Source organism: Amycolatopsis sp. NPDC043887, from assembly GCF_056435665.1.
Genome location: NZ_JBWKEB010000004.1, coordinates 1 through 57671, shown reverse-complemented (window position 1 = coordinate 57671; position 57671 = coordinate 1). Strand labels below are relative to the sequence as shown.

Annotated in this window: 51 protein-coding genes (1 of these 51 running past the window's edge); 22 read left to right on the top strand and 29 right to left on the bottom strand. The window is 69.4% G+C overall.

What is annotated here, in order from left to right:
- Nucleotides 1–131, top strand: the 3' end of a protein-coding gene (locus tag AC069H_RS12430) for a serine hydrolase domain-containing protein (protein WP_478232309.1). The gene continues 1015 nt to the left of window position 1, outside the view; the window shows 131 of its 1146 coding nt (coding positions 1016–1146); its start codon lies beyond the left edge, outside the window; the stop codon is at nucleotides 129–131.
- A 50-nt stretch (nucleotides 132–181) separates the two neighbouring features.
- On the opposite strand, the gene AC069H_RS12425 is transcribed toward AC069H_RS12430, so the two are convergent.
- The gene (locus AC069H_RS12425; RefSeq protein WP_478227567.1) at nucleotides 182–2047 is read right to left on the bottom strand and encodes an ABC transporter ATP-binding protein; all 1866 of its coding nucleotides are present in this window, start codon (nucleotides 2045–2047) and stop codon (nucleotides 182–184) included.
- Between the two features lie 146 nt (nucleotides 2048–2193).
- On the opposite strand from AC069H_RS12425, the gene AC069H_RS12420 reads away from it, so the two are divergent.
- Entirely contained in the window at nucleotides 2194–3495 is a 1302-nt protein-coding gene (locus AC069H_RS12420) for a glycosyltransferase family 87 protein (protein WP_478232308.1), read from the top strand.
- On the opposite strand, the gene AC069H_RS12415 is transcribed toward AC069H_RS12420, so the two are convergent.
- The 5 genes from AC069H_RS12415 to AC069H_RS12395 form a co-directional block, all read right to left on the bottom strand.
- Complete coding sequence (locus AC069H_RS12415; protein ID WP_003071237.1) at nucleotides 3496–3705, bottom strand: helix-turn-helix domain-containing protein; 210 nt, start codon at nucleotides 3703–3705, stop codon at nucleotides 3496–3498. It abuts the gene before it with no gap.
- Nucleotides 3706–3883: 178 nt separating this feature from the next.
- Complete coding sequence (locus AC069H_RS12410; protein ID WP_126731835.1) at nucleotides 3884–5512, bottom strand: ABC-F family ATP-binding cassette domain-containing protein; 1629 nt, start codon at nucleotides 5510–5512, stop codon at nucleotides 3884–3886.
- Nucleotides 5513–5654: 142 nt separating this feature from the next.
- Nucleotides 5655–6323 carry an acVLRF1 family peptidyl-tRNA hydrolase gene (locus AC069H_RS12405; RefSeq protein WP_478232307.1) on the bottom strand — a complete coding sequence of 223 codons (669 nt, stop codon included), beginning with the start codon at nucleotides 6321–6323 and terminating at the stop codon, nucleotides 5655–5657.
- 182 nt (nucleotides 6324–6505) lie between these two features.
- Nucleotides 6506–9376: a S8 family serine peptidase gene (locus AC069H_RS12400; RefSeq protein WP_478232563.1), complete on the bottom strand. Its 2871-nt coding sequence runs from the start codon at nucleotides 9374–9376 to the stop codon at nucleotides 6506–6508.
- 213 nt (nucleotides 9377–9589) lie between these two features.
- A complete protein-coding gene (locus tag AC069H_RS12395; RefSeq protein ID WP_478232306.1) occupies nucleotides 9590–11152 on the bottom strand; it encodes a deoxyguanosinetriphosphate triphosphohydrolase family protein in 1563 nt (520 codons plus the stop codon).
- 43 nt (nucleotides 11153–11195) lie between these two features.
- On the opposite strand from AC069H_RS12395, the gene AC069H_RS12390 reads away from it, so the two are divergent.
- On the top strand, nucleotides 11196–12323 hold the full coding sequence (locus AC069H_RS12390) for a lycopene cyclase family protein (protein ID WP_478232305.1): 1128 nt from the start codon (nucleotides 11196–11198) through the stop codon (nucleotides 12321–12323).
- Nucleotides 12324–12395: 72 nt separating this feature from the next.
- Nucleotides 12396–14078, top strand: coding sequence for an EAL domain-containing protein (locus tag AC069H_RS12385; protein ID WP_478227562.1), 1683 nt, complete (start codon nucleotides 12396–12398; stop codon nucleotides 14076–14078).
- Between the two features lie 74 nt (nucleotides 14079–14152).
- Here the strand turns inward: AC069H_RS12385 and AC069H_RS12380 are convergent, their stop codons facing one another.
- From AC069H_RS12380 to AC069H_RS12370, 3 genes are read right to left on the bottom strand one after another with little or no spacing between them, the layout of a single operon-like run.
- Entirely contained in the window at nucleotides 14153–15313 is a 1161-nt protein-coding gene (locus AC069H_RS12380; RefSeq protein ID WP_478232304.1) for a sulfotransferase family protein, read from the bottom strand.
- A 10-nt stretch (nucleotides 15314–15323) separates the two neighbouring features.
- Nucleotides 15324–16106 (bottom strand): SDR family oxidoreductase, encoded by a 783-nt coding sequence (locus AC069H_RS12375; RefSeq protein ID WP_478227560.1) that lies wholly within the window; start codon nucleotides 16104–16106, stop codon nucleotides 15324–15326.
- Nucleotides 16103–17272 carry a hypothetical protein gene (locus tag AC069H_RS12370; RefSeq protein WP_478227559.1) on the bottom strand — a complete coding sequence of 390 codons (1170 nt, stop codon included), beginning with the start codon at nucleotides 17270–17272 and terminating at the stop codon, nucleotides 16103–16105. The genes AC069H_RS12375 and AC069H_RS12370 overlap by 4 nt, the downstream gene beginning before the upstream one ends.
- Before the next feature lie 87 nt (nucleotides 17273–17359).
- Here AC069H_RS12370 and AC069H_RS12365 point away from each other — a divergent pair, with 87 nt between their 5' ends.
- Nucleotides 17360–18238 carry an IclR family transcriptional regulator gene (locus tag AC069H_RS12365; RefSeq protein WP_478232303.1) on the top strand — a complete coding sequence of 293 codons (879 nt, stop codon included), beginning with the start codon at nucleotides 17360–17362 and terminating at the stop codon, nucleotides 18236–18238.
- Nucleotides 18239–18279: 41 nt separating this feature from the next.
- Here the strand turns inward: AC069H_RS12365 and AC069H_RS12360 are convergent, their stop codons facing one another.
- Entirely contained in the window at nucleotides 18280–18747 is a 468-nt protein-coding gene (locus AC069H_RS12360) for a nuclear transport factor 2 family protein (RefSeq protein ID WP_478227557.1), read from the bottom strand.
- A gap of 77 nt (nucleotides 18748–18824) precedes the next feature.
- On the opposite strand from AC069H_RS12360, the gene cysD reads away from it, so the two are divergent.
- Both cysD and cysC read left to right on the top strand, forming a co-directional pair.
- Complete coding sequence (gene cysD / locus AC069H_RS12355; RefSeq protein WP_478227556.1) at nucleotides 18825–19733, top strand: sulfate adenylyltransferase subunit CysD; 909 nt, start codon at nucleotides 18825–18827, stop codon at nucleotides 19731–19733.
- Nucleotides 19733–21559 (top strand): adenylyl-sulfate kinase, encoded by a 1827-nt coding sequence (gene cysC, locus AC069H_RS12350; RefSeq protein WP_478232302.1) that lies wholly within the window; start codon nucleotides 19733–19735, stop codon nucleotides 21557–21559. The genes cysD and cysC overlap by 1 nt, the downstream gene beginning before the upstream one ends.
- 303 nt (nucleotides 21560–21862) lie before the next feature.
- Here cysC and AC069H_RS12345 read toward each other — a convergent pair whose 3' ends face one another.
- From AC069H_RS12345 to AC069H_RS12335, 3 genes are read right to left on the bottom strand one after another with little or no spacing between them, the layout of a single operon-like run.
- The gene (locus AC069H_RS12345; protein WP_478227554.1) at nucleotides 21863–22516 is read right to left on the bottom strand and encodes a response regulator; all 654 of its coding nucleotides are present in this window, start codon (nucleotides 22514–22516) and stop codon (nucleotides 21863–21865) included.
- Complete coding sequence (locus AC069H_RS12340) at nucleotides 22513–23742, bottom strand: sensor histidine kinase (protein WP_478232301.1); 1230 nt, start codon at nucleotides 23740–23742, stop codon at nucleotides 22513–22515. Before AC069H_RS12340 ends, AC069H_RS12345 begins: the two co-directional genes overlap by 4 nt.
- Before the next feature lie 9 nt (nucleotides 23743–23751).
- Nucleotides 23752–24321 (bottom strand): TetR/AcrR family transcriptional regulator, encoded by a 570-nt coding sequence (locus AC069H_RS12335; RefSeq protein ID WP_478232300.1) that lies wholly within the window; start codon nucleotides 24319–24321, stop codon nucleotides 23752–23754.
- Between the two features lie 93 nt (nucleotides 24322–24414).
- On the opposite strand from AC069H_RS12335, the gene AC069H_RS12330 reads away from it, so the two are divergent.
- Together AC069H_RS12330 and AC069H_RS12325 are read left to right on the top strand one after the other, a co-directional pair.
- On the top strand, nucleotides 24415–25629 hold the full coding sequence (locus AC069H_RS12330) for an MFS transporter (RefSeq protein ID WP_478232299.1): 1215 nt from the start codon (nucleotides 24415–24417) through the stop codon (nucleotides 25627–25629).
- A gap of 13 nt (nucleotides 25630–25642) precedes the next feature.
- A complete protein-coding gene (locus tag AC069H_RS12325; protein WP_478232298.1) occupies nucleotides 25643–27607 on the top strand; it encodes an ABC1 kinase family protein in 1965 nt (654 codons plus the stop codon).
- On the opposite strand, the gene lepB is transcribed toward AC069H_RS12325, so the two are convergent.
- The 9 genes from lepB to AC069H_RS12280 form a co-directional block, all read right to left on the bottom strand.
- Nucleotides 27531–28331, bottom strand: coding sequence for a signal peptidase I (gene lepB / locus AC069H_RS12320; protein ID WP_478232297.1), 801 nt, complete (start codon nucleotides 28329–28331; stop codon nucleotides 27531–27533). The two genes, AC069H_RS12325 and lepB, sit on opposite strands and share 77 nt — an antisense overlap.
- 28 nt (nucleotides 28332–28359) lie before the next feature.
- Complete coding sequence (locus AC069H_RS12315; protein ID WP_125687586.1) at nucleotides 28360–28689, bottom strand: YnfA family protein; 330 nt, start codon at nucleotides 28687–28689, stop codon at nucleotides 28360–28362.
- A gap of 155 nt (nucleotides 28690–28844) precedes the next feature.
- Nucleotides 28845–29252, bottom strand: coding sequence for a metal-sulfur cluster assembly factor (locus AC069H_RS12310; RefSeq protein WP_034311811.1), 408 nt, complete (start codon nucleotides 29250–29252; stop codon nucleotides 28845–28847).
- A complete protein-coding gene (gene sufU, locus AC069H_RS12305; RefSeq protein ID WP_007029705.1) occupies nucleotides 29249–29698 on the bottom strand; it encodes a Fe-S cluster assembly sulfur transfer protein SufU in 450 nt (149 codons plus the stop codon). Before sufU ends, AC069H_RS12310 begins: the two co-directional genes overlap by 4 nt.
- Entirely contained in the window at nucleotides 29698–30984 is a 1287-nt protein-coding gene (locus AC069H_RS12300) for a cysteine desulfurase (RefSeq protein WP_478227548.1), read from the bottom strand. Before AC069H_RS12300 ends, sufU begins: the two co-directional genes overlap by 1 nt.
- A 39-nt stretch (nucleotides 30985–31023) precedes the next feature.
- Complete coding sequence (gene sufC / locus AC069H_RS12295; protein WP_007029703.1) at nucleotides 31024–31794, bottom strand: Fe-S cluster assembly ATPase SufC; 771 nt, start codon at nucleotides 31792–31794, stop codon at nucleotides 31024–31026.
- 35 nt (nucleotides 31795–31829) lie between these two features.
- Nucleotides 31830–33029, bottom strand: coding sequence for a Fe-S cluster assembly protein SufD (gene sufD / locus AC069H_RS12290; protein ID WP_478227547.1), 1200 nt, complete (start codon nucleotides 33027–33029; stop codon nucleotides 31830–31832).
- Between the two features lie 2 nt (nucleotides 33030–33031).
- On the bottom strand, nucleotides 33032–34438 hold the full coding sequence (gene sufB / locus AC069H_RS12285; protein ID WP_435832241.1) for a Fe-S cluster assembly protein SufB: 1407 nt from the start codon (nucleotides 34436–34438) through the stop codon (nucleotides 33032–33034).
- Nucleotides 34439–34476: 38 nt separating this feature from the next.
- Nucleotides 34477–35277, bottom strand: coding sequence for a helix-turn-helix transcriptional regulator (locus AC069H_RS12280; protein ID WP_478227546.1), 801 nt, complete (start codon nucleotides 35275–35277; stop codon nucleotides 34477–34479).
- A gap of 171 nt (nucleotides 35278–35448) precedes the next feature.
- Between AC069H_RS12280 and mptB the strand changes: the two genes are divergently transcribed.
- From mptB to AC069H_RS12255, 5 genes are all read left to right on the top strand, one after another.
- A complete protein-coding gene (mptB, locus tag AC069H_RS12275) occupies nucleotides 35449–37083 on the top strand; it encodes a polyprenol phosphomannose-dependent alpha 1,6 mannosyltransferase MptB (RefSeq protein ID WP_478232562.1) in 1635 nt (544 codons plus the stop codon).
- Nucleotides 37084–37102: 19 nt separating this feature from the next.
- Nucleotides 37103–38029, top strand: a complete 927-nt coding sequence (locus tag AC069H_RS12270; RefSeq protein ID WP_478232296.1) for an ABC transporter ATP-binding protein — start codon at nucleotides 37103–37105, stop codon at nucleotides 38027–38029.
- Entirely contained in the window at nucleotides 38026–38826 is an 801-nt protein-coding gene (locus AC069H_RS12265; RefSeq protein ID WP_478232295.1) for an ABC transporter permease, read from the top strand. The genes AC069H_RS12270 and AC069H_RS12265 overlap by 4 nt, the downstream gene beginning before the upstream one ends.
- A 64-nt stretch (nucleotides 38827–38890) precedes the next feature.
- Nucleotides 38891–39859, top strand: coding sequence for a COX15/CtaA family protein (locus AC069H_RS12260; protein WP_478232294.1), 969 nt, complete (start codon nucleotides 38891–38893; stop codon nucleotides 39857–39859).
- 103 nt (nucleotides 39860–39962) lie between these two features.
- The gene (locus AC069H_RS12255; RefSeq protein WP_340683096.1) at nucleotides 39963–40910 is read left to right on the top strand and encodes an acyl-CoA desaturase; all 948 of its coding nucleotides are present in this window, start codon (nucleotides 39963–39965) and stop codon (nucleotides 40908–40910) included.
- Between the two features lie 76 nt (nucleotides 40911–40986).
- Here the strand turns inward: AC069H_RS12255 and AC069H_RS12250 are convergent, their stop codons facing one another.
- Both AC069H_RS12250 and AC069H_RS12245 read right to left on the bottom strand, forming a co-directional pair.
- A complete protein-coding gene (locus tag AC069H_RS12250) occupies nucleotides 40987–41853 on the bottom strand; it encodes an ATP-grasp domain-containing protein (protein WP_478232293.1) in 867 nt (288 codons plus the stop codon).
- Nucleotides 41850–42158, bottom strand: a complete 309-nt coding sequence (locus tag AC069H_RS12245; RefSeq protein ID WP_478227542.1) for a hypothetical protein — start codon at nucleotides 42156–42158, stop codon at nucleotides 41850–41852. Before AC069H_RS12245 ends, AC069H_RS12250 begins: the two co-directional genes overlap by 4 nt.
- 95 nt (nucleotides 42159–42253) lie before the next feature.
- Between AC069H_RS12245 and AC069H_RS12240 the strand changes: the two genes are divergently transcribed.
- Complete coding sequence (locus tag AC069H_RS12240; RefSeq protein ID WP_478227541.1) at nucleotides 42254–43225, top strand: quinone oxidoreductase family protein; 972 nt, start codon at nucleotides 42254–42256, stop codon at nucleotides 43223–43225.
- The gene (locus AC069H_RS12235; protein WP_478232292.1) at nucleotides 43222–43749 is read left to right on the top strand and encodes a GNAT family N-acetyltransferase; all 528 of its coding nucleotides are present in this window, start codon (nucleotides 43222–43224) and stop codon (nucleotides 43747–43749) included. The genes AC069H_RS12240 and AC069H_RS12235 overlap by 4 nt, the downstream gene beginning before the upstream one ends.
- A 62-nt stretch (nucleotides 43750–43811) precedes the next feature.
- Here the strand turns inward: AC069H_RS12235 and AC069H_RS12230 are convergent, their stop codons facing one another.
- The 5 genes from AC069H_RS12230 to AC069H_RS12210 form a co-directional block, all read right to left on the bottom strand.
- Nucleotides 43812–44057, bottom strand: coding sequence for a cold-shock protein (locus AC069H_RS12230; RefSeq protein ID WP_478232291.1), 246 nt, complete (start codon nucleotides 44055–44057; stop codon nucleotides 43812–43814).
- A complete protein-coding gene (locus AC069H_RS12225) occupies nucleotides 44057–44626 on the bottom strand; it encodes an FKBP-type peptidyl-prolyl cis-trans isomerase (protein ID WP_478232290.1) in 570 nt (189 codons plus the stop codon). The genes AC069H_RS12230 and AC069H_RS12225 overlap by 1 nt, the downstream gene beginning before the upstream one ends.
- A 10-nt stretch (nucleotides 44627–44636) precedes the next feature.
- Complete coding sequence (locus tag AC069H_RS12220; protein ID WP_478232289.1) at nucleotides 44637–46898, bottom strand: HelD family protein; 2262 nt, start codon at nucleotides 46896–46898, stop codon at nucleotides 44637–44639.
- 64 nt (nucleotides 46899–46962) lie between these two features.
- Nucleotides 46963–47745, bottom strand: coding sequence for an MFS transporter (locus tag AC069H_RS12215; RefSeq protein ID WP_478232288.1), 783 nt, complete (start codon nucleotides 47743–47745; stop codon nucleotides 46963–46965).
- A 351-nt stretch (nucleotides 47746–48096) separates the two neighbouring features.
- Entirely contained in the window at nucleotides 48097–49077 is a 981-nt protein-coding gene (locus AC069H_RS12210; RefSeq protein WP_125736362.1) for a heme o synthase, read from the bottom strand.
- Nucleotides 49078–49377: 300 nt separating this feature from the next.
- On the opposite strand from AC069H_RS12210, the gene tkt reads away from it, so the two are divergent.
- From tkt to pgl, 6 genes are read left to right on the top strand one after another with little or no spacing between them, the layout of a single operon-like run.
- Entirely contained in the window at nucleotides 49378–51480 is a 2103-nt protein-coding gene (gene tkt, locus AC069H_RS12205; RefSeq protein WP_478232287.1) for a transketolase, read from the top strand.
- A 17-nt stretch (nucleotides 51481–51497) separates the two neighbouring features.
- The gene (gene tal, locus AC069H_RS12200) at nucleotides 51498–52610 is read left to right on the top strand and encodes a transaldolase (protein ID WP_478232561.1); all 1113 of its coding nucleotides are present in this window, start codon (nucleotides 51498–51500) and stop codon (nucleotides 52608–52610) included.
- 8 nt (nucleotides 52611–52618) lie between these two features.
- Entirely contained in the window at nucleotides 52619–54238 is a 1620-nt protein-coding gene (locus AC069H_RS12195; protein WP_478232286.1) for a glucose-6-phosphate isomerase, read from the top strand.
- Complete coding sequence (gene zwf / locus AC069H_RS12190) at nucleotides 54235–55764, top strand: glucose-6-phosphate dehydrogenase (RefSeq protein WP_478227532.1); 1530 nt, start codon at nucleotides 54235–54237, stop codon at nucleotides 55762–55764. The genes AC069H_RS12195 and zwf overlap by 4 nt, the downstream gene beginning before the upstream one ends.
- The gene (opcA, locus tag AC069H_RS12185) at nucleotides 55761–56759 is read left to right on the top strand and encodes a glucose-6-phosphate dehydrogenase assembly protein OpcA (RefSeq protein WP_478227531.1); all 999 of its coding nucleotides are present in this window, start codon (nucleotides 55761–55763) and stop codon (nucleotides 56757–56759) included. Before zwf ends, opcA begins: the two co-directional genes overlap by 4 nt.
- Complete coding sequence (pgl, locus tag AC069H_RS12180; protein ID WP_478232285.1) at nucleotides 56756–57511, top strand: 6-phosphogluconolactonase; 756 nt, start codon at nucleotides 56756–56758, stop codon at nucleotides 57509–57511. Before opcA ends, pgl begins: the two co-directional genes overlap by 4 nt.
- Nucleotides 57512–57671 lie beyond the last annotated feature (160 nt).

Genomic DNA, 57671 nt, shown 5'->3' with positions numbered 1-57671 from the left:
CGTCCGGTGGCGCGGATCCCGAAAGCGGGATCGCCTTCGGCTACACGATGAACCGGATGGGCCCGCTGATGCGGGACGATCCGCGGAAGATGGCGCTGGTGAACGCGACCTTCCGCGCCCTGCGGTCGTGAGTGGCGATTCGGGTTCTAACCCGAATCGCCACTCACGACCCACCCGAGGGTCACGCGGCCGCGGACTCCTCCGAGAACTGCGTCAGGTACAGCGCCGCGTAGCGCCCTTCCCGCGCGAGAAGGTCGTCGTGCGTTCCCCGCTCGACGATCTCCCCGTGCTCGATCACCAGGATCTGGTCGGCCGCCCGGACCGTCGACAACCGGTGCGCGATGACCAGCGCGGTCCGCCCGTCGAGCGCGTCGGTCAGCGCCTCGCCCACGGCCGCCTCGGACTGCGAGTCCAGATGCGCGGTCGCCTCGTCGAGGACGACGACCTTCGGCTGCGCGAGCAGCAGCCGGGCGATGGTCAGCCGCTGCCGCTCCCCGCCGGAGAGCCGGTAACCCCGCTCCCCCACCACGGTCTCCAGCCCGTCCGGCAGTTCCCGGATCAGCTCGGCCAGCCGCGCCTTCTCCAGCGCCGCCCAGATCTCGGCGTCGGCGACCCCGGGCCGCGCGTACTCGAGGTTCGCGCGGATCGTGTCGTGGAAGAGGTGCCCGTCCTGGGTCACCACGCCGACGGTCTCCCGCAGCGAGGCGAAACCCAGATCTCGAACGTCCACATCAGACAGTTTGACCGATCCGGCGTCGACGTCGTAGAGACGCGGCAGCAGTGAGGCGATCGTCGACTTGCCCGCGCCCGACGAACCGACCAACGCCACCATCTGCCCGGGTTCGGCGCGGAAGCTGATGCCGTGCAGTACCTCCTCACCACCCCGGTGATCCAAAGTGGACACATCCTCCAGCGACGCCAGCGAGTACCGGTCCGCCGCGGGGTAGCCGAACCGGACGTCCGCGAACTCCACCGAGACCGGGCCTTCGGGAACGCGGCGCGGTTCCGGCTTCTCTTCGATCATCGGCTTGAGGTCGAGCACCTCGAAGACGCGCTCGAACGAAACCAGCGCGGTCATCACGTCCACCCGGACGTTCGCCAGCGCGGTCAGCGGCGAGTACAGCCTGGTCAGCAGCAACGCCAGCGCCACGACGGTGCCCGGCGCGAGCGCCCCGGTCAGCGCGAGGTAGCCACCCAAACCGTAGACCAGCGCCTGCGCGAGCGCGGAAACCGTGGTCAGGCTGGTGAGGAACCAGCGTGTCAGCATCGCCGTGCGCACGCCGATGTCGCGCACCCGCCCGGCCCGCGCGCCGAACTCGCCCGCCTCGCGCTCCGGGTCGCCGAACAGCTTCACCAGCGTCGCGCCCGGCGCGGAGAACCGTTCGGTCATCTGCGTGGTCATCGACGCGTTGAGCTGACCGGCTTCCCGCTGCAGGGCGGCCATCCGCCGCCCGAGCCGCCGCGTCGGCAGGACGAACACCGGCAGCAGCACCAGCGCCAGCAGGGTGACCTGCCAGGACAGCGTCACCATGACCACGAGCGACAGCGCGAGCTGGATCACGTTGGTGACCAAACCGGACAGTGTCGCGGTGAACGTGCGCTGCGCGCCGATGACGTCATTGTTGAGCCTGCTCACCAGTGCGCCGGTGCGGGTGCGGGTGAAGAACGCGACCGGCATCCGCTGCACGTGGCGGTACACCGCGAGCCGCAGGTCGAGGATGATCCCCTCCCCGATCCTCGACGACTGCGCCCGCTCGGCCAGCCCGAGTCCGGCGTCGATCAGCGCCAGCGCCGCGATCACCACGGCGAGCCACACCACCAGCGCGACGTCGTGCCCGCCGACGATCGCGTCGACCACCTTCCCGGCCAGCACCGGCGTGCTCACCGCCAGTACCGCCGAGACGACGGTGAGCACCAGGAATATCAGCAACCTTCGCCAATGCGGCCTGGCGAACCGTGCGACGCGGCGGAGCGTGCCCTTGTGCAGCCCCTTCGGAACGTCGGCGGACTTCATCGCCGAGTTCATCAGCGTCCACGTGTTGTCCATGAGAACCCTCTCTTCGCCCCCAAAACCTCGATATTAGTCGAGAGTTTTCCCGGATATAAGCATGACCAACACCGGAGCACACCGGATGCTTCCCGGTTTCCGCGTCCTCTTTCCGGCGAAGGTGGCCGCGTCGGTAGCCTGAGCCGGTGACCAAGGACCCAGACCGGCGACGACTGACCATCGACCTGGTCTTCTACACGGGCTGCCTGATCTTCGCCGTCGCGAACACGGCCGTCGCGGAGTTCTACGGCTATCGCGTGTGGGCGAACTTCGCTGTAGCGGGTTACGGCCTCGCCGTTGTCCACTCCGGCTGGCTGCTGGCCGCCGCCCGGCGCGGCAAGCAGCTGCCCGGCGCGCTCGGTTCGCGGTGGATCGGCATCGGGGCGATCGGCCTGTTCGCCATGATCCTTCCCTTGGGAATGCTCGTCATTCGCCGTCTGACCGGAGTGGACTGGCTCGTCACACCGAACTCCTGGGCCGCGCAGCCCGAGGTCTGGGTGATCGAACGGTCGGCGAAACTCCTTCTGGAGAACGGCACCCCGTACGTCGACGTCACCACGCTCGGTCGCGCAGTGGAAGTAAACGATTACACGCCATACGGTCCGGTGATGACCGTCTTCGGTCTGCCGCGTGCCCTGTTCGGCGGTGGACCGGTCGCGAACGCCCTCACCGACGCGCGCTGGATGTTCGCGCTGGCGGCCGTCGCGTGTGTGCTGCTGACGCTGCGGCTGCTGAAGTGGCCGAAAATCCCGGTCAGCGCCGCGCAACTCGCGCTCGCCTGCCCGCTGACAGCACTGACCTGGGCGGTCGCCGGCCCGGATCTGGCCATCGTCGGCCTGCTGGTGCTGTCCTTCGCGCTGGCCTCGACCGGCCGCGCGGTCCTGTCGGGCCTGGTGCTGGCATTGGTGGTCAGCGCGAAACTCATCGTCGCGCCCGCGATCGTGGTGCTGGGTGTCTTGTTGATCACGCGGCGTGGCCCTCGCGCACTGGGCGGATTCGCCGCGGCACTCGTGGTGACGACCCTCGTCCTGCACGTCCCCGTCTATCTGGCCGACCCCAAGGCGTTCGTCGAGCACGTCTTCCGCTTCCCGCTGGGAATCGGCGTGATCAAGTCACCGGCGGCGAGCCCGTTGCCCGGCCACCTCATCGCCTCACTCGGCCCGGTGGGCACGGCGGTTTCCTTCGCGCTGCTCGGGATCGCTGCCGTCGCGATCCTGGTCTGGCTGCTGCGCCGCCCGCCCGCGACCGGCTCGGACGCGTTGCTGCGCATGGCCGTCGGGCTCGTCGCGCTGATCATGCTCACTCCGGCGACGAGGTACGGCTACCTGGTGTATCCGCTGGTCCTGCTCGGTGCCAGGTTGGCCTTCCTGGCCGCGGAAACCCGTGAAACAGCGGTCCCTGGAAAGGGAACTGCGCCCCCCGCGCAGCAGTCCGCTACTTCCTCGTGACTACTTCTTCTTGACCCTGGTGGCACCGCCACGGCCGCGCAACTGGACGCCGGACTCCGAGAGGACCCGGTGCACGAACCCGTACGAGCGACCCGTGGACTCCGCGAGAGCGCGGATGCTCGAGCCCTTCTCGTATTTCTTCTTCAGGTCAGCGGCCAGCTTGTCACGCGTGTTGCCGGTGATCCGCGCGCCTTTCTTGAGATCAGCCACGTCGATCGCCTTCCAGCCGAGAGTGTTCTGGGCCACATAACGGCCCCTGTCGCCGCAATGATCGAACACTGAGCGCCGGAATGCCAGACGACGAGCGCAAAACTGCTGAAACCGCGATCACATTGGGCCATTTCAGTGGCCGGATGGCATCGATCAAGCACCCGAACGGACGCAGGCCTCACGCAAGCTGGACAAGTTCCAGATAATCCGCCGACCAATGGTCCTCGGTTCCGTCCGGCAGGAGGATCACGCGTTCCGGCTCCAGCGCCTCGACCGCGCCCGGGTCGTGTGTCACCAGGACGACGGCTCCGGCGAAGCTGCGCAAGGCGTCCAGGACCTGGGCACGGCTGGCCGGATCCAGGTTGTTCGTCGGCTCGTCGAGCAGCAAAACGTTGGCAGCGCTGGATACCAGTCCGGCGAGCGCGAGCCGCGTCTTCTCGCCGCCCGAGAGCGTGCCGGCGGGCTGATCGAGCTGCTCGCCGGTGAACAGGAACGAACCGAGAAGGTTCCGCAACTCCTGCGCTCCGGTGTCCGGCGCGAGGTGACGGATATTTTCCCACACGGACGCGTCGTGGTCGAGAGTTTCGTGTTCCTGTGCGTAATAGCCCAGACGCAATCCGTGACCTGGAATGGTCTCGCCGGTATCCGGAGTTTCCATTCCGCCGAGCAGCCGGAGCAATGTCGTCTTTCCGGCACCGTTCAATCCGAGCACGACGACCTTCGACCCGCGGTCGATGGCGAGGTCGACTCCGGTGAAGATCTCGAGCGAACCGTAGGACTTCGAGAGTCCCTCCGCGGTGAGCGGCGTCCGGCCACAGGGGGCGGGCTCGGGGAACTTGATCCGGGCGACCTTGTCGGCCTGCCGGGTCTCGTCGAGCGCGGAGAGCATCTGCTCGGCACGGCGGGCCATGTTCTTGGCCGCCACGGCCTTCGTAGCCTTGGCCCCCAGTTTGGCGGCCTGCTGCTGCAGCGCGGACGCCTTCTTCTCGGCGTTCGCGCGCTCGCGGCGGCGGCGCTTCTCGTCGGTGGCCCGCGCGTCGAGGTACCGCTGCCAGCCCATGTTGTAGAGGTCGAGCTCACCGCGGGTCGCGTCGAGGAACCACACCTTGTTGACGACGTCCGCGAGCAGTTCGACGTCGTGGCTGATGACCACGAGACCGCCGTCGTGCTGCTTCAGGAAGCCGCGGAGCCAGTTGATGGAGTCTGCGTCGAGGTGGTTGGTGGGCTCGTCGAGCAGCAGGATCGTCTCGGATTTGCCGCCCGCGCCCGCCTCGGCGGCGGCGAACAGGATCCGGGCCAGCTCCACACGGCGGCGCTGACCACCCGAGAGCGTCTGCAGTGTCTGTTCGAGCACCCTGTCGGCCAGGCCGAGGTTGGAACAGATCCGTGCGGCCTCGCTCTCGGCGGCGTATCCGCCGAGGGACGCGAAGCGCTCCTCGAGACGGCTGTAGCGGTTGACCGCCTTGTCGCGTTCCTTCTCGTCCGCCAGCTCCGACATCGCGGTCTGCGCTTTTTCCATGTTGCGCAGCAAGGTGTCGAGGCCGCGCGCGGAGAGCACGCGGTCTTTCGCGGTGACGGACAGGTCGCCCTCGCGCGGGTCCTGCGGAAGATAGCCGAGCTCGCCGCTGCGGCGGACCTCGCCCGCGTACGGCTCACCCTCCCCCGCCAGCACCTTGAGCGAGGTGGTCTTGCCGGCGCCGTTGCGGCCGACCAGGCCGATGCGGTCGCCCTGCTGGATGCGGACGTTGGTGTCGTCGAGCAGAATGCGCGAACCTGCGCGCAGCTGCAGGCCAGTGGCCGTGATCACGGGAACTCCCGGTACAAGGGGTGGATGAGCGGACAGCTTCGACTCGTCTGCCGTCGGGCAGACGAGGAGCTACTCCAAGAGGATGTCCACACGATCAGTGTACGGGCCGGTGTCGAACGGTTTTATCCGACCGTGCCCGACGTCACGGCCCGGACAGGGTGATTTCGACCGCGACAGCCCGCTCCGCCGCGTCTTCGAGCACCGTGCGGCGCGGTTCGGCGATGTCGAGGGCGCGGGCCTCGGCACGCTGGAACAACGGCGCCAGACGCTTGTCCTCGCGCAGGGATTCCAGGGCGCGGCGATCCCCGCCGAGTACGACGGCGTCCACTTCGGACAGTTGCGGGACGAGCACCTCGAAAGCGTCGTCCGCGGCGGAACGGAGCGCTGAGCGCGCCTGCCCTTCCCGCCGCCGCGCGAACCGCTGCTGAGACCAGCCGCCCGCCGCGGACCGGCCCTGGACGAGATGGCGGTCAGTCCTGGACTGCACGACCACTCCCCCGCGCGCGATCCCGACGCTGTGCCCGCCACGGCGCACCAGCAAGAGCGCGATCCTCCGTGAGGTCAGCGCGTGTTCGATGAGCGGGCCGACGGCGAGACCTGGCACGGTTCCTTCGGCGTTCAGCGGTCCGAAAGGGACGGTCGCGACGGCGACTACGCCGTTGTCCGCGACGACCGTGACGGTGTCCGGCTTCAGTTCTGTCGAGCGGACGCCTTCGTTGCGGACGGCGAAGCGGGCGTACCACCCTTCGAGGCGATCCGGCGCGACCTCGACCGCCCGTCCCCCGCCCGCTACCTGCCGCTCCCTCGCCATGGGTCCAACGTACGGGGCCCGGCCGGATCGGCAACACCGCACTCGCGTGCTTAAGCACGGAACTCGCGTGCTTGAAGGCGGAACTCACGAGTGCGGCCTCCAAGCACGCGAGTTCCGCCTTCAAGCACGCGAGTGCGGTCTCTGATCACGTGAGTCACGCCTTCACGCGCACAGCGAAACAACTAGACCGGCTTCACCGGCCCGCGCCCCACCGACTTCCCGACACCCGCGGGGCGCTCCGCCACACCGGGCTGAACGAAACCGTTGATGTGCAAGGAGATCGCGCGGATCGACCCGGTGTCGCCACCGGCGACGTCCACCGCGGTGAACTTCCAGGTGCCGTCGGCGGCACCGGCGGCCAGGCCGCCGAGCGCCTGCGCCGGCTTGTAGGTGCCGGTGAACGGCGCGTTCGCCGCGCTCACCGAGCTGAACGCGATGGCCGCGTTGTCGGCGAAGACGACCTGGCACAGGTTGTTGCCCGAGCCGCCGCTGCGCTGGAACACAGTCGCCTTCGCACCCGAGGGCGACGTCAGCGTGCCGACCAGGTCGCCGACGTACGAGTGGTTGATGCCCACGGTCGTCGAGGTCTGGTCGGTGTTGCAGGTCGCGCCGTCCACCGAGAACGTCAGTTTCGACGCGCGCCCGACCCCGCTCACCGTGATCGGCACGGTCACGCCGGTCGGGTCGCTGTCCGGGATCGCCACCGCGTCACCGGCGTAGGCGAAGTTCTGCGTCACCGGCGACGGGGTGCCGACCGGCAGCGAGAACGTGGACGTGGTCGGCGAGTACGAACCCGCGAAGGTCACGCGCGCGTTCAGCACCACCGGCACACCGAGTTCCTGCGTGGCGGGAACGGTGATGGTGAAGTCGTTCACGCCGGTCTGCCCGGGGCTGATCGTGCCGTACGACTTCGACCGCGGCGCCACCGTGACACCGGGGGTCGGGCTGGACAGCACGACGCTGGTGGACGTCGCGGTGCCGTCGCCGCGGTTGGTCACCGGCAGGGTCACCTTGGCGGTGTCGCCCGGGTCGAGCGCGGAGCCGCCGTCGGCAGGGGTGACCGTCGGCTGGCCCGCGGACGCGAGCGGCTGCGGGCTGGCGCCGGTGTAGGCGAGCACCTTGTCGGCGAGGATGACGCCCGCGCCGCTGGAGTTGTCGCGGCCGGGGGCGAGGATGTCGACGGCGGTGTTGATCAGCGCCTCGCGTACGTCGGCCGGGGGCAGCCCCGGGTTGCCCGAGAGCACCAGGCCCGCGATCGCGGCGGCGTGCGGCGCGGCGGCCGACGTGCCGTAGAACGTGGTGAAGCCGGTGACGCTGGTGGAGACGCCGTCGGCCGCGGTGATGTCCGGCTTGGCGCGGACCTCACCACCGGTCCCGGACACGTCGCCCGGGGTGATCGGCGTGCCGTCGGCCTGGTAGAACATCCGCCGCGGACCGTCCGAAGTGAACCGTTCGACCTTCGTGGTCACGCCGAACGCGCCGGGGAACGGACCGGCGGGGTTGGCCGGGTCGCCCGGTTCGAGGGGTCGGGGGAACGCCTTCGCGGCCGGTGCCGCCGCGACACTGAACGCGTCCCGCGCGGCCGAGTGACCGACGGTCACGCCGGGCTTGGTGTAGGCCTTGAGACCGTCGGCCGAATCGGTGAACCGGCCGCGCAACGCGGACAGCGAAAGGTAGCGGCCCTCACCGGAGAACTTGACGATGGCCAGCCGCAGTCCGGCGACGCCCGTGGTGTCCACCCGCTCGTACGGGTCCTGGGTGCCGGTCTGGACGTCCTGGCTGAAGTCGACGACGTTGCCCGCCTGGTTCAGCAGGTACAGGTCGTAGTCGTTGTTCGAGCGGCCAAGCGGGTCGGACCAGAACAACGTGACCGGCACCCGGCCCGACGCGCTCGAGAGCGGCTGGAAGATCTGGTTGCCCGCGGCACCGGCGAAGTTGTGCGCGGTACCGGCGTATTTGCCGACGCCCTTGCCTGAGTCGACGAAGTCGCCTTCCCAGTGACCCGAGGTGCCGTCGGTGACGTTGCCCTCGTTACCGGCCGAGGAGAAGTACAGCGCGCCATCGGCGGTAACGTCGTTCACGGCCTGGGCGATGATCCAGTCCTGGAACGGCGATTCCTTGAAGTACAGGACGTCGTCGACGATGACGTCGCAGCCCGCGTCGAACCGCAGCTTGCGGATGTTGTCGGCGAAGCTGGCGTCGGAGTTGAACGCGCTGGCGAAACCGAGCGCCGCGTTCGGCGCGAGATCGTGGATGATCTCGAGCATCGCGGTGCCCTCGTCGCCATCGCCTTCCTGACCGGGGATCACGTCGACGCCCGCCGGGAGTTCGCCGCGCGCCTGCGAGGTCGCGAGCGAGTCGATCCCGTCGGACAGCGCGCAGATCTTGGTGCCCACCCCGGTGACGCCGAACTGCTGGCGCGCCGTGTCGGCGTTGTGCGCTCGATCGCCCTCGCTGTTGACCGGTCCGGCCGCGATACCGGCCTGTCCCTTGGCGTCGACGGCCTTCTTCAGCTCGTCCGCGATCCGGGCGGCCTTCTCTTCCTTGCTTTCCCGCTTGCCCGCGGTGGCGGGCTCGGCGAGCTGGCGGGCGGTGAACGCCTCGTTGGCGGTCTCGACCTTCTTGACGTCGGCGCGGGCCGCGATCGCCGGGACGGCGTTCAGCGGAACCTCGGCGCGCACACTGCCGTAGCGCTCGGACACCGCGCGAATCCCCGCACCGGATTCACGCAGTCCCTTGAGGAGTTCTTCCGAGACCTGGCCCCGGATGTCCACGAGTACGGTGCCGGCCGCGGAGACGTTCGCCCCAGACCCCAGTGCGGGAACCGCGGAGGCCGACATCCGCTGTGCGCGGAGTTTCTGTTCGACGAGCAGTCGGCTGTCCACTTTGGACTCGCCGGCGTTCTGGCTCTTCTTGATCGACTGCAGTGCCTCGATCTGCCGGACGGTGTTCGCCGAGAACGCGTCCGGGGACCCACCGCTTTCCGCCGCCGCGACGGGCGGGCTCACCAGGCCGAGCGCGGTGACGAGGGCAGCGGTGCCCGCGGTCAGGATCCTTCTTCTTCTCCTACTAGAACGGGTTGGACGCACGTGCGCCTCCGATTCCTAGGCGCGTGCCCCGACTCACGCTGACCGACGCCGGCGATCACCGGCTGGATCAAGCTAAGTACCGGGCGTGCACCGGCGGCAGTCGCCGTTCGGGTGACGTCGGATGGGTATTTTCCGGTTTCGGCCGCAGCTCGTAGGCCGTTCAGGGGAATCGCGTCGTTACAGGACGAACGAGTCCGACCAGGGCTGGGAAGCACGGCCCGACAAGCCGTCCAAAAGGGTCACCGCCTGCTTGTCCGTCAGCGACGCCACGAAATCGACGACCGCCCGCCCGCGCGCCAGACCGCGTACGGCGTCGGCACCGGTGACCGGCTCCCCGGTCGCTCCGATGAGCAGTTCCGGTGACGTCCGCGCCAGCGCGGAGAACTCGGACTGCGCCAATTCCACCAAGTCGTGCAGCCGTCGCGGGAGCCGGTAGAACTCGTCGCGATCGAGCAGCCACGCGTCGAGCGCGTCGACCAGCGTGGTCACCAGGCTCGCCTGTCCGCGTTGGTGCAGCGCGAGTTCCGGGCGCAGCAGCACGAACCGCCGGTGCACGAATTTCAGCACCTGCACCTCGTGCCACTGGGCGGGACGCAGCGTGAGATGGCCTGTCCGGGTCGAAGGCGAGGCCACCACCTGGACGCCGTCGACGAGCCGCGCGGTCCACTTCGCGGAGAAGGCGGCGGTGGCCTGCTCGGCCTCGATGGAACCGTCGAAGCCGGTGGCGAGCAGGCCGTCGACGAGTTCGGCGCGGACACGGGCGACGGCACTGGTGAAGGCGTCGTCGTCGACGATCCAGCCGTCCTTCGCGTGCATTCGGCGGCGCAGCCGTTCCAGCGAACGGCCGGGCAGCCGCCGTTCCGCGGTCAAGGTCGCGTTGTCCAGCCCGGCCAGCTCCAGCGCGTGGTCGACCCAGCCGGAGAACTCGGCGGCGACCGGCGCGTGCTGCAGCACACCGATCCGGTGGAAGTCCTGGAGATCGTGGATGGCGTAGGCGATGTCGTCGGCGGTGTCCATCACGGACGCTTCGACGGTCTGCTGCCAGGGTTCGATCCGGCCGTCGAACGGGGCCCGCGCCTGAGTGAAGTCGTCGAGTTCGGTGCTGTAGGCGGAGAACTTGCTCGCACCGGTGCCGGGGGCGTCGGCCGGCTCGGCAGCGCCGCGTGGCTGGACGGGCATCGACGTCGGGTGCGGATCGGGCACGTGCAACCGCGCCCACGGGTACTTCAGCACCGCGGCGCGCACCGCCGTGGTGAGGTCGAGCCCGGACGCGGACGGACCGCGTACGTCGGTGGTGGTGATGATCCGGAACGACTGCGCGTTGCCTTCGAAACCGTCGGCGAGGCCGAAGCGGTGGCGGGCGATCCGGTCCAGGGTCTGCTCGCCGAGGTGGCCGAACGGCGGATGTCCCAGATCGTGCGCGAGCGAGGCGGCCTCGGCGACGTCCGGATCACAGCCGCCCAGTTTCGCGGCGAGTTCGGCGGAATCGCTGCTCGCGTTGATCCGCTCGGCGATGGCGCGCGCGACCTGCGCGACCTTGAGGCTGTGCGTGAGCCGGTTGTGCAGCAACCCGGCGCCCCCGGCGCTGACGACCTGTGTCACGCCGCCGAGCCGGGCGAAGAACGGCGAAGCGGCGATCCGGTCCCGGTCGATCCGGAACGGGCTCGTGGCGAGATCGCTGAACCCGGCGTTCGCGCTCTCCGGATCGCGCCGCCACGCCCTCGGGTCCGTCTGTTCCATGCGTCACACCGTATCCGTCGCGGCGGCATGATGAGATGCCCAGGTGGCGGACGTGGTGATCGCGGGCGGGGGCCCGGCCGGACGGGCGCTCGCGCGTGCCTGCGCCCGGCGCGGCCTGGAGACGGTCCTCGTCGACCCGGCGCCGGGCCGACGCTGGCGGGCGACCTACGGGTTGTTCGCCGACGAACTGCCCGCGCTGCCCGCGAGCGCCGTCGCGTGCGCGCCTTCGACCACGCTCGCCTTCGGGACCAGGCCGCACGTCCTGGGTCGCCGCTACCTGGTGCTGGACAACGCCGGCCTGCGACGGTGGCTCGACGGTGCCTACGACGTCGTCGGGGGGACGGTGTCCGGCGTGGACCACGGCGGACAGGGTTCGTCGGTGCGCCTCGATGACGGGCGAACCCTCGCGACCGGGCTGTACGTCGACGCGTCCGGTGTCCGGCCGCGAGGCGACCGGTACGAACAGACGGCGTTCGGCGCCGTTCTCCCAGCCGAGGACGCGCTGCGGCTGGTCGACGACCCCGACACCGCCGTGTTCATGGACTGGCGGGAGACCGAGTCCGGATTCCTCTATGTACTGCCGCTCGGCGACGGCACCGTCCTGGTCGAGGAGACCTCGCTGGCCCGCAGACCCGGCCTGCCACTCGACGTCCTGGCGGCACGGCTGCGAGCCCGTCTGAGGGCCGTCGGGCTGACGTCGCGCGGGCGCGAGGAACGCGTGCGGATAGTGCTCGACGTGCCGGTGCCGCGACGCGGCCGGACCGTGCCGTTCGGGACCGCCGCCGCCCTGGTGCATCCGGCGACCGGGTACAGCGTCGCGACGTCGATCCGGCTCGCGGAACCGGTGGCCGACGCCGTGGTCCGGGCTTGGGATCGAGGTCCCGCCGCCGCGGCGTCGGCCGCGCACCGGGCGCTGTGGCCGTCCTCGGCACGCGCCGTGCACGGATTGCGGCGGCACGGGCTGCGGGCACTGTGCGGGATGCCGCCCGAACTGGTCCCGGTGTTCTTCGATCAGTTCTTCACGTTGCCCATCCCGCTCCAGCGGGCATTCACCAGCGGTCGCGAAGATGTTTCGGATACCGCCGAAGCGATGTCGGCACTTTTCCGGATGTCACCATGGCCAGTAAGAAAACACCTGATCGGGTGGCGTGCGTTACGCCGTTCTAGGTAACCCAGGTGCCTTCACGATGAACATCAGTTGACACGTATTTCGTTTCGTAACGTCACAAGCGAATATTCGCTTGTGACGTTGCAGATCGCTGTCCGCTTCGCTTACCAGCCGTTGTACAGCCTGCACACCGGTGGCGTCGTCGCGTTCGAAGCACTGGCAAGGCCAGGCCGCGGCACCGCCCGCGAACTGCTCGCCGACGCCCGGCGCAGCGGCAGGCTGGCCGAGGTCGACGTCGGCCTGGCCGCCGAAGCCGTCCGGCAGCTGCGCGAACCGCAGGCCACCCTCCCCCTGCACCTGAACCTGTCCGCGCGGACGGTCGCGGCACCGCCGTCGCAGTTCGACCCGCTGACCGACGCGCTCAGCCTGGCGGGCCGCCGGACCAGGGACGTCGTGCTGGAGATCGGGCCGCCGTTCACGCAGATCCCCGCCGACCTGCTGCTCACCGGCATGCGGCGGCTCACCGAAGTCGGGTTCCGGCTCGCGCTCGACGGCCTCGGCCGCGGCGACCTCCCGCTCACGCTGCTCGCTTCGGCGCCCGTCGACCTGGTGAAACTGGACCGCAGCGTGCTGCGCGGCCTGCCGCACGACCCGGCCGCCGTCGCGGTGGTCGAGTCGGTGCTGCACTTCGCGTCGCGCACCGACAACCGCCTGGTGGCGACCGGGCTCGAAACCACCGAACAGCTGGAGTCCGCGCGGCGGCTCGGCGTGCGGATCGCGCAGGGCAACCTGCTCGCCCCGCCGGACGGCGACCACGCGCCGCTGCCCGCGCCGGACGCGCCCGGACCGTTCATCCCCGGCACCGCCCGCGCCCGCCGCGTCGGCGACTTCCTCCGGCCCGCGACCACGCTGCCGGAAGACGCGACCTGTGACGACGTGCGCGAGGTACTGGCCGCAGCGGACGGGCCGAGCGGCATCGTCGGCATCGACGACCGGCACCGTCCACAGTGGTCGATCGACCGGACCCGGTTCCTGGTCGCGGTCACCGGGTTGTACGGCCACGCCCTGCACGCCAAACGGCCGGCGTCGCGGCTCGCCGACCGGCCGCACACGATCCACGCCGACGCGAGCGCGCTCGAATTCCTCGAACTGGTCACCGACGCGGACTGGGGCCGGACCGGCGACGACGTCGTGGTGGTCGACGACCGCGGCCGGTGTGTCGGCGTGGTGCTGGTGAACGAGGTCGTCCGCGGGGTCGCGGAGGCGAAGGTCGAGGAGGCGGTCTCGCTGAGCCCTCTGACCCGCCTGCCGGGTAGCGACGCCGTCGCCAGGGACGTCGACCGCCGGATCAACGCGCGGGAGCCGTTCGTCGCGGCCTGGCTGGACGTCGATTCGTTCAAGACGGTCAACGACACCGCCGGGTTCGCCGCGGGCGACGACCTGATCCGCACGCTCGGCCGGACTCTCACCGACCTGGAGGCCCGGCTGCGCCGGATGCGCGTCAGCCACGTCGGCGGGGACGACTTCCTGATCGCCTGCGACGTCGACGAGATCGGCACGGTCGCCGCCGCGCTGCTGGACACGGCGTGGTCGGCCGACGGGCTGCCGGTGACGGTTTCGCTGGCGACCCTGGTGTGCGGGCACGGCGCGATCCGGTCCTACAAGGACGCGTCCCGGCTCCTGGCGCCGCTGAAGAAGCGGGCCAAGGAGGTTCCGGGGTCGAGTTGGGTGCTCGGGCGGCCGGGTTCGGACCGGGTCGAGGTCCTGCGCGGGATCACGACGCGCGGCCTGCCTTCCCAGCGCGCCGCCGGCTTCTGACCTGCCGCATTTAGTCCTCTGAATGCGGTCCTTGCGCGTGCGACTACCGCATTCAGAGGACTAAATGCGGGGGATCAGAGGGCGTAGGCGGCGCGGTAGGCCGAGAAGCGTTCGTCGACCTCGCCCGCGGTGAGGCCGAAGTCCGCGAGGTCGTACCGGTGCAAGGGTTTCCTTTCCCCGGAACGGCTTTCGGCGTGCACCACGGTCATCGCGTCCCGGGCGGCGTCGCTCAGCGGCAGCCCGAAATGCCGGTAGACGTCCTCGACCGTACCGATCGGGTCGGCGACGAAATCCTCGTACCGGACATCGCAGAACTGTGCCGGGTTGTGCCGTTTCCTTGCCTCCAAAGACTTTTCCGCACCGCGCGCCCAGAGGTCCAGCTGGCTGCGGCCGATCACGTCGCCGCGGAAGACGTCGGACCAGCCCGCCGACGCCTGCTCGTTCAAGCTGCACACCGACGCGACGATCGTGCTCGGCGCGCGATGGGTCTGGACGATCAGCGCGTCCGGGTACACCTCCAACAGCGCGTCGAGCGCGAAGAGATGGCTCGGGTTCTTGAGCACCCAGCGTCGTCCGGCGTCCGGCAGGCCGATGAGCTGCAGGTTGCGCCGATGCCTGCGATAGGCGTCGGTCCAGCTCTGCCCGTCCAGCCAGCGCGAGTACGAGGGCACGTGCGCGAGGCATTCGTAGGACACCGATTTCAGCGACTGCCGCAGGAGCTGCCAGCATTCCTCGACCTGATCGGCGGACATATGGTGCAGGCCCATGAACTCGGGATGTTCGACGTGGTGTTTCTCGTAACCCGCCTGTATGCCTTGGAAGACCGGGTTCGCCACCCAGGTCTCGCGCGGCGGACGCGGTTGCGGCACTTCGGTCAGCCAGACTTCCAGCCCCTGGTGCGCCGGGTCCTCGGTGAGCAGTCGGTGCAGTGCCGTGGTCCCCGTGCGCGGCAGGCCGGTGACGAAGATCGGCCGGTCGACGGGAACGTCGGCGTACTCAGGATTCTGCTTCCACGATGCCTCGCTCAACGACCTCGCCACCAGGGCGCCGCGCAGGAACGCACGATGGATCTTGTTGCCGTACGGGGTCAGCCCCGCCTCGCCGGCGTACGAATCCAGCAGCACGCGGAGACCTTCGAGATGGTCCTCGCCGCCGAAGTCGTCCAACCCGGTGAGTTTCGCCGCCGACGCGTGCAGATCCTCCACGGTGCCGACGTTTTCCCGCCCTGGCAACATGTTCTCCCCTTCAGTGGTGGTATTCGCCGGCGTTGACGTCGAGGCACTGGCCGGTGACGCACCGGGCGAGCGACGAGGCCAGGAACACGACGGTGTCGGCGATCTCGTCCGGTTCCGGGAGGCGGCGCAGGTCGATCGTCTCCGCCGTCTCGGCGTACACCTGCTCCGGCGGCACCCCGCGTTCCTTGGCCAGATAAGCGAAGTACCACTTCAGCGAGTCCGCCCAGATGTAGCCCGGCGCCACGGAATTGACCCGGATCCCACGCGGCCCGAGTTCCGAGGCGAGACTCTGCGCGAGCGCGAGCAGGCTCGCTTTCGCCATCTTGTAGGCGCCGAACGTCCGCCGGGAATGCCGCAGCACGGCCGAATTGATCATCACCACCGAACCGCCGCTCTCGGCGAGCGAAGGCGTGAACAGGCGCGTGAGCCGAAGCGCGGCGAGTACGTTGGTCTCGAAGCCCGCTCGCACGTCGGCGAGGTCGACGTCGGCGAGATCCATGATCGGCGGGATGGCGAAGGCGTTGTTCACCAAGGCGTCCACCCGGCCGAACGCCTTCACCGCGGCCTCGGTGAGGTTCGCCGCCGAAGCGTCGTCGGTGATGTCGGTGGGCACGGTGATCGCGCGGCGGCCGAGCGCGTCGACCTCCTGGGCGACCTCCGCGAGCCGGGATTCGGTTCGGGCGGCGAGAACGACGTCGGCGCCCGCCGCGGCGCAGCGCACGGCGATCGACCGGCCGAGCCCAGGGCCGACCCCGGAGACCACGATCACCTTGTCCCGCAAGAGATCTGTCATCCCAGCATCCTCGCCGCGACGGCCTTCTGCCGGGCCGAGATCCGGTCCGCCCATTCCCGCGGGGTCACGCGCGCCTCGTCGTGGAACGGCAGCCGGTCGGCGAGTTCGCCGAACTTCACCACCTCGACCTCGGGGCCGTCGGTCTTGTCCAGCGCGCGGGACAGGCGCTGCCAGCGGATCTGGACGTAACCGCGGTCGTGCCCGGTGCGTTCGAGCCAGTTCGCCAGGCCGGGGTCGCGTTCGCTGATCACGAAGCGGATCTTGCCGTCGGGGTCGACCCGCGCCTGGTCGGTGGTGAGGCTCGTCTGATGGTTGATGTAGTCCAGCGAGAGATACCAGACGCTGCCGAGCTGGATGCCCTGATACGGCGCGTCCGAACGCGGCACCGTCACGATCATGACCTCCTCGTCGCCGAGTTCGTAGTGCCCGGCCGACGAGTACTGCGTGGTCAGGCCGCCCGGAGTGGGGCGCGGTTCGGTCATCGTGTTCACCGGCAGGTTCAGGTAGAACCACTTCGGGAAGGCGAGGAAGGTGCGCAGCCTGCTCAGCAGGATCTTGCCGGTGACGCCGTACCGCTTGGCCAGCCCGTCACGGGTGAGCGGCGCGGGCGCACCGCCCGCGGTGTCGGCGCACTGGATCTGGATCGTGCCGCGGCGTTCGGTGGCCCAGTCGCTGTAGACCTCGCGCACCACGAGCATCGACGAACCCGGGCCGAGGACGAAGTAGTTGGGTCCAGGGTCGGGTTTCGCCGGCCCGAAGCGGAGTTCGAACGAGCCGTCCTCGGCGATCTCGATCTCGCGATCGTCGAAGGCGGCGAGACTGTCGGGCACCTCGACGGGTGAGTAGTCGCCGTTGAGAACCTGGAAGCTGACGTCGGCCGTGCTCCCCCGCGTCCCGGTGACGACGTATTCGCGGTCCTCGCGGATGTTCGCGTTGAAGTACAGCGTGTCCGGGTTGTCCAGGCCCATCTTCGTGTACGGCCCGGTGGACTGGGTGAAGAACGGATAGTCCCGTTCGTAGGCCCACGCCATCTGCAGGGACGCGCGGATGCTGCCCGCGAGGTAGTCGTACCCCTCGACCAGATCCTGTTCGGTCCGGATGTGCGGCGCCTCCGCGATGATCTTCTCTGCTTCGACGATCGCGTCCGCGAACGGTTGAGTGAGCACCGGCGACTCCTCATACTGGTACAAATACGTACCGGCCTGGTACGTTCTTCGTACCATCAGGCTAGAACGCGTTCTAAGGATGGGTCAATGACCCGGCGCTCACCGCCCACCGAGCGAGTCGTGCGGCTGCTCGACTTCTTCGCCGCGCACCCAGGCCGTCGCTTCGGCCTGTCGGAACTCGCCCGCCGGCTGGACCTGGCCAAACCGACCTGTCTCGGCATCGTCACCGAGCTGACGGCGGGCGGTTATCTGATCCGGGACCCTCAGCCGGTCACGTACCGGCTCGGCCCGGCGATGGTCGCCGCCGGCCGCGTCGCGAGCGAAGGCTTCGGTGCGAGCGAGGTCGCGCGCCGTCATCTGGAGGAGCTGAGCAGGCGATACGGCACCACGTGCACGGCGTCGGCCGTGGTCGGCGACCGGATTCTGATGTTGCAGAGCGCCGGTCCCGGCCGGATCAAACTGGGCGAGACCTACCCGTTCGCGCCGCCGGTCGGCCTGATGTACGTGCTGTGGGATTCCGACGCGGCGTTCGACGCGTGGCTCGCCAAACCGCCGGCGGTTCCGGTGCGGCTGGACGAAGCGCACCTGCGTCGCGTCGTCGCCGAATGCCGGGAGCACGGTTACCTGGTGGAGAGCCTGACGGCCGCGGGGCGGCGGCTCTACGCGCTGATGGCGGGCGTCGGCGCGGAGGAACTCCCGCCGGAAGTGCGGGGCCTGGTGGGAGAACTCGTGTCGAGCCTAGGCGAGCGCGTCTACCTCGGCGCCGATCTGGAGCCGCGCCGCAAGCACGCGGTGAGCCTGCTCGCCGCGCCGACGTTCGACGCTTCGGGACGGCAAGAGCTCGTGCTCACGCTCTCGGTCGGCGAACCGATCACCGGCGCGGAGATCGCGCGGCGGGGCGCGGCGCTGGTCGCCACCGCCGACGCCGTCACCGCCGAATCCGGAGGCCGCCACCCCCGCGTTTAGTCCTCTGAATGCGATAGTCGCGTGTTCCGGGTTCGTGCGGGTCAGGAAGCCCACCGGTTCGCGGTGAGCTTCAGGCTCGGCACGTCGTCCATCGACATCATCGTCTCGTACAGCCGGTCGTATTGGGTCGAGGCGGTCAGCCACACGCCGTCCACCCGCCGATAGGTGTCCTCGTAGTACGCGGCGCCCTCGATCACCACCCGGTGTTCGGGCACGATCACCTTGTCCCGCATCAGCCACGTGCCCGTCGCGGTGTCGCCGTCGACGTCGATCTCCGGCTGGCCGGCGAAGTGCACCGTCGTGACGCCGGGGCCGACCGCGTTCCGGAAGAACTCGACGATCGCTTCGCGGCTTTCGAAGGTCAGTGGTTTGCCGTACGACGGCGTGCCGTAGCGCGCGTGCGCGTCGGCGGTCAGGGTCTCGGCCATCTCGTCCCACAGCTTGAGGTCGAGGCAGCGGAGGTAGCGGGCTTTCAGGCGACGGATCTCTTCGAGCGCGACCAGGTCCATGCCGACAGCGTCCCCCAGCCCTTGACCAAGCACAAGAACTTGTTCTACTTTTCTGATCTCGAACCACGGAGGTCACGATGGCGTCCCCGGCATACGAGCTCACCCACCTCGAAGCACTGGAAGCCGAAGCCGTGCACATCTTCCGCGAGGTCGCGGCGACCTTCGAACGGCCGGTGCTGCTGTTCTCCGGCGGCAAGGACTCGATGGTGATGCTCCACGTGGCGGCCAAGGCGTTCTGGCCGTCACCGCCGCCGTTCCCGGTGATGCACGTCGACACCGGGCACAACTTCGACGAGGTCGTCGAATTCCGTGACCGCACCGTCGACAGGTACGGGCTCAGGCTCGTCGTCTCCAGCGTCCAGGACGACATCGACGCCGGCCGGGTCGTCGAAGACCCGAAGGCCGGCCGCAACCGTCTTCAGACCGCCGCCCTGCTCAGGGGAATCCGCGAGCATACCTTCGACGCCGTGTTCGGCGGAGCGCGGCGCGACGAGGAGAAGGCCCGCGCGAAGGAGCGCGTGTTCAGCTTCCGTGACGAGTTCGGCCAGTGGGACCCGCGCAATCAGCGGCCGGAACTCTGGGACCTCTACAACGGCAGGCACCGCAAGGGCGAGCACATCCGCGTCTTCCCGCTGTCGAACTGGACCGAACTCGACATCTGGCAGTACGTCGAAGCCGAGAACGTCGACCTGCCGTCGATCTACTACTCACATCGGCGTCCGGTCGTCCAGCGGGACGGGATGCTGCTCGCGCACACCCGGTTCCTCACCCTGAACGAAGGCGAAAGTCCTTACGAGGCAACGGTTCGTTTCCGGACCGTCGGCGACGCGACCTGCACCGGCTGCGTCGAGTCGACGGCGACGTCGCCGGGTGAGGTGGTCGCCGAGGTCGCCGTCAGCAGGCTCACCGAACGCGGCGCCACCCGCGCCGACGACCGGATCTCCGAGGCGGGCATGGAAGACCGGAAGAAGGAAGGCTACTTCTGATGAGCGCTTCGCTGGTCCGCCTCGCGACCGCGGGCAGTGTCGACGACGGGAAATCGACCCTGATCGGCCGTCTGCTGTTCGATTCGAAGACGGTGTTCACCGACCAGCTCGAAGCCATCGAACGCACCAGCCGCGACCGCGGCGAGGCGTACCCGAACCTCGCGCTGCTGACCGACGGTCTCCGCGCGGAACGCGAACAAGGCATCACCATCGACGTCGCCCACCGCTACTTCGCCACGCCCCGGCGGAAGTTCATCATCGCCGACACGCCGGGGCACGTGCAGTACACCCGGAACATGGTCACCGGGGCGTCCACCGCGGATCTCGCGCTGATCCTGATCGACGCCCGCAAGGGCGTGCTCGAACAGTCGCGGCGGCACGCGTTCCTGGCCAGCCTGCTGGGCATCCCGCATCTGGTGCTGTGTGTCAACAAGATGGACCTGGCCGGCTGGTCTCAGCAGCGCTTCGAAGAGATCCGCGAGGAATTCCGCCGCTTCGCCATGAAACTCCAGGTGCACGATCTCACCTTCGTGCCGATGTCGGCGCTGCACGGCGACAACGTCGTGCACCGGGGCGCCAGTATGCCCTGGTACGAAGGGACTTCCCTGCTGCACCACCTGGAACAGGTGCATGTCGCCTCGGATCGCAATCTCATCGACGCGCGATTCCCCGTGCAGTACGTGATCCGGGAGCACAGCCGCGACTTCCGCGGCTACGCGGGAACAGTCGCGGGCGGGGTGTTCAAACCCGGCGACGAGGTCGCCGTGCTGCCGTCCGGCTTCACCACGACGGTGCGCGCGATCTGGGGCCCGGGCGGCACCACGGTCACCGAGGCCTTCGCCTCGCAGGCCGTCACGATCGAACTCGAAGACGACCTCGACCTCGGCCGTGGTGACCTGATCTGCCGCCCCGGAAACCGTCCCCACACCAGCAGGGACGTCGACGCGATGGTGTGCTGGTTCTCCGAACAAGGGGCGCTGAAACCCGGCTCCACCTACGTCGTGCGGCACACCACCCGGGAGACCAAGGCCGAGATCCGCGAACTGGACTACCGGCTCGACGTCACCACCCTGCACCGTGACGAGACCGCGGAGTCGTTGTCACTGAACGAAATCGGCCGGATCCGGCTGCGCGCACGGCAGCCGCTGCTGTTCGATTCCTACCGCCGCAACCGCTCCACCGGTGGCTTCCTCCTCGTCGACGAGCACTCCGGGGCGACGGTCGCGGCCGGCATGATCACCGGCCCGGGCGTGACCGCTTCGAACGTCGTCTGGCACACCGCCGCGGTCAGCAGGACGGAACGGGCGACACGCGGGCTGACCGTCTGGCTCACCGGGCTTTCCGCGTCCGGGAAGTCGAGTGTGGCCGTGGAACTGGAGCGGCGGCTGGTCGCGTCCGGCAGGCCCGCGTACCTGCTGGACGGCGACAACCTCCGGCACGGGTTGAACGGGAACCTCGGCTTCAGCCCCGCCGATCGCGCCGAGAACGTCCGTCGCGTCGCCGAAGTCGCGAAGCTGTTCGCCGACGCCGGGGTGGTGTCGGTGGTCTCCCTGATCAGCCCGTACCGGGCCGACCGCGAACTGGCCCGCGCCGCGCACGAGGCGGCCGGGCTGCCGTTCCTCGAAGTCTTCGTCGACACCCCGCTCGAAGTCTGCGAAGACCGCGACCCCAAGGGGATGTACGCGAAGGCACGGGCGGGTGAGATCAGCGGGTTCACCGGGGTGGACGCTCCTTACGAGCAGCCGGAGAGCCCGGATCTGGTGCTGCGCCCGGAAAACGGGGATCCGGCCGCGATGGCCGCGCTGATCCTCGCCGCCCTGGAGTAGCGGAAGGACGCTTTCCCCGCATTACCCAGGAACAAGGCGCGTTGCGAAAGTGGCTTTCGCGACATGAGCACCGACTCCCGCCCCCTTCAGCCGCCGTTGGACGCCCGATACGGAGCGGCCGCGTAGGTGCGGACAGTGGCGGAAGTCAGCTTCTCGACCGAGCGGGCGTGTCTGATTCGGACTCTTCGGCGGCCTGAGCGACCTGCGCCGTCCCGAGCACGGCGCCCGCGGCGGCGACCGTGCCCAGCCCCCAGCAGGCAACGGCGATCGACGTTGCCTGTCCACTCCGGAACCCTGCCCCGTTCAGCCCGCCGGTGTGACGAATCCGGTGTCGTAGGCCTTGATCACCGCTTGCGTCCGGTCCCTCGCGCCGAGTTTCGCGAGCACGTTCCCCACATGCGTCTTGACCGTCTGTACGCCGAGGTACAGCTCGCCCGCGATCTCCACATTGGACAGTCCGCCCGCCATCAGCCGCAGCACCTCGCTTTCGCGTTCGGTGAGCCCGGCGCCGGCGAGACCGTCCTGCGGGCCCCGGTTCGCCTGTCGCGCGGCCAGCCGCCGGATCGCGGCCGGGAACAGCAGCGACTCCCCCGCCGCCACCGTCCGGATCGCCGCGACGATCTCCTCGGGCCGGGCCCGCTTCAGCAGGAAGCCGCTCGCACCGGCGAGCAGGGCGTCGTAGACGTAGTCGTCGTTCTCGAAGGTGGTCACCACGATCACCTTCGGCGGATTGTCCATAGTGGACATCAAATGGGTGGTCGCGCGGATCCCGTCGACCGAAGGCATCCGGACGTCCATCAGCACGACGTCGGGCCGGAACCGCGAGACCAGCCCCGGCACTTCGGCGCCGTCGGACGCTTCACCCACGACCTCGAGGTCGGGCTCGGAGGCGACGATCGCCCGCAGCCCCGCCCGGATGAGCTGTTCGTCGTCGACCAGCAGTACCCCGATGCTCATCGCCGTTTCCCCCATGGCACCGCCACCTCGACCTTCCAGAATCCGTCCGCACGGCCCGCGGTGATCGTGCCTCCGAGCACTTCCACCCGTTCCGTCATTCCCCTCAGCCCCCTGCCGCCCCCGTCGCGAGAAGGCGCCGCGGCGCCGAGCGGGTTGGACACCCGCAAGCGCAACAGCTCCGTTCCGGCGTCGACGAGGACCGTCACCGGAACCTTACCGGCGTGCCGCAGCGCGTTCGTCAGGCATTCCTGCAGGATCCGGTACGCCTCACGGGAGACGACCGGCGGCACCGAGGACGGTTCACCCCGCACCTCCGCCGCCACCTCGGCGCCCGCCAGCCGTGTCGCTTCGACCAGCGCGGGCAGCTCCGCCAGCCCCGATTGCGGGGTCCTCGACGACGCCTCGTCACGTAGCAGCCCGAGCACGTGGTCGAGGTCGTCCAGCGCGGCGCGGGCGGAGTCCTCGATGGCGGTCAGCGCCTGCTCGGTGAAATCGGGATCCGACCTCAGTGTGCGGCGTGCGGCACCGGCCTGGATGGTCACGACGCTCAGCGCGTGCCCGACCGAGTCGTGCAGTTCGCGCGCGAGCCGGTTGCGTTCGGCGAGTTGTTCGGTGCGCTTCTCCAGCTGGGCGATCCGCTCCGCGGCCGAGATCCCCAGCAGGCTCTTGGCGCAGCGGGTCAGCACCGCGCCCGCTCCCCACACGACGTAGGCCAGCGCGACGACGCCGAGCAGGAACGCCAGCGGGATCCACGCGCTCGCCCAGCCCTTCGGCACCTCGATCGGGTCCTCGGCGGACAGTGCGATCCGGCCGGTGAACGGGGCCGCGATCGTGAACCCGAACGCGACCGGGACGACCAGGCTCACCAGGCTGACGACGCAGCCGGTGCTCACGTGCAGCAGGAACATCGCGGTAGACCGCAGCCGGACGGGCCAGCTCGACGCGGGTCCGAACGTCACGCCGGGGACGGGATCGTCCAGGAGTTCCCGCACGGCCGCGCCCTCCAGCACCCGGACGGCGGGGATGAACGACGACGCGACCATCACCAGGACGACGGTGATCATCGCGACGACGATGCCGCGTTCCACCGTCACGACGAGGGGAAGCAACGACGGCACCACGATGGCCGCGAAGAGGATGTACGGCACGCTCAGCGCGCCACCGAGGATGAAGTACACCCACCGGCGGTAGGTCGCCCGTTCGACGAGCGGGCCGAAAAGTCGCATGCGCTCTTTCTAGCGTGCGCCGGCTTCGCGCGTATCCCTCACGAGTATCTCCGCGATCTCCCTCGCGAGCGTGACGCGGTGCGCGTCCCCGTCGATGCCGGTGTGCGCGACAGCGCCCTCGAGCAGGAGGAAGAGCTGTTCCGCGAGCCGCTCCGGATCGGGCGCGCCGGGGGCGTCCTCGCGGAGGAGCTCGGCGAACTTCGCCCGTACCGCCGCCTTATGCCGCCGGATCACGTCGAGTCCGGGATGCCCAGCGGGCAGTTCGGCGGCCGCGTTCAGGAACGCGCAACCCCGGTCGCTCCCGAGCCGGGGGTGATCGATGTAGGCGTCGAAGACCACGAGCGCCCGAGGACGATCGGCTTCGGCCAGCCGCTCTTCGAGGTACGCCCACCAGACGTCGTGACGACGTCGCAAGTACGCGACGGTGAGCTCCGTCTTCGACCCGAAGCACGCGTACAGGGTCTTCTTCGTGACGCCGGCGGCTTCGGCCACGGCCGCGACGCCCACCGCGTTGAGGCCCTCTCGGTAGAAGAGCTCACTCGCGGAGCTCAGGACACGCTCGCCGGCTGGGGTCAGCATGGTTCCGACTATACCGATCGGTTGACGTGTACGCGAAATGCGGGAACACTCCCGAAGTATACCGATCGGTATACACAGGAAGGAGAGCAGCTGGTGTCTTCATACAAACGCGAACTGACCCTCACCGCGGCCGGGTTGTCGCTGATCGCGGTCTCCTACGGACTCGCGCGGTACGCGTACGGCCTCTTCGCGCCGACTCTCCGGACGGAATTCGACCTCGACGGCAGCGCTCTCGGTGCCATCGCGGCGGGAAGCTACGTCGCGTACTGCCTCGCCGTAGTCGCCTCGACCGCCATCACGACCCGCTGGGGAGCGCGGGCGGGTGCGCTCGCCGCCGGGACGACGGCCACCGCGGGAACCACCTTGATCGCGGCCGCGCCGAACGCTGCCGTGCTCGCGCTCGGTGTCGTCCTCGCCGGCGCCAGCACAGGCCTGGCCTCCCCTTCGCTCGCCGACGCGGTCTCACGCGTCGTCCGGGCAACCCGCCGTGACCGTGCCCAGTCCGTGGTGAACGCCGGGACCGGGCTCGGCGTGCTGATCTCCGGCCCGGTCTCCCTGCTCGCCATCGGTGACTGGCGAATGGCCTGGTGGGCCTTCGCCGCGGCCTCGGCGCTGGTGACCTTGTGGATCGCCCGGGTCGTGCCGCCGGTCAAGGAAGACCGCGCGCGGGGCCTGCCGGTGCCGCTCTTCCCACCCGCCACCGGGCGGCTGCTGCCCGCCGCCGCGACGCTCGGCCTGGCCAGCGCCGCGATCTGGACGTTCGGCCGGGACATCGCCGTGAGCGCCGGCGGGCTCGACGAGACCGCGTCGACGGTGGTGTGGATCGTCCTCGGCGCGGTCGGCCTGGCGGGCGCGTTCACCGCCGAACTGACCTCCCGGGCGGGACTGCGGCGGGCCTGGTCGGCGGGGATGATCCTGTTCGCCTCCGCCACGGCGCTCTTCGCCCTCGCCACTCGGTCGCTCCCCGCGCTCGTCATCGCGGCCGCGCTCTTCGGGGCCGTCTACATCGGACTGACCGGTGTACTGATCCTCTGGGGCACCAGGGCTTACCCGACGGCACCCGCGTTCGGTGTCGGTGTGGCCTTCCTGGCATTGGCGCTCGGCCAGGCCGCCGGGGCACCACTCATCGGTCTCCTCGGCGATCTCCTCGACCTCCGTACGGGCTTTCTCGTGGCGGCGGCGATCGCCGTTCTCGGTGTCCTGTTCGCGCCCCGGGAGGCGACCACGACGTACAACTTCGGGGCCCGCTCCCTCTCAAGGGTGAGTACCGTCCCGCCGGAGCGGGAATCCCCCGCGGACTGCGCGTGATGTGCTCTTCGGCATGAACCTGCTGCTCGGCCTGCTCACCCTGCCCGTCTACGCGCTGATGCTGTGGCCGCTCGTGGTCGCCGCCCGCCGCGTGCTGGGTGTGCGGATCGGCGTGATCCGCGCGTTCTGCGCCGCCGGTTTCGGCTGGCTGGTCGCGGGCGGCATCCTCAGCGCGTTCCCCTCGCCGATGTACATGGGCGGGGCCTTCGCCGGGCTGGTCATCCCGGTGCTGGGCGGCGCGTTCCTCGCGACGCTGATCTTCCTGTTCGTCGCGGAACTCGCGCTGCCGTCGGGCTCCGGGCTGGGGCTCATCGGCAGGATCCGGTCACTTCGCCGCCGCGCGGCGCGGACGCGGCGCTACTCGCAGATCACCCGGATCGCGATCAAGCACGGCCTCGGCCGGTACCTCACCGGCCGTCGCGAACCCGGCCTCGCCCAGGTCCGGCACGCCAAACTGGCGCGATCGCTGCGGCGTGCGCTGGAGGAGGGCGGCGTGACGTTCGTGAAACTCGGCCAACTGCTCTCGACGCGGTCCGATCTGCTGCCGCCGGTGTTCGTCGACGAGCTCAGCAAACTCCAGGATCAGGTCGCCTTCGCCGACGCCGACGAGGTCGCGACAGTGCTGCGGGAGGAACTGGGCGGAAACCCGGACGAGATCTTCGCCGAGTTCGACCCGGAACCGATCGCGGCCGCGTCGATCGCGCAGGTCTACCGGGCGAAGCTGCGCGACGGACAGGAAGTGGTCGTCAAGGTGCAGCGGCCCGGTGTGCAGGCGCTGGTCGACCGGGACCTCGACATCGTCCGCCGGGTGGCGGCCGCGCTGGACCTGCGCGCGGGCTGGGCCCGTTCGCTCGGCGTCGTCGACCTCGCCGAGGGATTCGCCGACGCGCTGGTCGAAGAGCTCGATTTCCGCACCGAAGCCAGGAACATCGAAGCGGTCGCCGCCGCGTACCCCGGCACCGAGGTCGCGCTGCCGACCGTCCACAAAGAACTGTCCACCGAACGGGTCCTGGTGATGCGGCGCCTCGAAGGCAAGCCGCTCGCCGCCGCGCGGGAGCAGGTCCCGGCCGCGGAACGGGCCGACCTCGCGCGGTCGATGCTGCGGTGCGTGCTCGGCCAGGTGATGGGCAGCGGTGTCTTCCACGCCGACCCGCATCCCGGCAACGTCCTGCTGCTCACCGACGGCAGGCTCGGCCTGCTCGACTTCGGCTCCGTCGGACGGCTCGACTCGGGCCTGCGCGGCGGGCTGCAGAACCTCATCCTCGCGCTCGACCGCGGCGACCCGGCCGCGCTGCGCGACGGTCTGCTGGAGATCGTCGACCGGCCGGACGAGATCGAGGAACGACGCCTGGAGCGGGCACTGGGTTCCTTGGTGGCCAAGCATTTCAACCACGGACAGGCGCCGGATCTGGACATGTTCACCGACCTGTTCCGGGTGATCGCCGACTTCCGGCTCAGCGTGCCCCCGCCGATCGCCGCGGTGTTCCGCGCGCTGGCCACCCTGGAGGGAACGCTGGCCGCGCTGGCACCGGGGTTCAACATCGTCGTCGAATCCCGCGCCTACGCCGCCGAGCAAGTAGGTGCCGGATTGCGACCGGAATCGCTGCGGGCCACGGCCACCAACGAACTGATGGCGCTCCTGCCGGTGCTGCGGCGGCTGCCGCGCCGCGTCGACCGGATCGGCAACGCGCTGGAACAGGGCAGGCTTTCGGTCAACGTCCGGCTGTTCTCCGACGAACGCGACCGCGACGTGGTCACCGGACTGGTGCACGAGATCCTGCTGGCGTTCGTCGGCGTGGCCACCGGGCTGATGGCCGTACTGCTGCTGGGCAGCGCGACCGGCCCGGAGGTCCTGGACGGGGTCACGCTGCACCAGATGTTCGGCTATAACCTGCTGGTGGTCAGTGCACTGGTGGGATTGCGGCTGCTCTTCGTCGTTTTCCGGCGGAGCGGACAACGATCACGATCGCCCCGATGACACCGAGGACGACGAGCCCGGCGCCCGCGAACGCGAGGTTCCGCGAGGTACGGAATCCGGTGTCGGACACGGGATCCCCGGGAAGTCCCGCTTCGACGAAAGCCGTGGTCTGCGGAAAAGGCTCGGCGCCCAGGGTGCTCCCCATACCGACGAGGACTCCGTACACCTTGGACAGGGGGACGGCACCGTCGCCCGGCATGCCGGCGTAGATCCGCGAGTCCCGGGAGTTGTTCCGTTGATCCCCCGCGACGAACACCGCGTCCGGCGGAACCTGGACGCTGAAGGGCATGTACTCCTTGCGGCCGTACCCGTTGTCGTCGTCGGTGTACGGCTCTTTGACCGGCTTCCCGTTGACGGTGATCAGATTGTCGGGCGTGCAACAGACGACCTGATCACCACCGACACCGATCACCCGTTTGATAATCCGGCCGTCGCCGGGGGCCGCGTCCGGAAACGCGGCGAGATCCATGAGGACGACCGAGCCGCGAGGGATCTCGGGGAGATCGGTCCAGCGGTACAGCACGACCGCTCCCGGCTGGATCGTGGGCGTCATCCCGCCGCTGGGGACGCTCGCCATGCGGTAGCTCAGCAGGGTCCAGAACCCGTATCCGCCGGTGCCCACGCCGACGATCGCCACCAGGATCATCACGAGCAGGAGCGGGGAGAATCTTCGCTTCGGCCCGGGTCTTTCGGCGGGCGGAGCGGGAAAGTCCGTTTCGATCACAGCGCAGAATAGCGCCGATGGCTCTCGTTCAACCCCGGGGCGCGTACATGATGACCCCGACCCCGGCGAGGCAGATCAAAGCGCCGATGACGTCATAGCGGTCCGGCCGGTAGCCGTCGGCGACCATCCCCCACGCCAGTGAACCCGCGACGAACACTCCCCCGTACGCGGCGAGGATGCGGCCGAAGTTCGCGTCGGGCTGCAATGTCGCGACGAAGCCGTAGAGGCCGAGTGCCACGACGCCCGCGCCGATCCAGAGGTAGCCGCGGTGTTCCCGGACGCCTTGCCAGATCAGCCAGGCGCCGCCGATCTCCAGCAGCGCGGCGAGCGCGAACAGCGCGATGGACCGGACGATCATTCCGGCAGCTTATTGCGACGCGCGCGCCGTCGCCGAGCCGTATAGATCGTTATACGAAAGGGTGACTATATGGCGTTGACCTTGGCAGAGAAGCGCGTGAAGGCCCCCTTCCCTCGGGTGACCCGAGGGAAGGGGGCCTTCACGCGCAAAAGAGGTCAGACGGTGAAGCCGAGCGCCCGCAGCTGTTCGCGGCCGTCGTCGGTGATCTTCTCCGGGCCCCACGGCGGCATCCAGACCCAGTTGATCCGGAAGTCCTTGACCAGCCCGGTTCCCCCGCCGACGAGCGCGGCACCGGTCTGGTCCTCGATGACGTCGGTCAGCGGGCAGGCCGCGGACGTCAGGGTCATGTCGATGGTGGCGGTGTTGTCCGCCTCGACCCGGATGTCGTAGACCAGCCCGAGGTCGACGACGTTGATGCCGAGTTCGGGGTCGACGACGTCGCGCATCGCCTCTTCGACGTCCTCGACCTTCGCCACGTCGGCGGCGTCCGGGGCGGCGGCGGTCTCGGCGTCGAGGTCGGCGGCCGTGCGCCCCTCGCGGGTTTCGGTCTGCTGTTCGGTCATGCCGTCTCAACTCCGTTGGTCGTGCGGGCGACGGCGTCCTTGAACGCCATCCACCCGAGCAGGGCGCATTTCACGCGGGCCGGGTACTTGGCCACGCCGGCGAAGGCGATGCCGTCCTCCAGCACGTCCTCGTCGGGTTCGATCTGCCCTTTGCCCTGCATCAGCTCGACGAAGGCGTCCATGGTGGTGAACGCCTCCTCCACGGTGTGCCCGACGACGAGATCCGTCAAGACCGACGTGGAAGCCTGGCTGATCGAACAGCCCTGTCCCTCGTAGGAGACGTCGGCGACTTTCCCGTCGTCGACCTTCACCCGCAGCGTCACCTCGTCGCCGCAGGTCGGGTTGACCTGGAACGACTCGGCGTCGAACGGCTCGCGCAGGCCACGGCCGTGCGGGTTCTTGTAGTGATCCAGGATGATCTCCTGGTACATGCTTTCGAGGTTCATCACGCCACCCCGAAGAACTTCCGCGCCTCACGCACACCGTTCACCAAAGCGTCCACTTCGGACAGTGTGTTGTAGACGTAGAACGAAGCGCGCACGGTCGCGGGCACCGAGCAGGCCCGGTGCAGCGGCCACGCGCAGTGGTGCCCGACGCGGACGGCGACACCGAGACTGTCCAGCACCTGACCGGAGTCGTGCGGGTGGACGCCGTCGATGACGAACGACACCAGTCCGCCGCGGTCGGTCATGTCGGTGGGGCCGATGATCCGCACGCCAGGGATCTCGCCGAGCCCGGCGAGCGCCGCCTCGGTGAGGAGGTGTTCGTGCGCGGCGACCCGGTCCATGCCGATCGCAGACAGGTAGTCGGCGGCCGCGCCGAGGCCGACGGCCTGCGACGTCATCGGGGTGCCCGCCTCGAACCGCTGCGGCGGCGCGGCGAAGGTGGTCTGCTCCATGCGGACCAGCTCGATCATCGAGCCGCCGGTCAGGAACGGCGGCATCGCTTCGAGCAGCTCACGGCGTCCATAGAGGACGCCGATGCCGTAGGGGCCGACCATCTTGTGCCCGGCGAAAGCGGCGAAGTCGACGTCCAGCGCGTGCAGGTCCACCGGGAAGTGCGGCACCGACTGGCAGGCGTCCAGCACGACCAGCGCGCCGACCTTGCGGGCCTTCTTCACCAGGAAGTCGACCGGGTTGATCGTGCCGAGCACGTTGGACTGGTGCGTGAACGCGAGCACCTTGGTCCGCTCGGTGATCAGTTCGTCCACATTGGACAGATCGAGCCTGCCGTCCGCCGTGACGGAGAACCACTTCAGCGTCGCGCCGGTGCGCTGGCTGAGCTGCTGCCACGGAACCAGGTTCGCGTGGTGCTCCATCTCGGTGATGACGATCTCGTCGCCGGGACCGATCTTGAACCGCTCGGCCCCGGGACCGGCCGTGGCGGCGTTGCTCATCGCGTAGGCGACGAGGTTGATGCCCTCGGTGGCGTTCTTGGTGAACACCAGCTCGTGCGGGGAGGCGCCGACGAACTCCGCGATCCGCACGCGGGCGGATTCGTAGGCGTCGGTCGCCTCCTCGGCGAGCTGGTGCGCGCCGCGGTGCACCGCGGCGTTCGAGGTCTCCAGGAACCGGCGCTCGGCTTCGAGCACCTGCGCCGGTTTCTGGGACGTCGCACCGGAATCCAGATACACCAAGGGTTTCCCGTCCCGCACCGTGCGGGTCAGGATCGGGAAGTCGGCCCTGATGGCCGCTACGTCCAGCGGTACAGAGTTAGCCGTGGTGGTGGTCATCGGGCCAACTCCTCTCGGTGTAGTCGTGAAGTTCAGTGATCAGACGGCGGCGGTCTCGGCGGAGCCGGTGTACTTGACGTACCCGTTCTCCTCCAGCTCGTCCGCGAGTTCACGGCCGCCGGACTCGACGATCTTGCCGCCGGCGAAGACGTGCACGAAGTCGGGCGTGATGTGCCGCAGGATCCGCGTGTAGTGCGTGATCAGCATGACGCCGGCGTCGTTGTTGGCCTTGAACTCGTTGACGCCCTCGGACACGACGCGCAGCGCGTCGACGTCGAGGCCGGAGTCGGTCTCGTCGAGGATGGCGATCTTCGGCTTGAGCAGCGCCAGCTGCAGGATCTCGTGGCGCTTCTTCTCGCCGCCGGAGAAGCCCTCGTTCACCGAACGCTCGGCGAACTCGGACGAGATCTCCAGCTTGCCCATCTCCTCCTTGACCTCCTTGACCCAGTGGCGCAGCTTGGGGGCCTCGCCACGGACCGCGGTGGCCGCGGTGCGGAGGAAGTTGGACATGGACACGCCCGGAACCTCGACCGGGTACTGCATGGCGAGGAACAGGCCCGCGCGGGCGCGCTCGTCGACGCTCATCTCCAGCACGTCCTCACCGTCGAGCAGGACCTGCCCGGAGGTGACTTCGTACTTGGGGTGACCGGCGATGGCGTAGGACAGCGTGGACTTGCCCGAACCGTTGGGGCCCATGATCGCGTGGGTCTCGCCCGACTTGATGGTCAGGTTGACGCCCTTGAGGATCTCCTTGGGGCCCTCCTCGGTCGTGACCGAGGCGTGCAGATCCTTGATTTCCAGCGTAGGCATTTCTTTCCTAAAGTCTGATGTGGACGGACGAGGGCTTAGACGCCCACGGCTTCGAGCTCGGCTTCGATCGCGGCCTCGAGACGCTCGCGCACCTCGGGAACGCCGATCTTGACCAGGATCTCGTGGAAGAACCCGCGTACGACCAGGCGACGCGCGGCGTCTTCGCCGATTCCGCGCGACTGGAGGTAGAACAACTGCTCGTCGTCGAACCTTCCCGTCGCGCTCGCGTGGCCCGCGCCTTCGATCTCGCCGGTCTCGATCTCCAGGTTCGGGATCGAGTCCGCCCGCGCGCCCGGCGTCAGCACCAGGTTGCGGTTGAGCTCGTAGGTGTCGGTGGCCTCGGCGGCCGCCCGGATCAGCACGTCGCCGACCCACACGGTGTGCGCGTCGTCGCCCTGCAGCGCGCCCTTGTACATCACCCGCGACTTGCAGTTCGGCACCGCGTGGTCGACGAAGAGCCGGTGCTCCTGGTGCTGGCCCGAGTCGGCGAAGTACAGGCCGAGCATCTCGACGTCGCCGCCCTTGTCGGCGAACGTCGCCGTCGGCGAGACGCGGACGAGGTCACCGCCCAGGGTGATGACGATGTGCTTGAGCGTGGCGTCGCGGCCGAGCTTGAGGTGCTGCTCGGAGACGTGCACCGCGTCGTCGGCCCAGTCCTGGACGCTGACCACGGTCACGTTCGCCGAATCGCCGATGACGAACTCGACGTTGTCGGCGTAGGTGCCGGAACCGACGTGGTCGAGGACGATGACCGCTTCGGAGAACTGCTCGGCGCGGACCTGCACGTGCCCGTAGGCGACCTTGCCCTCGCCGGGGCCGGTGATCTTCACCGTCGACGGCTTCGACGTCTTCGTCTCCTTGGGCACCGTGATGACGGTGGCCTCGGTGAACGAGGAGTACGCCTGCGCGGCGATCCGGTCGCTCGGGACACCCGCGGCGCCGAGGCGCTCGTCGTCCCGGCCGACCGTCTCGATCTTCAGTTCGGGCGCGGCGTCGGCGTCCACTGCGGCCGAACCCGAAGCGGCGGCGGACCCGTCGTGCAGGCCACGCAGCCGCTTCATCGGAGTGAAACGCCAGTTCTCCTCACGACCGCCAGGGACCTCGAAGGCCTCGACGTCGTAGGAGGTGAAGCGCTCCGCGCGGGACGTGGCCGGCACAACTGTGCCTCCAGAGCCGGCGGGCTCGCCAACGCCCTCGCGCATCGCTTCGGAAACGTTGTTCTCGGTAACCGACATGACTAGCCGACGGACCCTTCCATCTGAAGCTCGATCAGGCGGTTCAGCTCGAGCGCGTACTCCATCGGCAGCTCACGCGCGATGGGCTCGACGAACCCGCGCACGATCATCGCCATGGCCTCGGCCTCGTCGAGACCGCGCGACATGAGGTAGAACATCTGGTCTTCGCTGACCTTCGAGACGGTCGCCTCGTGGCCCATGGAGACCTCGTCGTTGCGGATGTCGACGTACGGGTACGTGTCCGACCGCGAGATCGTGTCGACCAGCAGCGCGTCACAGACCACGCTGGACCGCGAGTGGTGCGCCCGCTTCGCGACCTTGACCAGGCCGCGGTACGAAGTGCGGCCACCGCCGCGCGCCACCGACTTCGACACGATGGTCGAGGAGGTGTGCGGCGCCAGGTGCTCCATCTTCGCGCCGGCGTCCTGGTGCTGGCCCTCGCCCGCGAACGCGACCGAGAGGACCTCGCCCTTGGCGTGCTCGCCCATGAGGAACACGGACGGGTACTTCATCGTGACCTTGGAACCGATGTTGCCGTCGATCCACTCCATGGTCGCGCCCTCTTCGCACTTGGCGCGCTTGGTGACCAGGTTGTAGACGTTGTTCGACCAGTTCTGGATGGTCGTGTAACGGCAGCGGGCGCCCTTCTTCACGATGATCTCCACGACCGCCGAGTGCAGCGAGTCGGACTGGTAGATCGGCGCGGTGCAACCCTCGACGTAGTGCACGTAGGCGTCTTCGTCGACGATGATCAGGGTCCGCTCGAACTGACCCATGTTCTCGGTGTTGATGCGGAAGTACGCCTGCAGCGGGATGTCCACCTTGACGCCCTTGGGGACGTAGATGAACGAGCCGCCGGACCACACCGCGGTGTTCAGCGCGGAGAACTTGTTGTCCCCTGCCGGGATCACGGAGCCGAAGTACTCCTTGAAGATCTCCGGGTGCTCCTTGAGCGCGGTGTCGGTGTCCAGGAACAGGACGCCCTGCGCCTCCAGGTCTTCGCGGATCTGGTGGTAGACGACCTCGGACTCGTACTGCGCCGCGACACCGGCGACGAGGCGCTGCTTCTCCGCCTCGGGGATGCCCAGCTTGTCGTACGTGTTCTTGATGTCCTCGGGCAGGTCTTCCCAGGAAGTGGCCTGCTTCTCCGTGGACCGCACGAAGTACTTGATGTTGTCGAAGTCGATCCCGGAGAGGTCCGCACCCCAGTTGGGCATCGGCTTCAAGTCGAAGAGCTTGAGCGCCTTGAGTCGCGCTTCGCGCATCCACTCCGGCTCGGACTTCTTCGAGGAGATGTCGGTGACGACGTCCTCGTTCAGTCCGCGACGGGCCGTTGAGCCCGCCTCGTCGGAGTCCGCCCAGCCGAACGCGTACTTGCCAAGGGACTCGATGGTCTCTTCCTGGCTCATGGGCGCGGTGGTGGGAGTGCGCTGCTCGGCAGCGGCAGTCATGCGGGTTTCCCTCCATTCGGGATCCGTGCTGTGCGCCCCGGGGAGGGCGCCGTGCTTCCCGGCCCGGGTGTGGCCGGGTGACCCGCCGAGACGACGGGTACGTGTGTGGTGCACGCGTTGTCACCGCGTGCGATGGTCGCGAGCCGCTGGACGTGAGTACCCAGAAGTTCCGCGAAAGCCTCTGTCTCGGCTTCGCACAACTGAGGGAACTCGGCGGCGACGTGGGCGACCGGGCAATGGTGCTGGCAGAGCTGTTCGCCGACACCGACCTGACGGGTCGACGCAGCGTAGCCCTCCCTGGTCAGCGCCGCAGCGAGGGCCTCGGCGCGCGAGGCGGGGTCCGTGTGCTTGGTGATCGCGTCCTGATGCGGGCCGACCAGCGAAGCGACCCGAGCCTCCGCGAAGGCCTTCACGGCGTCTTCGCCTGCGTGCTCGGCGAGGAAGCGGATGGCCGAGGACGCGAGGTCGTCGTAGGCGTGCCCGAACCGGGCGCGGCCGGCTTCGGTGAGCAGGAAGTTCTTGGCCGGACGGCCTCGTCCGCGGGGGCCGCGGCGGGGCGCGTCCCGGGTTTCGGCCTCGCCGTCGGCGAGCAGCGCGTCGAGATGACGGCGGACGGCGGCGGCGCTGATCCCCAGCTGCTCGGCCACCACGACGGCGGTCATCGGTCCCTGTTCCAGCAGCAGGCGGGCCACTTCGTGCCTGGTCCGGCCCTCGGGGCCGACCTGCGCGGGGACAGGCTGAACCTCGGCGCGGGGCATGTCGCCACCGGCCTCGTCCTGCGTCCCCGTCTTTTTCACAACACAAGTGTGACGTATTTCCGGGGAGACGGCAAAGAGGGGTGCCTCACGGAGTGGCGTGGGTCACGTCGGCCCGGCTGAGCACAGGGGTAACCACGTACCCGCCCGGTCTGTTCCCGGCATCGCTACCCTTCGTGCGTGGCAGTGGGCGATCACCCGGCACAGCGGGACATGGACGGGGCAGAGCCGGAAGACCGGGCCGTGGAGTCGGCGGGGTCGGTGGCGACGCTCGTCCCCGGGCGCCCGCACGATCCGGACCCCCTGGACGACAAGGAACTGCGCGGGCTGAACGTGGTCCGCCGGTTCGGCGCGGTCGGTTCCCTGTTCCTCGCCCTCGGCTCGCTCGGCGCGGGCGCCGCCCCGGTGATCAACCCGGTCCAGGAGATCCCGGTGCTGCGGCTGTTCACCCGGATCCCCATGGTCTCGCTCGCGATGGGCCTGGCGGGCATGGCGATCATCGTGCTCAGCTGGCTGCTGCTCGGCCGGTTCGCGCAGCCCGCGCGCCGCCGCCTCGCCACCCAGGGCCAGCTCGCCCGCACCATCGCGCTCTGGTGCGCGCCGCTGCTGTTCATCCCGCCGCTGTTCTCCCGCGACGTCTACAGCTATCTGGCGCAGAGCGAGATCGTCGCCCGCGGGATGGACCCGTACTCCCTCGGCCCGGCCGAAGCGCTCGGCGTCTCCGATCCGCTGACCTCGGGCGTCTCCAACATGTGGCGCGAGACCCCGGCACCGTACGGCCCGCTGCTGCTCCGCCTCGGCGGCTGGCTCGCCCCGCTGAGCAGTGGCAACATCGTCACCGGGGTCCTGCTGCAGCGCGGGCTCGCGCTGATCGGCGTCATCCTGATCATCTGGGCGCTGCCCCGGCTGGCCCGGCGGTTCGGCGTGCAGCCCGCCACCGCGCTGTGGCTCGGCGCGGCGAACCCGCTGCTGATCTTCCACTTCGTCGCGGGCGCCCACAACGACGCGCTCGCGATCGGGCTCATGGTGGCCGGGCTGGAGGTCGGTCTCCAGCGGATGCCGGTGCGGTTCAAGAACGACGAGCCGCCCCCGCCGGCCAAGGGCGAACTCCTCTACATCGGGCTCGGGGTGGTGCTCATCACCCTCGGCGTCGCGGTGAAGATCAACGCGATCCTGGCGCTGCCGTTCTTCACGGTGATGGTGGCCAGACGATGGCACGGCCGGATCAAGGACCTGGTCACCGCGGCGGTGCCAATGGCGTTGCTGTTCGGCGTGACCCTGGTGGCGGTCTGTTACGGCACGGGCCTCGGTTTCGGCTGGGTCGGCGCGCTCGGCACGCCGGGACTGGTCCGCTCCTGGATTTCGCCGACGTCGGAACTCGCCGCGCTCGGCGGTGTCCTCGGCATCGCGCTCGGTCTCGGCAACCACACCAACGCGATGGTGCCGATCCTCGGCTCGCTCGGCTATCTCGTCGCGGGCGCGGTGACGGTCAAGTTCCTCTGGGACAGCTTCAAATGGCGCTACCGGCCGATCATCGGCCTCGGTGTCTCCCTCGGCGCGGTGATGGTGCTGCACGTCGCGCTGCAGCCCTGGTACCTGCTGTGGGCGATCATCCCGCTCGCCGCGGCGGCGGGGACCTCGCGGTTCCGCATCGCCGCGACGATCGTCACCGCCGTTCTGCCGTTCCTGCTGCCGACGACGGGAAGCACCTTCGAGGGCCGCGGTTTCGTCCTGCCGTTCGCGTGGGCCGCCGCCGGGGTCGTCACGCTACTGGGGCTGTTCATCGTCCACCGCCTCTCACCACTGCTGCTGTCCAGACCGTCCCCGGAGCATTCGGTCCCGGCGTGAGGCCGTATCGTGACCTGTCGTGAACGCCCCCGCCGTCGAGATCACCGGGCTGGTGAAACGCTACGGATCCACCACCGCCGTCGATGGACTCGACCTGCGGATGGACCGTGGCACGCTGCTCGCTCTGCTCGGCCCGAACGGGGCCGGCAAGACCACCACCGTCGAGATCTGCGAAGGCTTCCTGCGGCCTGACGACGGCGAAGTCCGTGTGCTGGGCCTGGACCCGGCGCGCGACGGCGCCGCGCTGCGGCCCCGGATCGGCGTGATGCCCCAGGGCGGCGGCGCGTATCCCGGCGTCCGCGCCGACGAGATGCTCGGACTGGTCGCCGCGTGCGCGGCGAACCCGCTCGAACCCGCCTGGCTGCTGGACGTCCTCGGTCTTTCGGGAGCGAGGAAGACGCCGTTCAAACGGCTTTCCGGCGGGCAGCAGCAGCGGCTCTCGCTCGCCTGCGCGCTCGTCGGACGGCCGGAACTGCTCTTCCTCGACGAACCGACGGCGGGCATGGACCCGCAGGCCCGCCGCCTGGTCTGGGACCTGCTCGAAGCGCTGCGCGCCGACGGGGTCAGCGTCCTGCTCACCACGCATTTGATGGAGGAGGCCGAAACGCTGGCCGACACCGTGGTGATCGTGGACCACGGCAAGGTCGTCGTCGAAGGTTCCCCGCAGTCGCTGACCGTCGAGGCCGGTGAGAGCGCACAGCTGCGGTTCAAGGCCAGGACGCGGCTCGACACCGCACTGCTGACCGCGGCGCTGCCCGAGGGGCACCTCGTCCACGAGTCGGCGCCGGGCACGTATCTCGTCGAAGGCGCGATCGACCCGCAGGTGGTGTCGACGGTGACGGCGTGGTGCGCGCAGCAGGGTGTCATGCCCGAGGAGCTGCAGGTCGGCAGGCGCACGCTGGAAGAGGTCTTCCTGGAGCTGACCGGACGGGAACTGCGCGCATGACCACGACGCCCACTCCCCGGTTCGCCCCGGGCACGTTCACCCCGGCCCCCGGCCGCGGTTCGCTCGGCAAGATGCTGCGCACGCACGCGAAGGTCGAAGCGAGCCTGACGCTGCGCCACGGCGAGCAGATCCTGCTGACCCTGCTGATCCCGCTCGCGCTGCTGATCGGCCTGTCGCTGCTGGACATCCTGCCGTCGTCGCAACTCGGCGATTCGTCCAAAGCAGACTGGATCACGCCGAGGATCCTGGCGCTGGCGGTGATGTCTTCGGCGTTCACCGGGCAGGCCATCGCGCTGGGCTTCGACCGCCGTTACGGCGTCCTCAAACGGCTTTCCGCCACCGCGCTCCCCCGCTGGCTGCTCGTCGCGGGCCGGGTGGCCGCCGCGCTGGTCGTGGTCGCGCTGCAAGCGGTGATCCTCGGTGCCGTCGCCGCGCTGCTGGGCTGGTCGCCGTCGCCGGCCGGGCTTCTCGGCGCCGTCCCGTTCCTGATCGTCGGCACGCTCGCGTTCGGCGCGCTGGGCCTGCTGCTCGGCGGGGCGCTGCGCGCGGAGGCCGTGCTGGCGCTGGCGAACATCGTCTGGTTCGTGCTGCTGCTCGCCGGCGGCATCCTGCTGGCGCCGTCGACCATGCCGTCCGGCGTCGCGTGGATCGTCGAACTGCTTCCCTCGGGCGCGCTCGCTGAAGGCCTGCGGTCGGTCCTGCTGGACGGTTCGTTCGGCTGGGGCCCGTTCGCGGTGCTCGTCGGCTGGGGCGTCGTCGCGGGCGCGCTGGCGAGCAAGACCACCCGCCTGACCTGAGGCGGCCGACACACCGGGTGCGGCCGGTGGAACGCTCTCAGGAAGGGCGTTCTAGCATCGGACGGTGCCGTTCCAGAGCCTTGTAGCGCGTCTGCCGTATCCCTCGTTCGCGGTCCAGCGAGCGGTCGCGATAGCGGCGGTGATCGCGCAGGCCGGAATCGGCGTCACCGGCTCGGTCGTCCGCGTCACGGGTTCGGGCCTCGGCTGCCCGACGTGGCCGCAGTGCGTCGAAGGCAGCATCGTGCCGGTCGCGCACCCCGAGTTCGACACGCTCACCCAGTGGATCGAATTCAGCAACCGGATGCTGACCGGGGTGGTCATCCTGGTCGCCGCGCTGTGCGTGATCACCGCGTGGCGCGTGCAGATCGAGCACCCGAGCCGCCGCCGTCTGGTGAAGCTGGCCTGGACGATGCCCGCAGGCGTGATGCTGCAGGCCGTCGTCGGCGGGATCACCGTGCTCGCGAAACTCGAATGGTGGACCGTCGCGCTCCACTTCCTGGCCTCCACTCCTCTGGTCTGGCTCGCGGTCCTGCTGCTGCGCGCGTTCAAGGAGGGTGACGAGCCCGCCCGCTGGCTGATCCCGGACGCGGGACGCAAGACGCTGATCGCGCTCGCCGTGTCCATGTGGGCCGTCCTCGTGGCGGGAACCACCGTGACCGGGGCGGGCCCGCACGGCGGCGACCCTGGCACCCACCGGCTCCAAGCCCCCATCGAGACGCTCACCCAGGTCCACGGTGGTCTGCTGGTGGTCTACCTGATCGTGCTGGCCGTCTTCGGGCTCCAGCTGATGCGTGGCGAGACGCCGAAGCAGTTGTGGAAGCGGTACACCATCGTGTGGGTCGTCGCGGTCCTCCAGGGCGTCGTGGGCTCGGTGCAGTACGCCCTCGGTGTCCCGGAGGCGCTGGTCTCGTTCCACGTCCTCGGCTCCGCGCTCGTGATCATCTCGACGGCGGCGCTGTGGTGCGGCTCGCGCGACCGTGGTCCCGTGTCCTCGGCCACGGCTCCGGAACGCGAACTCGCCACCTCGAACTGAACCGGACGTAACCCCCAGGCGGCGTGCTCGCCAGACGGTGCCCTTACGCTGCGCTCGGTGCCCCACACGGGGGTCACCACCCAGTCGAGGCACGAGGTGTCGCATGACCGCCAGCACCGAGCCGGACGCACCGGCCAGTCCGTCCAAACCCCTGATCTCCCACCGCCGAGGCTCCGGGGAGATGCTGATACTCAAGACCTTCCTGCTGGTCCCGTTCGTCGCGCTGCTCGCCGCCGTGCCGATCGTGTGGGGCTGGGGCATGACCTGGGTCGACCTGGCGCTGGCGGCCGTGTTCTACACCGTCGGGACGCTCGGGGTGACCGTCGGATACCACCGCTACTTCACCCACGGCGCTTTCAAGGCCGGGCGGCCGCTGCGCGTGGCGCTCGCCATCGCCGGCAGTTTCGCCGTGCAGGGTTCGGTCATCTTCTGGGTGGCCAGCCACCGTCGCCACCACGCCTTCGCCGACCGCGAAGGCGACCCGCACTCCCCCTGGCTGTTCGGGACGTCGCCCTCGGCGCTGCTACGCGGCTTCTGGCACGCGCACATGGGCTGGATGTTCAGCCGCGAGGTGACCAACTACGACCGTTTCGCGCCGGACCTGGTGGCCGACAAGGACCTTCGCGTGGTGAACCGCTACTTCTGGCTGTGGATCACGCTGAGCCTCGCGCTGCCCGCGGTGCTCGGCGGGCTGATCAGCTGGTCGTGGTGGGGTGTGGTGACCGGGTTCTTCTGGGCCGGGCTGGTCCGGATCGCGTTCCTGCACCACGTCACCTGGTCGGTGAACTCGATCTGTCACCTGGTCGGCGAGCGCCCGTTCGCCAGCCGTGACAAGGCGGCGAACTTCTGGCCGCTGGCGATCCTGTCCATGGGCGAATCGTGGCACAACTCCCACCACGCCGACCCCACCTGCGCGCGGCACGGTGTCCTGCGCGGACAGGTCGACGTGTCGGCGCGGGTGATCTGGCTGTTCGAGAAGTTCGGCTGGGCACGGGACGTGCGGTGGCCGAAGCCGGAGCGCTTGGCCGCGAAACTCGCCAAACCCGCCTGACCCCCGTCGCACTTAGTCCTCTGAATGCGGTAGTTGCACACGCAAGGATCGCATTCAGAGGACTAAATGCCGGGCGTCAGGCGAGTTGCTGCCGTACGGCGGAGGCGAAGCGCCAGGCCGCGGCGGCGTCGGTCTGCCGGAACCCGAGCGAAGGTTCGACGAGCTCCAGTTCCAGCAGCAGCGGCCTGCCGTCCGGACCGGCGACGAGGTCGACGCGGGCGTAGAGCAGTTCCGCGCGCAGGATGCCGAGCAGCGCCGCCGTCGCGTCCAAAGCGTCTTCGGCCAGTGCCCGGAATCCCGCGGCGGGCTGCACGGGTGCGAGCTTTTCCGTGACGTACAGCCCGGATTCGTCGAGTTCCCGGCCCAGCATCGCGGCCTTCGAGAACGCGTGCGAGTACACGCCGCCGAAGTACACCAGCGCGATCTCCCCCGCACTGTCCACACTGGACTGATACGGCTGGAGCAGCACGGTGTTCCCGTCGGCCTGCAACCCGGAGAGATGCGCGGCGGCCGCGTCGCCCGCCGTGAACCGGCCCGCTCCCCGCGAGCCGGCGCCGATGGCGGGCTTCAGCACGAACTCGCCCTTGGGCCAGCGTGGGGCCTTCTCGTCCGGCGCGATCAGGGTCGTCGGCACGATCGCGACCCCGGCGTCGCCGAGTTCGGCCAGATAGGACTTGTCGGTGTTCCACCGCGCGACCTCGGCCGAATTGGACAGCGTCGGCACGGTCTCGGTCCAGGCCAGGAACTCGTCGCGGCGCTCGGCGTAGTCCCAGGTGGCGCGCAGCACGACGATGTCCGCGGCGGCGAAGTCGACGGTCGTGTCGTCCCAGGCGGCCCATCGGGTCTTGAAGCCCAGGTCGGCCAGCGCCTCGGGTACGGCGTGCTCGTCGCCGTCACCTTCCGGCAGCGCGGAGCAGGCGGCGAAGATCGCGGAGCCGCTCACTTCCCCGCCATCCGGCGGCGGTGCTCGGCGCCGATCTTGGTGGCCTTCACGGTCTCGCTGTCCCATTCGGCGGGTTCGAGGTCTTCGACGGCCTCCACCAGCGCCTCGCCCGCCGCCACGGAGGCGACGACGACATCGCCGAGCGCGCCGTCGGCACCCACGAGCACGACCCGCGCGCCGATCCGGCCGATGTTCTCCACCACCGCGCGCGACGGCTTCCCGTGCCGCTTCACGAAGTCGCGAGCGGCCGCGACCTGGCGCGACGTGGGGGCGGCGGTCTCGGTCTTCTCTTCGGTCTCAGCCACGCGCCGAGCTTAACCGCGAAAGGCCCGGGACGCGGAATAACCGTGGCGTCGGCCATAGTTGTCCCGGTCGGAACGACCTTGAACGAGGAGGATGTATGCCCGCGGCAGTGCAGATCCGGCGAACCGGTGGTCCCGAAGTCCTTGAACTGTCCGAAGTCGAGGTAGGCGAACCCGGATCCGGCGAACTGCTCGTGGACGTCGCGGCGGCGGGCGTCAACTACATCGACACCTACCACCGCGAGGGCATCTATCCGGTCGACACCCCGTTCATCCTGGGCATGGAGGGTGCCGGGACGGTGGCCGCGGTCGGCGCGGACGTGACCGGTTTCGCCGTCGGCGACCGGGTCGCCTGGCAGGGTTCGCTGGGCAGCTACGCCCGGCGCCGTCTGGTTCCCGCCACGATCGCGGTGAAGATCCCGGACGGCGTGTCCGAGGAGACCGCCGCCGCCACGATGCTCCAGGGGATCACCGCGCACGCGCTGATCGCCTCGACCTACGAGGTCAAGGCCGGTGACGACGTGCTGATCCACGCCGCGGCGGGTGGAATGGGCCTGCTGCTGGTCCAGCTGGCCAAGGCGCGCGGCGCCCGGGTGATCGGCACCGTCTCCACCGACGAGAAGGCCGAACTCGCCAAGCAGGCGGGCGCGGACGACGTCATCCGCTACGACCAGGTCGACTTCGCCAAGGCCACCCGCGACCTCACCGGCGGCAAGGGCGTCGAGGTCGTCTACGACGGCGTCGGCAAGTCCACTGTGGACGGCAGCCTCGCGAGCCTGAAGATCCGCGGTCTGCTCGCCCTCTACGGCGCGGCCAGCGGCCCGGTCCCGCCGATCGACCCGCAGCTGCTCAACCGCAGCGGCTCGGTGTACCTCACCCGCCCGACCTCCGCGCACTACGTGCTCACCCGCGAGGAACTGGAGTGGCGCGTGAACGAACTGTTCGCCGCCGTCCAGGACGGCTCACTGAACATCCGGATCGGCGGCCGCTACCCGCTGGCCGACGCCCGTCAGGCGCACGAAGACCTCCAGGGCCGCCGCACCACCGGCAAGCTCCTGCTGATCCCGTGACGACGCTCTGGCCGGAGGAAGTCCGGCTCACCGGTGAAGGGCTCGTCCTGCGGGAGTGGGTCGAAGACGACATCGCGTTCATGCCGGGGCTGTTCGACAATCCCGCAGTCGCGCGGTTCACGCCGTTGCCTTCCCCGTTCGACGAGGTGGCGGCGAAGGCGCACTACGCGAAGGCCCTCGCCCGTCGCGCCGAGGGCAACGGGCTGCGGCTGGCCATCACGGCCGACGGCGGCGATCCGCTCGGCGAGGTGGTGCTGTTCCTGAAGGAGGATGCGGCCGAACTCGGGTACGCCGTCGGTCCCGCGCACCGCGGGCGGGACCTGGCGGCGCGGTCACTGCGGGTCCTCACCGCCCACGCGCTGGACCTCGGGCGCGGACCGCTCCAGCTGAAGATCGACGCCGAGAACGCCGCCAGCGAAGCCGTCGCTCGCCGCGTCGGCTACACCCTGACCGACGCGGCGCCCGAGCCCAAGGTCGAGAAGGGACTGGAGATCACTCTGCTCACCTGGGAGTACGCCGGCTGATCAGAAGTCCGTGAAGGCCTCCTTCCCTACCCTGAGGGTAGGGAAGGAGGCCTTCACGGACTTCAGCGGGCCAACCGCACCCAGAGCGCTCGCAGCCGGAACTCGTCCTGCTCCGCGTGCTCGACGGTCAGCTCGACCTCGTCGCCCACGTCGAGCTTCCGGAATTCTCCGGGCCCGAAACCCTTCAGCATCGAATAGTGGACCCAGATCGGGTCGGCGAAGTCGGCCGACTCGACCACTCCCCAGCCATCGTCCACCAGCCAGGAACGAACCCGGCCTCGGTGGACGCGGCCGTCGGAAGGTCCCATCAGCCCTTGTCGGTCGGGACGCTCACCGCGTCGGTCACGAACACCAGGGTCTCGTTCGGCGCGATGCCGTTCCCGCCCTGGCCGTAGCCGAGGTCCGGCGGGATGATCAGCAGCCGCCGCGCGCCCTGCTTGATCCCTTGCAAGCCCTGATCCCAGCCCTGGATGACCTTGCCCGCGCCGAGTGGCAGCTCGAACGGCTCACCGCGGTCGAAGGAACTGTCCAGTTTCTGCTTGTTGGACCAGGTGACCAGCGAGTAGTTCATCTTCAACCGCTGACCCGACTTGGCGCCCTCGCCGGTACCGGGCTCGAGGTCCTTGGTGATGAGCTTCTTCGGCGGGTCGCAGTCGTCCGGGATGGTGATGGTCGGCGCTTCGCCGAACTTCCCGGTGGTCTTCACGTCCTCGGCCGTGCATTCCTTGCCCTTCGGGGCGGCCGGAGCCGACGAAGACGCCGACGCGGGGGCCGCGCCGGAGGTCTGGGCCGAACCTGCGGTGTTCTGTTTCTCGCCACAGGCCGCCAGGGCGAGGACGCCCGCGCCGATGACCACGATCTTGCCGAATGTGCGCATGCGGCCGACCTTAGCCAAGACCCTCCAGCGCGGGAACAAGGTCACCGGTCTGCACTACGCCCATCCGCCGGGTCGCCCTGGTCAGAGCCACATAAAGATCGTTGAGCCCACGCGGCGACTCGGCGACGACCTCGTCGGGGGCCACCAGCAGCACCGAATCGAACTCCAGGCCCTTCGCCCGCTCGACCGGCATCACCGACACCCGATCCCCCGCCTCGCCGAGTGTCTCCGAGAGCGAAGCGACCAGGGGCGACGGACACAGCACGGCGACCGTCCCACCGTCCACAGCGGACAGTTCGGCGTCGACGAGGCCGGGCAGTTCCGCGGTGAGAGCAGCCGGGTCCACGGAACGCAGCCAGGGTTCGAAACCCGTCTCCCGCACCGAAACCGGCGCCTCCAGTTCCGGGTTGACCTCGGCGAGCACCCGGGACGCGACGGCCATGATCTCCGCCGGGGTCCGGTAGTTCACGGTCAGTTCTTCGAGCCGCCAGCGATCGGCGACGTACGGCGAAAGCGCCTCGCCCCACGTCCGCGCCCCGCCGGCTGCCCCGGTTTGGGCGACGTCGCCGACCAGCGTCATCGACCGGTTCGGCGACCGGCGCATCAGCAGCCGCCAGTCCATCGCGGTCAGTTCCTGCGCCTCGTCGACGATCACGTGCCCGAAGGTCCACGTCCGGTCCTGGGCGGCCCGCTGCGCCGCGGTCATCTCGCTGCGGCGCTGCTGACGTTCGGCGAACAGCTCCGCGTCGAGGACGTCGCCCACCCGCAGCAGTTCCTCGTCGACGATCTCCTCGTCCTGTTCGAGGATGTCGAGCACGCCCTCCGCGTAGGCGCGGTCTTCCCGCTCGCGGCGAGCGGCCTCGGCACGGGCTTCGGTGTCGTCCTCGCCGAGCAACTCGGCGAGTTCGTCGAGCAGCGGGACGTCCGACGGGCTCCACTTCGCGTCGGTCGGGCTGTAGAGGTGCTCACGATCGGTGTCCGACAAGGCCTTTCCGGCCGCGCTGCGCAACCGTTCGCGGTCGGCGAACAGCTCGTCGAGCACGATCTCGGGGGTGAGTTTCGGCCACAGCCCGTCGATCGCGGCGGCCACGTTCCTGTCCGCGGCGACCTCGGCCCGGATGTCCTGGACGTCCCGCGCGTCGAGCAGGTCCTCCCCCAGTTTGCGGGCGGCCTGCCGGGTCAGCGCGTCGAGGAGGTCCGAGACGAAGATCCGCCGGGCGAGGTTGTGCGGACGGCGCGACCGGCGGGCCCGTGTCCGCGCCTCGGTGCAGGTCTTGCGGTCGAGCATGAGGATCTCGCGCTCGAACTCGATCTCCAGGACCGGTTCCGGCACCCGCTGCCGGTCTCGGACCGCGTTGGCGAGCACGTCGGCCATCACCGGACGGCCCTTGATCTCGGCGGCCTCGCGGGTGACGGGGCCGTCGGCGTCCAGCCCCGGGTACAGCTGTCCGATCGTGGCCAGCAGCACCCCGGTCTCGCCCAGCGACGGCAGGACCTGCCCAATGTAGCGGAGGAACGTGCTGTTCGGCCCGACCACCAGCACGCCACGGGTGGTCAGCTGCTGGCGATGCGTGTAGAGCAGGTACGCCGCGCGGTGCAGCGCGACGGCGGTCTTGCCGGTTCCCGGGCCGCCCTGGACCACGAGTACTCCGTTCGGCGACGCGCGGATGATGCGGTCCTGTTCGGCCTGGATGGTGGCGACGATGTCGCTCATCTCGCCGGTGCGACGACGTTCGAGCGCGGCCAGCAGCGCCGCCTCGCCCGCTAGGCCGAGGTCTTGGCCCTGGTCGGCGGCGGAGAGGTCGAGGATCTCGTCGTCGACGCCGACGACCTTCCGGCTCAGCGACCGGATGTGGCGGCGCCGCCGCACGCCTTCGGGTGAAGCGGCGGTGGCGAGGTAGAAGGGCCGCGCGACCGGCGCGCGCCAGTCGACGAGCAGCGGACGGTAGTCGTCGTCCTCGTCGAACAGCCCGAGCCGCCCGATGTAGGTGGTCTCCTCGGCGTGCTCAGGAAGGAAGTCGAGGCGGCCGAAGCACAGGCCCTGCTCGACGGAGCTCAGCTGGGCCAGCCTGTCGGTGTACAGCGTCGTGGCGACGTCGCGTTCGGTGCGCGCCTGCGGGGTGCCGCCGGTCTGGCGCAGCGTCTCGTCGAGCCTGCGCTGCGCGTCGACGCGTTCGGCGTCGAGCTTGCGGTAGACGGTGGTGACGTACTGCTGCTCGAGCGCGACGTCCTGCTCGAGCGCGTCGGGTTCCCGGTCCGGGGACACGGACAAAAGCAGCCTGCTTTCGAGAGGTGGGACAGGGGCCGAATGAACTACAACGGCGCCCGCCATCATCTCATTCCCGCGCTCTCACCCGGGCCAGGAGGAAGGCGGCGAGGGACAGGACGGTGGCCACACTCGCCCACACGACGTTCTCGTGGAGCAGCGCGGCGAAGGTGGCGGCGACACCCGCGATGGACTGCGCGACGAACCCGCACAGCGCGACGGCGTACGCGCCGTACCCGGGCACCTCGCTCACCGCGACGGCCATGCCGCTGGGGAAGAGCGCGGCCTGGCCGAACGTGGTGCCGCAGTAGAGCGCGACGAATGTCACGAAGGCTGCCGTGAGCGGGATCGCGGGCACGAGCCACAAGACGATCGTCAGCAGGCCGGCGCCGGTCATGACCAGCGCGCCCGCGCGCATCAGCCACGGCGAGCCTTTGCGCCCGGCCAGCCGGTTCACCAGCAGCGCGCCGGCGAAGTAGGCCAGCCCGAAGAGGAGGCCGAGGCCGCCGTACTGGTCCACGCTCAGCTCGAAGTGCTGCTGGAAGACGAACGGCGAGACCACCTGCAGGAGCACGATCGTCGCGAAGCCGAGTCCTGCCGCGATCGTCGGCCGCAGGAACGCCGGAACCGTGAGGATCCGGAGGTGGATCCGGATCATGCCCGTCTTTTCGCCGCGGCTCTTGTGGAGCGGAATCGTCAGCGTGCCCAGGACGCAGAGCACGCCCGCCGCCGTCAGCACCGCGAAACCGCCCTGCCACCCGCCGATCAGCCCGCCGCCGAGCGCCGTGACGAACGCGATGGACAGCACCGAAAGCCGTTGGGCGAGCGCGTCGCCGTCGCCGAGGTCCCGCACGACGATACGGGCGATGATGGCCGCGCCTCCGGCACCGATCCCTTGCAGGGAACGGAGCCAGCATCGCGGCCCGGCGCCCGAGACGGTCGGCCGCCCGGCCCCACCGGCGCCGCCGCGCCGGCCGGTACTGACAGGTAACCGGGCTGGGCAACGTGCGCCACCAGGTGGGAAACCGGGCTGCGGCGGGTCTCCTGGTCGCGTGGGTCGTGAGTGGCGATTCGTGTTCTAACCCGAATCGCCACTCACGACTACCTGGACCGGACCTCACCTCCGCCGTCCCACCCCCGACACGCGTGAAGGCCCCCTTCCCTCGGCTGAGCCGAGGGAAGGGGACCTTCACGCGCTACAAGATCAGAAAGGCAGCCCGATGGCCGGCAGCCCGATCGCCGAGTCGACGGCCAGCGCGACGAACACGATCATCAGGTACGTGTTCGACCGGTGGAACAGCGACATCGGCTTGGTCTCCTCGCCCCGCCGCACCGCCGCGTTAAGGCTGTGCGCGTAGAAGAGGAACCAGCCACCGGCGAGCAGGGCGAACGTCGTGTAGATCCAGCTAGTCACCGGGACCAGCAGCAGCGTCCACGCGACCATCACCCACGAGTAGATGACGATCTGCCGCGCCACGTGCTGCGGGGTGGCGACCACCGGCAGCATCGGCACGCCGGCGCGCTCGTAGTCCTCGCGGTACTTCATGCCCAGCGCCCAGGTATGCGGCGGGGTCCAGAAGAAGATGACGCCGAACATCACGAACGCGGGCCACTCGACGGTGCCGGTGACGGCGGCCCAGCCGATGACGACCGGCATGCAGCCCGCCGCGCCGCCCCAGACCACGTTCTGTGACGTACGCCGCTTCAGCACCAGCGTGTAGACGAAGATGTAGAAGAGGATCGTCACGATCGCGAGGATCGCCGAGAGCAGGTTCACCGTGAAATAGAGCACGACGAACGACAGGACGCCGAGCACGAGACCGAAGATCAGGGCGCCGCGCCGGGGCACCGATTCCTTCACCAGCGGGCGACGCTTGGTGCGGTTCATCACCTTGTCGATGTCCGCGTCGATGACGCAGTTCAAGGCGTTGGCGCTGCCGGCGGCCATGGTGCCGCCCACGAGCGTCGCGAGCACCAGCCACGGCGACGGGATCTCCCGGCCTGCCAGGAACATCGCGGGGATCGTGGTGACCAGGAGGAGCTCGATCACCCTGGGCTTCGCGAGGGCGGCGTACGCGCCGACGACCTGGCGGATTGTTCGCCGGCCACCGTGCGGTCGTTCACCGGTCGGATGTACGGCGCTGGTGCTGTCACTGCGTCCGTGCGCAGCGTTCACCAACGACATTTCACTCCCTGCGTCAGTTTTCGGGGCGGGGTCCACCAGGCTTCCGGGTGATGTGGCGGCCCCGGATCCGGAGTGTTCTGAACCCTTCCCCGATGTTAGACGTGCTGTTTCCAGAGGGTGATCGCGGGTCCTCGACCGGCCGAACCATTAGGCTGGCCGCGGTAGCTCGCGGCGTGCCCATGCGAACGGCCCGGACCAGGAATATCGTCCCTTCCGGATCGATTGAGATTAGTAGCGGTACACGTGGGTTACCCACGAGGGAAGAGAAGCCACAACCTGATGACGGGGAGTTCGAGTTCAGTGTCCGAAACCGCCTCTACCAGCGAGAAGAACCCACTCCTCCGGCGCAACGTGCCCGCCGACTGGACCGACCTCGACACGCGGGCCGTCGACACCGTGCGGGTGCTCGCCGCGGACGCGGTCGAGAACTGCGGCAGCGGTCACCCCGGCACCGCGATGAGCCTGGCGCCGCTCGCGTACACGCTCTTCCAGCGGACGCTGCGTCATGACCCGGCGGACCCCGAGTGGCCCGCTCGTGACCGCTTCGTCCTCTCCGCCGGTCACTCGAGCCTCACCCTCTACATCCAGCTGTACCTCGCCGGGTTCGGCCTGGAGCTGGAAGACCTGAAGCAGCTGCGCAAGTGGGACTCGAAGACCCCGGGTCACCCGGAGTACCGGCACACCAAGGGCGTCGAGACCACCACCGGCCCGCTCGGACAGGGCCTGGCCAACGCGGTCGGCATGGCGATGGCGGCCCGTCGCGAGCGCGGCCTGCTGGACCCGGACGCCCCGCAGGGCGAGAGCATCTTCGACCACTACGTCTACGTCGTCGCCTCCGACGGTGACATCGAAGAGGGCGTCACCGCCGAGGCCTCCTCGATCGCCGGCCGCCAGGAGCTGGGCAACCTGATCGTCTTCTGGGACGACAACGAGATCTCGATCGAGGACGACACCAAGATCGCGCTGTCCGAGGACGTCGTGAAGCGCTACGAGGCCTACGGGTGGCACACCCAGGTCGTCGAAGGTGGCGAAGACGTCGTCGCGATCGAAGAGGCCATCAAGGCCGCGAAGGCCGAGACCGAGCGTCCGTCGTTCATCGCGCTGAAGACCGTCATCGGGTACCCGGCGCCGAAGAAGATGGGCACCGGCAAGGCCCACGGCGCCGCGCTCGGCGCCGAAGAGGTCGCCGCGGTCAAGGAGATCCTCGGCTTCGACCCGGAGCAGAGCTTCCAGGTCGACGACGAGGTCATCGCGCACACCCGCCAGGCCGTCGACCGCGGCAAGACCGCCCGCGCCGAATGGCAGGAGAAGTTCGAGGCGTGGGGCGCCGCCAACCCGGAGCGCAAGAAGATCGCGGACCGGATGGCCACCCGCTCGCTGCCCGAGGGCTTCGCGGACAACCTGCCGAAGTGGGAGCCGGACGCCAAGGGCATCGCGACCCGCAAGGCCTCCGGTGAGGTGCTCAACGCCCTCGCCGAGCCGCTTCCCGAGCTGTGGGGCGGTTCCGCGGACCTCGCGGAGAGCAACAACACCACCATGAAGGGGGCCGACTCGTTCGGCCCGGAGAAGGCTTCCACCGACATGTGGAAGACCAGCCCGTACGGCCGGACGCTGCACTTCGGCATCCGCGAGCACGCGATGGGCTCGATCCTCAACGGCATCGCGCTGCACGGCGGCACCCGCCCCTACGGCGCGACGTTCCTGATCTTCTCCGACTACATGCGCCCGCCCGTGCGGCTGGCCGCGCTGATGAAGGCGCCGGTCACCTACGTGTGGACGCACGACTCGATCGGTCTTGGCGAGGACGGCCCCACCCACCAGCCGATCGAGCAGCTCTCCTCGCTGCGCGCGATCCCCGGCCTCAACGTCGTCCGCCCGGCGGACGCCAACGAGACCGCGTACGCGTGGAAGGCCGTCCTGGAGGACGTCCACCACCCGTCGGGCCTGGCGCTGACCCGGCAGAACGTGCCGGTGCTGGAGGGCACCAGCGCCGAAGGCGTCAAGCGGGGCGGTTACGTCCTCGCCGAGGCGTCCAACGGCAGCCCCGAGGTCGTGCTGATCGCGACCGGCTCCGAGGTCCAGCTGGCCGTCGAGGCCCGCAAGACCCTCGAGGCCGAAGGCATCCCGGCGAGCGTCGTCTCGATGCCGTGTGTCGAGTGGTTCGACGCGCAGGACCAGTCCTACAAGGACTCGGTCATCCCGCCGTCGATCAAGGCACGCGTCTCCGTGGAGGCCGGTGTCGCCCAGTCGTGGCACCGCTTCACCGGTGACGCCGGGGTGAACGTTTCGATCGAGCACTTCGGTGCGTCGGCCGACGCCGCCACACTGTTCCGTGAGTTCGGTTTCACCGCGGAGGCAGTCGTCGAGGCCGCCCGTCGCTCGATCGCCAACACCAAGAACTGAAGGGGATGACACAGCAGATGAGCAACGACAAGCTCGCGCAGCTGTCCGAGGCCGGGGTGTCGATCTGGCTCGACGACCTGTCCCGTGAGCGCCTGAACACCGGCAATCTCGCCGGCCTGATCCGCGACAAGCACGTCGTGGGCGTGACGACCAACCCGACGATCTTCGCCAACGCGATGTCGAAGGGCGAGGCGTACGACGAGCAGACTCGCGAACTGGCGGCCCGCGGCGCCGACGTCGAGGCCACCATCCGCGAGCTGACCACCACCGACGTGCGCAACGCCGCGGATCTGTTCCGCGACGTCTACACCGCCACTAACGGGGTCGACGGCCGGGTGTCCATCGAGGTGGACCCGCGGCTGGCCAAGGACTCCGACAAGACGGTGGCCGAGGCGCAGGACCTGTGGAAGACCGTGGACCGGCCGAACGTGCTGATCAAGATCCCGGCCACCGAAGAGGGTCTCCCGGCGATCACCAAGACCCTGGCCGAGGGCATCAGCGTCAACGTCACGCTGATCTTCTCCGTCGAGCGGTACCGGGCGGTCATCGAGGCCTACTTCGCCGGGCTGGAGCAGGCCAAGGCCAACGGCCACGACCTCAAGGGCATCCACTCGGTCGCGTCGTTCTTCGTGTCCCGTGTGGACACCGAGATCGACAAGCGCCTCGACGCGATCGGCACCGACGCGGCCACCGCCCTGCGCGGTGAGGCCGCCATCGCCAACGCGCGCCTCGCGTACGCGGCGTTCGAGGAGCTGTTCGCTTCGGACCGCTGGAAGGCGCTCGCCGAGGCCGGCGCGAACGCGCAGCGTCCGCTGTGGGCCTCCACCGGCGTGAAGGACCCGCAGTACTCCGACACCCGCTACGTGGACCAGCTCGTCGTCAAGGACACGGTCAACACGATGCCGGAGAAGACCCTCGACGCCGCGGGCGACCACGCCGAGATCACCGGTGACACGGTGACCGGCAAGGGCCCCGACGCGCAGGTCGTCTTCGACAAGCTGCGTGTGGTCGGCATCGACATCGACGACGTGTTCAGGGTCCTCGAGGACGAGGGCGTCGAGAAGTTCGAGAAGTCCTGGGTGGAGCTTCTCGAGACCGTCACCGGGCAGCTGGAAAAGGCAAAGGACTGATCTGGACCATGGCAGGGGAAACGACCGGCGTCGAAATCGTCGACGCCGCCCTGGCCGGCGAAGCCGCTCCGTTCGCGGAGCGGCTCGTCGCCGACCAGGTCGCATCGAAACTGGCGTCCCAGGACGCCACACTGTGGGGTCCCGAAGCCGAGTCCGAAGCGTCGATCCGTCTCTCGTGGACGACGCTGCACAAGTCCTCGCGGCCGTTGATCGGCGAAATCGAGGCACTGCGGACCGACCTGCGTTCCGAGGGCGTCGACCGCGTCGTCCTCGCGGGCATGGGCGGTTCGTCGCTGGCCCCCGAGGTCATCACGGCGACCGACGGCGTCGCGCTGACGGTCCTCGACACCACCGACCCCGGCCAGGTCGCCGACGCGCTCGCCGGTGACCTGGAGCGCACGGTCATCGTCGTGTCGTCGAAGTCCGGCGGCACCGTCGAGACCGACAGCCACCGGCGGATCTTCGCGAAGGCCTTCGCCGACGCGGGTATCGACGCGGCCCGGCGGATCGTGGTCGTCACCGACCCCGGCTCGCCGTTCGCGGAACTGTCCGAAAAGGAGGGTTACCGCAAGGTCTTCCTCGCCGACCCGAACGTCGGCGGCCGCTACTCGGCGCTGACCGCGTTCGGGCTCGTCCCGGCCGGGCTCGCCGGCGCGGACGTCGCCCGCCTGCTCGACCAGGCCGCTTCGGTGGCCGACGAACTGGCCACCGACTCCGTGGACAACCCCGCGGTCAAACTCGCCGCGGCGTGGGTCGCGGCGCACGAAAAGGGCGCCGAGAAGGTCGTCATCGGCGACACGGGTTCCGGTATCAAGGGCTTCGCCGACTGGGCGGAGCAGCTGATCGCCGAGTCCACCGGCAAGCAGGGCACCGGTCTCCTGCCGGTCGCCGTCGAGGGCCCGAGCGCTCCCGGCTTCGCCGACGCCAAGGCCGACGCCACCCCGGTGGCGGTCGGACCGGCGGAAGGCGCGGCGAAGATCTCCGTGACCGGCTCGCTCGGCGCGCAGTTCCTGCTGTGGGAGTTCGCCACCGCGCTCGCCGGACGTCTGCTCGGGATCAACCCGTTCGATCAGCCCGACGTCGAGGCCGCCAAGAAGGCCGCGCGTTCGCTGCTCGACAACCCGGACAAGCTCAAGGGCGGCGAGAAGCCGTCCACTGTGGACGGCGCGGTCGAGGTGTCCGGCTCGGCAGGCGTGGCCACCGACGGAAAGCTCGCGGACATCCTGCGGGCTTTCTTCGATTCCGCACCGGAAACCGGCTACATCGCGGTGCAGGCGTACCTCGACCGTCTCGACGACGCGTCGACCGCGGTCCTGCGCGGCGAGATCGCCAAGCGGACCGGCCGCCAGACCACCTTCGGGTGGGGGCCGCGGTTCCTGCACTCGACCGGGCAGTACCACAAGGGCGGGCACCAGAACGGTGTCTTCCTGCAGATCACCGGCGCCGTCGAAGAGGACCTCGACGTTCCGGACCGGCCGTACACGCTCGGCGTGCTCCAGCACGCGCAGGCACTCGGCGACGGCCAGGTGCTCGCGGAGCACGGCCGCCCGGTGCTGCGCCTGCACCTCACCGACCGGGCCGCCGGCCTGGCCGGACTGGTCCGCGCGGTACAGGAGGCCGGCGAGTGACACGAGCCTGGAACAACCCGCTGCGCGATCCGCGCGACAAGCGGCTGCCGCGGATCGCCGGGCCGTCCAGCCTGGTGATCTTCGGCGTCACCGGTGACCTCGCCCGCAAGAAGCTGATGCCGGCGATCTACGACCTCGCCCACCGTGGCCTGCTGCCCGCCGGGTTCTCGCTCGTCGGGTTCGCCCGGCGGGACTGGGAGCACCAGGACTTCGGCGAGCTCGTGCACGATTCGGTCAAGGAGCACGCGCGGACGCCGTTCAAGGAGTCGGTGTGGAACCGGCTCGCCGAAGGGATCCGCTTCGTCCAGGGCACCTTCGACGACGATGACGCCTTCGACCGGCTCGCGCAGACGGTCAAGGACCTCGACGCCGAGCGTGGCACCGGTGGTAACACCGCGTTCTACCTGTCGATCCCGCCGAGCGCGTTCCCGGTGGTGACCAAGCAGCTCGCCCGCTCCGGCCTCGCCGAGGCGAGCGAGGACACCTGGCGCCGTGTCGTCATCGAGAAGCCCTTCGGCCGCGATCTCAAGAGCGCCAAGGAGCTCAACGAGATCGTGAACGACGTCTTCCCCGAGGAGTCGGTGTTCCGCATCGACCACTACCTCGGCAAGGAGACGGTGCAGAACCTGCTGGCGCTGCGCTTCGCGAACCAGCTGTTCGAGCCGATCTGGAACGCCAACTACGTCGACCACGTGCAGATCACCATGGCCGAGGACATCGGTCTCGGCGGCCGCGCAGGGTACTACGACGGCATCGGCGCCGCACGCGACGTCATCCAGAACCACCTGCTGCAGCTCCTCGCGCTGACGGCGATGGAGGAGCCGGTCTCGTTCGCTCCGCGCGCGCTCCGTGCGGAGAAGGTCAAGGTGCTTTCGGCGACCAAGCCGCTGGCGCCGTTCGACGAGACCACCGCGCGCGGGCAGTACGCGGGCGGCTGGCAGGGCGGCATGAAGGTGCCGGGCCTGCTGCAGGAAGGCGGTTTCGAGAAGGACTCGACCACCGAGACCTACGCCGCGGTGACGCTGGAGGTGCAGAACCGCCGCTGGGCGGGCGTGCCGTTCTACCTGCGCACCGGCAAGCGGCTCGGCCGCCGGGTCACCGAGATCGCCGTGGTGTTCAAGCGGGCGCCGCATCTGCCGTTCGACTCGACCTCGACCGAGGAACTGGGCCAGAACGCGCTGGTGATCCGGGTGCAGCCCGACGAGGGCATCACGCTGCGGTTCGGGTCGAAGGTGCCGGGGACCACGATGGAGGTCCGCGACGTCACCATGGACTTCGGCTACGGGCACGCGTTCACCGAGTCGTCCCCGGAGGCCTACGAACGGCTGATCCTGGACGTGCTGCTCGGCGAACCGTCGCTGTTCCCGGTGAACGAAGAGGTCGAACTGTCCTGGGAGATCCTGGACCCGATCCTCGACCACTGGGCCAAGAAGGGCGCGCCCGAGGCGTACCCGCCCGGATCGTGGGGACCGCCGTCCGCGGACGAAATGCTGGAGCGTACCGGCCGGAACTGGAGGCGTCCGTGATCATCGACCTGCCGTCGACCACGACGTCGCAGCTGAACAAGAAACTCGTCGAGATCCGCGAACAGGGCGGGCAGGTGGCGCTCGGCCGGGTGCTGACGCTGGTCATAGTGGCCGACGACGACGACAAACTCGAAGAGGCGATCGAGGCCGCCAACGAGGCCAGCCGGGAACACCCCTCGCGGGTGATCGTGGTGGCCAAGGGCGCGCGGACCGCGGCGCCGCGGATAGACGGCCAGATCCGGGTCGGCGGCGACGCCGGCGCGAGCGAGGTCATCGTCCTGCGGCTCTACGGCCCGCTGGCCTCGCAGGGGCAGAGCGCGGTCGTGCCGCTGCTGCTGCCGGACGCGCCGATCGTCACCTGGTGGCCGGGCACCGGTCCGAAGGCTCCGGCCAAGGACCCGCTCGGTGAGCTGGCACAGCGCCGGATCACCGACTCGGCGGCGGAAAAGGCGCCCATAAGGGCACTCACCACGCGGTCGAAGTCCTATGTGGAGGGTGACACCGACTTGGCGTGGACCCGGCTGACCCGGTGGCGCGCGCAGCTGGTGTCCGCTCTGGACCTTCCGCCGTACGAGAAGGTCACCGGTGCGACCGTGACCGGCGAGGCCGACTCGCCGTCGACCGAACTGCTCGCCGGCTGGCTGGCCGAGTACCTCAAGGTGCCGGTGAAGCGGGTCAAGAGCAGCGGTGCCGCGGGCATCATCTCGGTGACGCTGGACCGGCGGTCGGGACCGGTGGAACTGCACCGGCCGGATGGACGGGTCGGCATGCTGACCCAGCCCGGCCAGCCGACGCGCCGGATCTCCCTGCAGCGGCGGGACAACAAGGACTGCCTGATCGAAGAGCTGCGACGGCTCGACCCGGACGAGGTCTACGAGGCTTCGCTGAACGGGCTGAGCAAGATCTCGTCGGGCACCGCGGCCAAGGCCGCTCCGGCGAAGAAGGCGGCTCCGGCCAAGAAGGCACCCGCCAAGACCGCGAAGAGCGCCTCATGAGCAAGACCGAGGTCGTCGTCTACGAGAACCCGGATCTCCTGGCCGCCGCCGCGGCGGCCAGGCTGGTCACCCGGATCGTCGACGTCCAGGCCGCCAAGGGCTCCGCTTCGGTGGTGCTCACCGGCGGTGGCACCGGGATCGCGATCCTGCGCGAACTGCGCGACTCCAGTGCCCGTGACGCCATCGACTGGTCGCGTCTGGACCTCTACTGGGGCGATGAGCGCTTCGTCCCGGCGGACTCGGACGACCGCAACGAGAAGCAGGCCCGCGAGGCGCTGCTCGACCACGTCCCGCTCGACCCGAAGCGGGTGCACGCCATGGCACCCTCGGACGGCGAGTTCGGCGACGACGTCGACGCGGCGGCCGCGGCCTACGCGGAGGTCCTGGCGGCCAACGACGCGGCGTTCGACATCATGCTGCTGGGCCTCGGCGGGGAGGGGCACACCGCCTCGATCTTCCCCGACAGCCCGGCGGTGCACGAGAAGGAGCGCTCGGTCGTCGCGGTACGGGATTGCCCGAAGCCGCCGCCGACCCGGATCTCGCTGACCCTGCCCGCGATCCGTCGCGCGCAGGACATCTGGCTGGTCACCGGCGGCGACGCCAAGGCGGACGCCGTCGCGCAGGCGCTGGCCGGTGCGGGCGAGGTCGAGATCCCGGTGGCGGGGGCACGCGGCAGCCGTCGCACGCTCTGGCTGCTGGACTGGGGTTCCGCCTCGAAGCTGACGAAGGTCTACCAGCCACCTACGGGCTGACGCTTTCGCGCGTGAAGGCCCCCTTCCCGGCGGATTCCAGGGGTCGTTGCAACACGGGTGGTTAGCTGGTTTCGGCGAGGAGTTTAGCTAGGCGCTCGGCTGGGGTGTCCCAGCCGAGCGTTTTGCGTGGGCGGCGGTTGAGTTGGGCGGCGACGGCGGC

Coding starts and splice junctions, on each gene's coding strand:
- tal (WP_478232561.1), top strand. CDS start 51,498: ATGAGCAACGACAAGCTCGCGCAGCTGTCCGAGGCCGGGGTGTCGATC.
- sufD (WP_478227547.1), bottom strand. CDS start 33,029: ATGTCGGTTACCGAGAACAACGTTTCCGAAGCGATGCGCGAGGGCGTT.
- AC069H_RS12310 (WP_034311811.1), bottom strand. CDS start 29,252: ATGACCGAACAGCAGACCGAAACCCGCGAGGGGCGCACGGCCGCCGAC.
- pgl (WP_478232285.1), top strand. CDS start 56,756: ATGAGCAAGACCGAGGTCGTCGTCTACGAGAACCCGGATCTCCTGGCC.
- AC069H_RS12315 (WP_125687586.1), bottom strand. CDS start 28,689: ATGATCGTCCGGTCCATCGCGCTGTTCGCGCTCGCCGCGCTGCTGGAG.
- AC069H_RS12395 (WP_478232306.1), bottom strand. CDS start 11,152: ATGGAACAGACGGACCCGAGGGCGTGGCGGCGCGATCCGGAGAGCGCG.
- sufC (WP_007029703.1), bottom strand. CDS start 31,794: ATGCCTACGCTGGAAATCAAGGATCTGCACGCCTCGGTCACGACCGAG.
- sufU (WP_007029705.1), bottom strand. CDS start 29,698: ATGAACCTCGAAAGCATGTACCAGGAGATCATCCTGGATCACTACAAG.
- AC069H_RS12335 (WP_478232300.1), bottom strand. CDS start 24,321: ATGCTGACCCCAGCCGGCGAGCGTGTCCTGAGCTCCGCGAGTGAGCTC.
- AC069H_RS12240 (WP_478227541.1), top strand. CDS start 42,254: ATGCCCGCGGCAGTGCAGATCCGGCGAACCGGTGGTCCCGAAGTCCTT.
- AC069H_RS12225 (WP_478232290.1), bottom strand. CDS start 44,626: ATGCGCACATTCGGCAAGATCGTGGTCATCGGCGCGGGCGTCCTCGCC.
- AC069H_RS12345 (WP_478227554.1), bottom strand. CDS start 22,516: ATGAGCATCGGGGTACTGCTGGTCGACGACGAACAGCTCATCCGGGCG.
- AC069H_RS12210 (WP_125736362.1), bottom strand. CDS start 49,077: ATGTCGTTGGTGAACGCTGCGCACGGACGCAGTGACAGCACCAGCGCC.
- AC069H_RS12340 (WP_478232301.1), bottom strand. CDS start 23,742: ATGCGACTTTTCGGCCCGCTCGTCGAACGGGCGACCTACCGCCGGTGG.
- AC069H_RS12325 (WP_478232298.1), top strand. CDS start 25,643: ATGAACCTGCTGCTCGGCCTGCTCACCCTGCCCGTCTACGCGCTGATG.
- AC069H_RS12365 (WP_478232303.1), top strand. CDS start 17,360: ATGACCCGGCGCTCACCGCCCACCGAGCGAGTCGTGCGGCTGCTCGAC.
- AC069H_RS12255 (WP_340683096.1), top strand. CDS start 39,963: ATGACCGCCAGCACCGAGCCGGACGCACCGGCCAGTCCGTCCAAACCC.
- AC069H_RS12405 (WP_478232307.1), bottom strand. CDS start 6,323: ATGGCGAGGGAGCGGCAGGTAGCGGGCGGGGGACGGGCGGTCGAGGTC.
- mptB (WP_478232562.1), top strand. CDS start 35,449: ATGGACGGGGCAGAGCCGGAAGACCGGGCCGTGGAGTCGGCGGGGTCG.
- sufB (WP_435832241.1), bottom strand. CDS start 34,438: ATGAGCCAGGAAGAGACCATCGAGTCCCTTGGCAAGTACGCGTTCGGC.
- AC069H_RS12230 (WP_478232291.1), bottom strand. CDS start 44,057: ATGGGACCTTCCGACGGCCGCGTCCACCGAGGCCGGGTTCGTTCCTGG.
- cysC (WP_478232302.1), top strand. CDS start 19,733: ATGAGCGCTTCGCTGGTCCGCCTCGCGACCGCGGGCAGTGTCGACGAC.
- AC069H_RS12425 (WP_478227567.1), bottom strand. CDS start 2,047: ATGGACAACACGTGGACGCTGATGAACTCGGCGATGAAGTCCGCCGAC.
- AC069H_RS12380 (WP_478232304.1), bottom strand. CDS start 15,313: ATGTTGCCAGGGCGGGAAAACGTCGGCACCGTGGAGGATCTGCACGCG.
- AC069H_RS12195 (WP_478232286.1), top strand. CDS start 52,619: ATGGCAGGGGAAACGACCGGCGTCGAAATCGTCGACGCCGCCCTGGCC.
- AC069H_RS12360 (WP_478227557.1), bottom strand. CDS start 18,747: ATGGACCTGGTCGCGCTCGAAGAGATCCGTCGCCTGAAAGCCCGCTAC.
- AC069H_RS12265 (WP_478232295.1), top strand. CDS start 38,026: ATGACCACGACGCCCACTCCCCGGTTCGCCCCGGGCACGTTCACCCCG.
- AC069H_RS12375 (WP_478227560.1), bottom strand. CDS start 16,106: ATGACAGATCTCTTGCGGGACAAGGTGATCGTGGTCTCCGGGGTCGGC.
- cysD (WP_478227556.1), top strand. CDS start 18,825: ATGGCGTCCCCGGCATACGAGCTCACCCACCTCGAAGCACTGGAAGCC.
- AC069H_RS12300 (WP_478227548.1), bottom strand. CDS start 30,984: ATGACCACCACCACGGCTAACTCTGTACCGCTGGACGTAGCGGCCATC.